This window comes from Streptomyces cyaneofuscatus (assembly GCF_042718795.1).
In the GTDB taxonomy this organism is placed as follows: domain Bacteria; phylum Actinomycetota; class Actinomycetes; order Streptomycetales; family Streptomycetaceae; genus Streptomyces; species Streptomyces cyaneofuscatus_A.
This window is the reverse complement of record NZ_JBHXOX010000004.1, coordinates 231,312-287,333: the sequence shown is the minus strand read 5'-3', so window position 1 is coordinate 287,333 and position 56,022 is coordinate 231,312. Positions and strand designations below refer to the sequence as shown.

The window sequence follows — 56,022 nt, the reverse complement described above, 5'->3', positions numbered from 1 at the left end:
GGCGAAGAGAGTCCTCGTGAGGAGGGAGCGGTTTCGAGAGGTGCGTCAGCTGATGGTGTGGCTCTGTCCGGGAATCATCTTCCCAACCCCATACCCCCAAGGGTACGGCGTCACTCCTCAGCTGCCCAGACCCCCGCAAAAGCACGCGTGACGTTGGAGGGAGCATGCCCGAGGCGGTCCGGTATGGCAATGCCGGTTGTGTCGTACACGGGCCTCGGGGGCTCCAGAGGAGGGCGACCGCCCTGTTTTCCGGGCTGCCCGGCGGCCGCACGGGCCTGGAAGCCGCCACTCCGGCGGGCGGTGCCGGCCGTCGGCCCGTACCGCCGATTCTGTGCGCCCGCCGCTCATCGGTCGGTAATCCCGGTGCGGCCGCCCCGGGGAGCGGCCGCGCCGCGGCGGCCCGCCGGGTCCGGCCCCGGTACCCCGAACACGCCACGTCCCGCCGGGTCGAGGGAGCGCACCGGGGCGGCCGTCAGGCGGAAGTTGTGCGCCCGGCGTGACTGGAACCCGCGCACACAACCATCTGTTTTCAGCCAACTTCACATCCTGGCCGAACCCTTCGCGGAATGGCCGGACAGCCCACCGCCCACCAGGCAGGAACGGACCGCGCGGTACGCTTTCACCCGACGCGGACGGGCCACCTTCGCGAAGGGCACTTCCCTGTGCGCTTCACGGGTGGAACGCTTCGTGATCGAACGCTTCACGCCACGTGTCCTTATCGACTTAACGCCGGTGGGGGAAGGTGTCACGGCGGGGCCACGCGACGCAGTAGATTCGATCTTGAAAATCGGGGGCTGGGGAACCGTGCGAAACCGAGGGGAAACGTGCAGGAGCGGCAGGCCCGTAAGGACCAGGGAGACGCGAACACCGAGGGGGGCTTAGCGTCATGAGCCAGGACTCCGCCACCGCGACGGAGGCCGCACGCAAGCTGACCGGGCGGCGACGCCGGGAAGTCGTTGCCGTGCTGCTCTTCAGCGGCGGCCCTATCTTCGAGAGCTCCATCCCGCTCTCGGTTTTCGGAATCGACCGGCAGGACGCGGGAGTTCCCCGCTACCGCCTGCTGGTCTGCGGCGGCGAGGACGGACCGCTGCGCACGACGGGTGGACTCGAACTGACCACGCCGTACGGCCTGGAGGCGATCAGCAGGGCCGGCACCGTGGTGGTGCCCGCCTGGCGGTCGATCACCTCGCCGCCGCCCGCCGAGGCACTGGACGCGCTGCGGCGCGCCCATGAGGAGGGCGCCCGCATCGTCGGCCTGTGCACGGGAGCCTTCGTGCTCGCGGCGGCCGGACTGCTGGACGGACGGCCGGCCACCACGCACTGGATGTACGCGCCGACGCTGGCCAAGCGCTATCCGTCGGTGCACGTCGATCCGCGCGAACTCTTCGTGGACGACGGCGATGTGCTGACGTCGGCGGGTACGGCGGCGGGTATCGACCTCTGCCTCCATATAGTCCGCACCGACCACGGCACCGAGGCGGCGGGCGCGCTCGCCCGCAGGCTCGTCGTACCGCCGCGGCGCAGTGGCGGACAGGAGCGCTACCTGGACAGGTCCCTGCCCGAGGAGATCGGCTCCGACCCGCTCGCCGAGGTCGTGGCCTGGGCGCTGGAGCATCTGCACGAGCAGTTCGACGTGGAGACGCTCGCGGCGCGCGCCTACATGAGCAGGCGGACCTTCGACCGCAGGTTCCGCTCGCTCACGGGGAGCGCACCGCTCCAGTGGCTGATCACCCAGCGGGTGCTTCAGGCACAGCGGCTGCTGGAGACCTCCGACTACTCGGTCGACGAGGTCGCCGGCCGCTGCGGCTTCCGCTCACCGGTGGCGCTGCGCGGGCACTTCCGCCGCCAGCTCGGCTCCTCCCCCGCCGCCTACCGGGCCGCCTACCGGGCCCGTCGTCCGCAGGGGCTGGCGGAGAGCGCCGCGACGGTGCTGGAGACGGTCGTGCCCAGCCAGGGCTCGCCGTCGGGCCGCCGGGGCGCTCCGGTGCCGTCGGCGGCGGTCTCCGTGGCGGCGGGCGGCTCCTCCGAGCCGTTCCCGCCGGGCCCTGACGCGTACGCTCCCGGACGCCCGGCCCTGCCGGGACAGCGGAGCGCCCCGTAGGGTGGGGCGCATGAACGACCGCATGGTGTGGATCGACTGCGAGATGACCGGGCTCTCGTTGACGGACGACGCACTCATCGAGGTGGCCGCCCTGGTCACCGACTCGGAGTTGAACGTGCTCGGCGACGGGGTGGACATCGTGATCCGCCCGCCGGACGCGGCGCTGGAGACCATGCCCGAGGTGGTGCGGCAGATGCACACCGCCTCGGGCCTCCTCGACGAGCTGGCCGGTGGTACCACCCTGGCCGACGCCGAGGAGCAGGTCCTGGCGTACGTCCGCGAGCATGTGAAGGAACCGGGCAAGGCCCCGCTCTGCGGAAACTCTGTCGGTACCGACCGCGGCTTCCTGGCGCGGGACATGCAGAAGCTGGAGGGCTACCTCCACTACCGGATCGTGGACGTGTCCTCGGTCAAGGAGCTGGCCCGCCGCTGGTACCCCCGGGCGTACTTCAACAGCCCGGAGAAGAACGGCAACCACCGGGCACTGGCGGACATCCGCGACTCCATCGCGGAGCTCCGCTACTACCGGGAGGCGGTCTTCGTACCGCAGCCCGGCCCGGACTCGGAGCGCGCCAAGGAGATCGCGGCGCGCCACGTGGTCCGCGCCACACCGTAGGAAGCGGCCGCACCACACCGTGGGAAGCGTCCGCGTCACACCGTAGAAAACCGCTGGTCACGGGCGTGCGAGCACCCGCGGACCGGCCCCGGGAAACGGGGGCGCGAGCACCCTCCCGGACCCTGTACACTTTTTCTCGGCCGGTCGGAAACGACCGGACGACATGGTGGGTATAGCTCAGCTGGCAGAGCACCTGGTTGTGGTCCAGGATGTCGCGGGTTCAAGTCCCGTTACTCACCCTGAGGGAAGGGCCCCGGTCTTCGGACCGGGGCCCTTCTTCACGCCTGAGGCCCTCCGGCCAGGTCAGAACGTCACGTCGGAGCAGGCGTAGAAGGCGTTGCCGGTGTCCGCGATGGTCCAGACGCCGAGGATCAGGTGCTTGCCCGACTTCTGGGGCAGGGCGCCCGCGTGTGTGACCGTGGCCCCCGGCTGCCGACCGCCGAACGGCACGGTCAGGAAGGGCTGCGGCTCCAGGTCGGCGCGGGTGAGCGGCTTCGCCGGGTTGTAGCCGTCCTTGGTCACGTAGTACCGGAAGTCGGTGGTCGCGTGCCGGGCGGTGATCCGCCACCGGAACGTGTGGCTCTGCCCGGCCTGTACGGCGGAGGAGGGCCAGTTCCCGGCGCGCGGGTCGTCCAGCTCGGCGAAGCGCTGGTTGCCTCCGGCACAGATCAGCCCGTCACGGGGGCCGCCGGCCGGGAACCCCTTGGGGCCTTCGACGCTCGGCGGCTCCCACTGGATCTGCCCGCAGTTGCGGACGGTCCCGTTGCCGCAGAGCTGCTGCCGGCTGACGGGCGAGTCGGTGTAGCCGTGACCCTGCGCACTGCCGGAGGTGGCCAGCAGGGAGACCCCGGCGACGCCGAGGCCGAGGAGTAAGGCGGTGATCTTTCTGCGCATGTGGTGCTCCTGAGGTGAGGGGTGGAGCTTGCGGACAGATGGATCGGTCGCCGACCGGCGCGGCGGCTCGCCATGCTTGGTCTAGACCAAGAGGGAGGCTAGTCCCGCCGTTTCGTCATGTCCATACCACTGGCGGAGACGACGGGCCGGCCCCGCCCGAGGTGGAGGCCGGTCCCCAGAAGGTGAGGGGCGTCTCAGCCGGCCGGCTCCTCGCTCCCGGATCGCCGACTCCCCGGTAGCCTCCGCCGGGCGGAATGGGAGCATGGCGGGATGTCATGGAGATCGCAGGCGCACGTCCGAGTGCGCGAGGAGGGCGGCACCTTCGTCGTCGAGGCCTTCGGAGAGCTGGACATCGACGAGCGGGACCTGTTCGCGGCGGCCTGGGACGAGGTGGACGAGCGGTGCCTGCCGGCCACGGTCGTGGACCTCGCGGGCGTCACCTTCGCGGACAGTTCCTTCCTGGACTCGCTGCTGCGGGGCCGGGCCCGGCACCTGGCCGCGGGACGGGGTTTCGTCCTGGCGGGTCCGCTGCATCCCACCGTGCGGCTCCTGTTCGACGTGACCGGGGTCTCCCCGCATCTGCCCATGGCCGGCTCCCTGGCGGAGGCACTGCTCAGGGCCGCCGACGGTGCCGAAGGGACAGGTGGCTGAGAAGTCGCCGGTTGTCTTCGGCGGCAACATCGTGGATTGTTGCCCGGAGGCAACTCTCCCCCGAGTCGAAGAGGTGAGGGATTCGCGCAGCGGGTCCTAGGTTTTTGGTTTCCACTCCTGTACGCCATGCCGGATCCAGTGATCGCGACCTCCCCTGGGGTCCCGCTCCCTATCCCGTGGTGGTCGTCGACCCCCACGGCCTCGTCATGCGCCGCAACGACCAGGCCGCCGCCCTCCTTCCCGGGGCCGAACCCGGTGCGACGCTGACGGAGGTCGCCCCCCAGTGGCTCGCGACGGCACACCGGGCGCTGCGCTTCCCCGCTCCGGGCATCGTGCCGGGGGCGGACGAACCGCTCTGCGGCGCCATCGGGGACCAGCACGTCGAAGCCCACCCCATGATCCGTGAGGAGGGGTCGGTCGCCTGGTGGCTCATCGACGACACCGATCACCGGGTGGCCCGGGAGGCGCTGCGCCTGGAACGGGAGCGGACCGCCTTTCTCACCCAGGCCTCCAACGCCCTGCTCTCCTCCCTCAACCTGGCGCGGTGCATGGACGTGACCGCGCAGCTGGCGGCTGACAGCCTCGCCGACGCGGCGCTGGCCATCGCTCCGTCCCGCGGACGCCACCTGCCCGTGGTGACCTGTCTGCGCGGTGGTGCTCCCGTTCTCTCGCAGGTGCGGGCGGACCCCGACGAGGTGCCGGGACTCGGCGAGGCGCTACGCGGCTTCCCGCCGGTGCCCTCCCGCTGGATCGACCCGGCGTCCGCGCCCGAGTGGATCGTCCCGGAAGGGTTCGGGCCGGTCGGTTCGGTCGTGATCACCCCGCTTCCCGGGCACGGCGTCCCGGCCGGGGCGCTGATCCTGCTGCGGCGGGACGGCGGCGTCCCCTTCGACGAGGGGGAGGAGGTCTTCGCCCGGCTGTTCGCCGCGCGTGCCGGCGCGGCGATGTCGGCGGCGCGCCTCTACGCGGAGCAGACCGCGATCTCCGAGACCCTGATGCGCGAGCTCCTTCCCCCGGTCCTGCACCAGATGGACGGTGTGGACTTCGCCGGCGGCTACCGTGCCTCCGCGGACCACCAGCGCATCGGCGGTGACTTCTACGACGTACATCCCGCGTCGGTGGCGGGAGAGGCCTCCCTGGTGACCCTGGGAGACGTGTGCGGGAAGGGGCTGGACGCCGCCGTGCTCGCGGGCAAGATCCGCAACACGCTGCACGCCCTGCTGCCGCTGTCCGACGACCACCAGCGCATGCTCGGCCTCCTGAACACCGCGCTCCTCAACTCGCACCACACCCGGTTCGCGACCCTCGTCCTGGCCTCCGCCGAGCGCCGGGCCAACGACGTGGACCTCAGACTGACCAGCGCCGGGCACCCGCCTCCGCTCATCGTCCGCACGGACGGGACGGTCGAGGAGGCCGACACCAGCGGCACGCTGGTGGGAGCCCTGCCGGAGGTCCAGTCCCGCACCGTCGCCGTCACCCTCGCCCCCGGCGAGTCCTGCGTCCTGTACACGGACGGCATCACCGAGGCGAAGGGCGGTCCGATGGGCGACGCCCAGTTCGGTCAGGAGCGCCTCCGCCGCGCCCTCTCGGCGTGCGCCGGGATGCTCGCCGAGGGCATCGTGGAGCATGTGCAGATGCTCGCCACGCAGTGGCTCGGGACCCGGCGCCACGACGACATGGCCGTCGTCGTGATCTCCGCACCCCGCACGCACCACCTGACGGCGGTGGACGGGCACACCCGAGGCCGGTTCACCGGATGAGCGCCGCCCCGGAGGTCGGCGGCCGCGCCGAGGACGAGCACGTCGCCCTGGAGAAGGTGGCGGAGGAGCTGTGGAAGGCCGTCTCCGTCGCCGATGAGCGGGCGGCCACCGATGTGGTGCTGGACGCCGTCGACGGCGGCGCGGCCCCGGAGGACGTCCTGCTCGACGTGATCGCGTCGGTGCAGGGCCGGGTCGGCGCGGAGTGGGCCGCGAACCGGCTCACCGTCGCCGAGGAGCACGCCGCGACAGCGATCAACGAGCGCGCGGTCACGGCGGTCGGCCTGCACCCCAGCGCCCGCACCCGGGTCAGCCGCGGCAGGATCACGGTGGCCTGTGTGGACGGCGAGTGGCATGCCCTGCCGGCCCGGCTGCTGGCCGAGGTGCTCAAGCTGCGCGGCTGGCAGGTGGACTACCTGGGTGCCCAGGTCCCCGCACCGCATCTCATAGCGCACCTGCACAGCACCCACGCCGAGGCGGTCGCCCTCTCCAGCTCCATCGCCACCCGGCTGCCCACCGCCCACGCGGCGATCACGGCGTGTCAGGCCATCGGCGTCCCCGTGATCGTCGGCGGAGCCGCCTTCGGGCCCGCCGGCGTCTACGCCGGACTGCTCGGGGCGGACGCCTGGGCCCCCGATGCCCGCGCCGCGGCCGGCCTGCTCGCTGCGGGGCCGCTGCCGCGCCCGCAACTCGACCACCAGCAGATGGACGACCTGCCGCATCTGGCGGACCAGGAGTACACCCTGGTCACCCGGAGCAGCGGATCCGTGGTGCGGAACGTGTTCACGGCTCTGGAGAACGCCTACCCCGCCATGCGCGGCTACGACGAGGCCCAGCGGGAGCGGACGGCGGAGGACATCGCCCACATCGTGGAGTTCCTCGCCACCTCGCTGTACCTGGGCGACGAGGACCTCTTCGCGTGGTTCATCAGCTGGACCGCGCAGATCCTCGAATCCCGTGGCGTACCGGCCCGGAGCCTGCCTCCGGCCCTCGGACTGCTGGAGCGGGAACTGAAGGACTTCCCCCGGGCCATCCGTACGCTTCGGCACGGAGCCCACACCCTCACCGCCGGGAACACCGTATGACCACGACACCGCGTCCCGACCCGTCGGCCGACACCACATCCGTCGGCGAGAGCGGGCTGCACATAGCACTGGGCGGCGATCTCGACTACGAGAACGCCGACGCCTTCGTACGCGAGGTGGCGGCCCGGCTCGCCGCCCGGCCCGAAGCGACCGATCTCCGGCTGGGCTGTGCCGGGCTCGGCAACATCGACTCCATGGGGCTGTCGGCGCTGCTGATGATCCGCCGCCATGCCCGAACCGCCCGCGTACAACTCCACCTGGACGAACGGCCCGCTCACCTGGAGCGGCTGCTCCGTCTCACCGGCACCCTGGACCATCTGACCGGGCCGGACGGTCCGGAGCGGGATACGGAGCGGGGTACGGGGTCGCCGCAGGCAAAAGCCCCGACCGACAGCCCGTCATGACAGGCCGTGAGGGCGCCGAGGGCAGCCACCGCACGGCCGCGGCCGCGGGCGGCATCACCGAGCTCCTCGACGTCCTGTGGGAGAGCGCCCGGAACAGCACCGCGCGGGTGGCCGCACCGGGTTCCACCTCGCAGTTGCGCCTGATGTACCTGCTGGACCGCGAGGGCGGCATCCGCATGCGTACGGTGTGCCACCTGCTGGCGGCCTCCCCGCCGAGCGTCAGCCGCATGTGCGACCGGTTGCAGGCCATCGGATTCATCGAACGGCTGCCCTGTCCCGACAGCGGCCGCGAGGTGGTGCTGCGGCTGACCCCGGAGGGGGAGCGGCATCTGCGCCGCATTCGCGAGCGGCGCGACAGCCTGCTCCACGAGGCCATCGCCGACATGCGCCCGACGGAACGGCGTGCCCTCGCCCGTGGCCTCGCGGGGCTGACCTCGCGACTCGCCGCGGCGCAGGAGCCGAGGGGCGATGACCGCCCGGGGCGCTCCGCGGCCTGAGCCGAGGCGTTCCGCCCGGGCGTCGCCACCCGGGACGAACCGTGGACGGCCCCGTCACAGAGCCAGGGCGGAATCCAGATCGGGAGCGGTGGTGAAGACCGCGTCCAGCCCGGTCACCTGGAGCGGGGTGAGCGCCGCGCCCCGAGGCAGGACGAGGATCAGCCGCCGTCCGTGGTCCCTGTGGTGGTGGTACAGCCGGAGCAGGACGTTGAGGAAGTCGGAGCTGAGGAACGTGGTCCGGCTCAGATCGACCACCGACAGGCGCTGGTCGCCGGAGCAGAACCGGTTCGCCATCTCGTAGGCCGCTTCCGTGTCGTCCACGTCGACCTCACCGACGACCGCGAGCACGAGGGCCCCGTCGACGGGTTCTGTGAGCTGAAAGATGTCCTGTTCCCCGTGCATGGTGAGTTTTCTGCCCTGGAATCCGGTGCTCAGGCTTCCCGGCCTGCCCTACGAAACCTTACGAGGAATCCCGGACCGCCAGTTCCGTGCGAAGCACCACCGTCGGCCGCTCCTCCGGTCAGCCGGCCGGCTCCTCGCTCCGGGAGCGGCGGGCCGGGGCCTCCACCTGGGCGACGACCTGGGCGTGGAAGCGGTCCACCGCCTCGTCGACGCTGCGGATGAAGCCGGTCTCGGCGCTGCCCCGGCCGTTGCCCATGGTCTTGAACAGGGAGAGCCGGAATCCGGTGATCTGTGCCCCGTCCTTGGGCACGATGTCGGCGGGTTCCGGACGCAGCCGCTCCAGCGTGCCGCGCGGCCCGGTGCCCTCGCCGTCGACGAGCGTCTCGATGTGCAGGTCGGCGGGGGCCCCGGCCAGTCGCCGGATCAGCCGCTTGACCCGGCTGAGGGGGTAGCCCGGCTCGGCGGACGGGATCTCGATCGACGTACGGAGCCTGCCGGTGCGCAGGTCTGCTGTGATGGCCAGGACGCCCGGGGTGCCCTCGATCCGGATCTCGGCGTTCAGCCGCCCTTGCTCGCAGAGGTGGTCGGCGAGCTCGGTGCGGCGGGTCCGCGGGTCGGAGCCGCGCCGGGTGCGCTGGACCGGCAGGATCTTCTGTCCCAGCTCCCCGCCGAGGCGCAGGCAGACCTGGCGGACCAGGCGCTCCCAGTTCTCGATGACCTCCAGGGCCCGGGCGTCGCCCTGGCACAGGGTCTCCTCGTCGATGCCCCGGCGGACCGGGACCCAGGCCGCCCCCATGTTCTGGAAGCCGTGGCAGCCGGAGTTCTCGTGCTGGAGGTAGTGCAGGAGCTCTTGGAGCAGCCAGGCGTGGACGGCGTTGCCGACGCCCTCGTGGCGGATCAGCATCTGCGCCTGGTGCACGACCTCGGCCCAGGACAGGTGCCACAGGGTTACCTTGTGCTTGCGCCGGCCGTCGATCCGCACATCGACGAGCGGGCTGCCTTCGAGCACCACGTCGTTGGAGAGCGTGATCACCGCTTCGTAGCCCCGGCGGGCGGCGATGTCCATGTACGCCTGCACCTGGTCGGGCTTGAGCGCGTTCCCGTTGGTCTTGGTCTCGACGAGCGCCGTCCACAGCTTGCCCGCCCGCTCGACCCGGACCACCCCGTCCGGACGCCGAGGCGCCTCGCCGTGCGGCAGGGTCACCTCGGTGTACGTCTCCATCCGCCCGGCCGGGGCGCCGAACCCGGCGGTGAGGCGGCGGCCGAACTCCGGCACCTGCGCCATCACCGCCAGGACGACCGAGGTGGCCCGCGTCTCGCGCTCCCGGTCGCTCCTGAGAGCCGACACGGGGAACAGCCGGGCGGAGCGCCAGGACTCGTTGTCGGCGAGGCTCTTCCTGGTCGTACGGGGGAGCGTGACCTTCTTCTTCGCCGTACGGGGGCGGCGTGCGGGCTTGGGCGCGGCAACCGGGGCCGGTGCCGGGACCGTGGCCGCGTCGTCGGCGCGGGCGCCGGTGGCCTGGACGACCGGGGCGGCGGACTGCGACGGCGCCTGCGCTTCGGCGGGTTCCCGTACCGGCTCCTGTGCCTGCTCCGGCTCCTGATCCGGCTCCGGCGTCTCCTCCGCCGCGTCGTCGTCGATGTCGACGCCGTAGTCGGTCGCCAGTCCGGCGAGCCCCGACGCGTACCCCTGGCCGACGGCCCGGAACTTCCACTCCCCCGACCGCCGGTAGAGCTCGCCGAAGATCACCGCGCTGACCTCCTCGGCCTCCTCGACGGCGAACCGGACCAGGCCGTCGCCCGAGCCGTCCGCGAGGGTGAGGCGGAGGTCGTGCAGCTCGCCGAAGCGGGATCCGCCGTAGCGGCTGGCGGCGACGACCACCTTGTCGACCTCTTGCGGCACGGCGTCCAGATCGAAGCTGATCCGGTCCTCGCTGCCGTCGGCCGTGGGTGTCTTGCCAAGTAGCTGCACGCTGCCGCCGCCGGCCACGGGGTTGTTGTAGAAGCAGAAGTCGTCGTCGCTGCGGACCTTGCCGTTGCCGTCGAGCAGGAGGACGGAGACGTCCGCGTCGCCCTCCCCCGTAGCACTGCTCCAGCCCAGGCCCACCACCACCGAGCCGACGTTCTCGCTCAGCGCCGTGAGACCGACGTTGGCGCCCTTGACCATCTCGTGCACGAGGCCCCCCAGATGCACAGCCGCTCGGAACGCACCCGGCAGCCCGCTATGTGACGTGTGTGGTGCGTCACACAGTCGTCGTACGCAGCGAACATTAGCCCTCGGATCGGAGGCGCGTGAAGAACTTGTGAAATCCGGAGGCCCGGCTACCGCGACGACGTGCCGCGGGGGCCGTCACGAGGAGTCGCGGACCACCAGCTCGGTGGGAAGCACCACCGTCGGCCGCTCCTCCCCCACCCGTCCCGCGATCTCCTCCAGCAGCAGTTCGGCCATCCTGCGGCCCATCTCCTCGATGGGCTGGCGCACGCTGGTGAGGGCCGGGTGCATGTGGCGGGCGACCACCGAGTCGTCGAAGCCGATCAGGGCCACGTCGTCGGGGATGCGGCGGTCCGCCTCGCGGAGGACCTGGCGGGCGCCGGCCGCCATCACGTCGGAGGCGGCGAAGACCGCGTCCAGGTGGGGGCGGCGGGCCAGGAGTTCGCGCATGGCGCGGGCGCCGCCCTCCTCGGTGAAGTCGGCGGGGGCGATGAGGCGTTCGTCCGGGGGCAGGCCCGCGGCGGCGAGCGCGGCGCGGTAGCCGTCCAGGCGGCGCTGGGCTCCGTAGACCTCCAGGCGGCCGGTGATCGTGGCGATCTGGCGGCGGCCCCGGGAGATCAGGTGGTCCACGGCGGCCCGCGCGCCCTCGAAGTTGTCCGAGTCGACCGAGGCCAGCGGTTCGGCCGCGTGCCGGGCACCGCTGATCACGCACGGCATCCCTAGCTGTTCCAGCAGCTCCGGCAGCGGGTCGTCCGCGTGCACCGCGACCAGCAGGACCCCGTCGACCCGGTGCGCGGTGAGGTACTGGGCCAGCCGGCGGCGCTCGCGGTCGTTGCCCGCCAGGGTGAGGAGGAGCTGCATGTCGGTGTCGGCGAGGGCCGCTCCTACGCCGCGCACTATGGCGGAGAAGTACGGTTCGGCGAAGAAGCGGGTCTCCGGCTCCGGGACCACCAGCGCGATGGCGTCGGTGCGGTTGCCGGCGAGTGCGCGGGCCGCGCGGTTGGGGACGTAGCCGAGCTCGGCGACGGCCGCCTCGACCGCCTCGCGGGTCGCTTCGCTGACCCGGGGCGAGCCGTTGATGACGCGGGAGGCGGTGCCGCGGCCGACTCCTGCTCGGGCCGCCACCTCTTCGAGCGTGGGCCGCCCGCCGTTCCGTACTCGCGCTGCCGCCATGGCTGCCTCCCCGTTCCCGGTCAATTTCTCACAGCCGTACAGTCAATCCAAGTCCTGGATCGATCACTCCGACGAGCGTACGGATAGTGTATTGGGAGCGCTCCCAAGACCGGAGGGAGGCGTGGGGCCCGGTCTGCCGCTACCGGGCCCACGGCCGTCACGGCGTCACGCCTCCGGCGGCAGTCCGTGGCGTGCGATCACCTCGCTGTACCAGTGCGCGCTCGCCTTCGGCGTGCGGCGCTGGGTCGCGTAGTCGATGTGCACCGCGCCGAACCGCTTCGCATAGCCGTACCCCCACTCGAAGTTGTCCATCAGCGACCAGAGGAAGTAGCCGCGTACGTCGGCGCCGTCGGCCACCGCCCGCTGTACGGCGGCGAGATGGCCGTGCAGGTAGGCGATCCGCTCCGGGTCGTGGACCTGGCCGTCCGCGTCGACGGCGTCCTCGAAGGCCGCGCCGTTCTCGGTGACCATCAGCGGCAGGCCCGGGTTCTCGCGGGCGACGTCCATGAGGAGGGCGTGGAGGCCGTTCGGGTCGACCGACCAGTTCATGGCCGTACGCGGCTTGCCCTCCGCGAGGTGGAAGGCGACGTGCTCCGAGCCCGGCCACGGGGAGTGGTCGCTGCTGCCGTGGCCGTCGTCGCGGGTGTCCCCGGCGCCGTCGGGGGGCGTGGAGACGATCGTGGGCGTGTAGTAGTTGACGCCGAGCACGTCGATCGGAGCGGCGATGGCGGCGAGGTCCCCGTCGCGGATCAACTCCGGCCAGTTGACGATGCGTTCGGTGTCGGTCAGAAGGTCTTCCGGGTACGCGCCCTTCAGCATCGGGCCCGTGAAGATCCGGTTGCCCACCGCGTCGATCCGGCGCGCCGCGTCCGCGTCCGCCGTGCTGGCGGTCAGCGGGCGCACCTGGTGGAGGTTGAGGGTGACCGAGGTCTGCGCGGCGGCGGGGAGGTGGGCGCGCAGCGCCTCGGTCGCCCGGCCGTGGGCCAGGTTGAGGTGGTGGGCGGCCCGCAGCGCGGCGGCCGGCTCGGTGCGGCCGGGGGCGTGGACCCCGGAGCCGTAACCGAGGAAAGCCGTGCACCAGGGCTCGTTGAGCGTCGTCCACATCCCGACCCGGTCGCCGAGCGCGCGGGCCATGATGGCCGCGTACTCGGCGAACCGTTCGGCCGTCGCGCGCTCGGGCCAGCCGCCCGCGTCCTCCAGCTCCTGGGGCAGGTCCCAGTGGTAGAGCGTGGCGACGGGCGTGATGCCGGCCGCCAGCAGTTCGTCGACGAGCGAGCGGTAGAAGTCCAGGCCGCGTTCGACGGCGGGGCCGCGGCCGGTGGGCTGGACGCGGGACCAGGAGACGGAGAAGCGGTACGCCTTGAGGCCGAGGCGCTTCATCAGCGCCACGTCGTCCCGGTAGCGGTGGAAGTGGTCGGCGGCCACGTCCCCGGTGTCGCCGTTCAGGACCTTGCCGGGGGTGTGGCTGAAGGTGTCCCAGATGGAGGGGGTACGGCCGTTCTCGGCGGCCGCCCCCTCCACCTGGTACGCGGCGGTGGCGGCGCCCCAGACGAAGCCGGTCGGGAAGGGGGCGGGGGCGGCCGGGGCCTGCCGCGGGGCGGTTTCGGATCGTACGACGGTCATGCGGGAGCGCTCCCATAGGGGTAGTGGAGGAGAAGGATGGGGTGGAGGGGCGGGCGGGGCGGCCGGGGGCCGGCCGCCCCGCGCGGGGCGTCAGCCCTTGACCGCGCCCGACATGATCCCGCCCACGATCTTCTTGCCGAAGAGGACGAACACCGCCAGCAGCGGCAGCGTGCTGATCAGCGCGCCCGCCATGACGATGGACTGGTCGGGGGTGTACGAGGCGCTGAGCTGGCCGAGCGCCACCTGAAGGGTCGGGTTCTGCTGGTTGAGGGCGAGGTAGGGCCAGAAGAAGTCGTTCCACGCCTGGACGAAGGTGAGCATGCCGAGCACCATCATCGCGGGGCGGGCCACCGGCAGCACCACACTCACCACGATGCGGAAGTTGTTCGCCCCGTCGATCTTGGCCGCCTCGATCAGCTCGTACGGCAGCGCCTCGATCAGGTACTGGCGCATGAAGAACACGCCGAACGCGCTCACCAGCGTCGGGAAGATCACCGATTCGAGCTGCCCGCCCCAGCCGAGGCCGGACATCATCATGAAGAGCGGGACCACGCTGAGCTGCGGCGGGATCGTGAGCGTGGCGATGACGGCGGTCATCAGCCAGCCCCGGCCCCGGAAACGCATCTTGGCGAAGGCGTATCCGGCGAGCGTGCAGAAGAAGAGCGTCGCGGCCGTGATGGACGACGAGACGATGATGCTGTTGACGATCGCCTTGCCGAGGTTGGCCTGCTCCCAGGCCGTGGAGACGTTCTCCAGCAGCTTGCCGCCGGGCAGGAACGGCGGGGTGGAGGCGAGGACTTCGTCCTGGGTGCGGGAGGCCGCCACCAGGGTCCAGTACAGCGGCAGCAGCGAACCGAAGCCGACGACGGCGAGCGCGATGTACGCGAACGGGCCGCCCTTCATCTGCTGGCCGGCGCCCATCCTGAAACGGCTGGGGCGGGCCGGGCCGCCGCTCTTCGGTGCCGTCGGCGTGAGCTTCACGGGTGCGGTGGGTGTGGGGCTGGTCATGGTCATCGGGTCGCTCCCGTTCGGACCGCGGAGTCGGACGTGCGGACGACGTAGCGGCCGACGAGCCAGTTGACGGCCGCGATGAGGAGCAGGAGCGCGAGCATCGCCCAGGCCACGGCGGCGGCCGGACCGAGATGGCCGAGGTTCCAGCCGTAGTTGTAGAGGTAGATGCTGAGCGTCTCGTACTGGTTCTCGTTGCCGCCGGTGGCGCCCATCGCGCCGCCCTCCAGGAGCAGCGGCTCACCGAACAACTGCATGGAGCCGATCGTCGAGATGACGATCGTGAACAGGATCGTCGGCCGCAGCGAGGGGATGGTCACCTTGCGGAACTGCTGCCAGCGCGACGCGCCGTCCAACGAGGCCGCTTCGTAGAGGTCGTTGGGGACCGCCTGCATGGCGGCGAGGTAGATCAGCGCGTTGTAGCCGGTCCAGCGCCAGATCACGATGACGGAGATGGCGAGCTTGGAAGTCCAGTGCCCGTTCGCCCAGTTGACCGGGTCGAAGCCGACGAGGCCGAGCGTCCAGTTGAGCAGTCCGCCGTCCGCGCGGAAGACCAGGGCGAAGACGAGGGCGGCCGAGGCGACGGAGGTCGCGTACGGCGTGAGGATGATCGTCCGCCAGAACGTGCTCGCACGCAGGCGGTAGTTGAGCAGATGGGCGAGGCCGAGGGCCATCAGGAGCTGCGGGACGGTCGAGATGACGCCGATCAGGAAGGTGTTGCTGACCGAGGTCCAGAACTCCGGGTCGTGCAGGATCTTGTCGAAGTTCTCCCAGCCCACCCACTCCATACTGTCCAGGCCGGTCATCGAGACCCGGTGCAGGGCGATCCAGCCGGTGTAGAGGAGCGGGTAGAGGCCGAAGGCGCCGAAGACCAGGAAGAACGGCGCGATGTACGCGTACGGGGAGGCCTTGTCGTCGAACCGCCACAGCCGGCTGCGCCACAACTGCCGCCGCTCGGACGGTGGTTCCTTCTGCGGTTCGCGGGGCGGTGGTGTGTACGCGTCCCGGGTGGGGGTCGAGGTTGCCACGGGCGGGAGTCCTTCCCTGGGGGCGCTCCGCCGCAGGGGGACGGGCGGGCGGGATGTATGGAGGAGCGGGGTGCGCGGCCGGGGCGGGCGGGGGTGGGCCGGCACGGCGAGGACCGGGCGGGGCAGGCGGGGCGGGCGGGCGTTGGCAGGAGTCGCCCGCCCGCCCCGGCGCCGGGTCCGCACGGTGCCGGGGTCAGGCCGCACCGCGAGGCGCCGAGCCAGGCCGCGCCGCGCGTGGCCGGGCCGCGTCAGGCCGGTCCGGGGCGGGCCGGATCAGGTCAGGCCCGGTCAGGTCAGCCGATCGCCTTGTCGATCGTGCGGACCGCGACGTCCCAGGCCGCGTCCGGCTTCGTCCCGCGCTGCTCCATGTTGTTGATCTGCGTGGAGATCGAGTCCTTGATCACGCCGTCCTTCGGACCGAGCACCGCCTCGGGGATGGACTTCGCCCCGTCCGCGTAGATCTGGCCGATGGGGGCGTCGTTGAAGTACGGCAGGGTGGCGCTCTTCACGTCCGGCAGCTCGTAGGCGCCCTGGTTGGACGGGAAGACCCCGATCGCCTTGAAGACGGCGGCCTGCTGCTCGGGCGCGGTCAGCCACTTCACCAGCTTGGTGGCCTCGTCGACGTTCTTGCCGGACTTCGGTACGGCGAGGAAGGAGCCGCCCCAGTTGGCGGAGGTCTCGCCGGGGGCGCTGGTGATGTCCCACTTGCCCTTGTTGGCGTCACCGGCGTAGGTGGAGATCTGGCCGGCCATCCAGGCGGGGCAGACGACGGTGGCGACGGTGCTCTTGCGCAGGGCCGCCTGCCACTGGTCCTCGAACTGGGCCAGGCCCTGCGTCAGCTTCTTGGACGCGGCCTCGGCGGCCAGGTCCCAGCCTTTCTGGACGCTGGCGCTCTCCTTGTAGACCGGCTTGCCGCTCGCGTCGTAGTACTGCTCGGGGCTGGAGCTGACGACCGCGTTGAACATGGCGCTGGCGGAGTCCATGAAGTACGTGCCCTTCGGCGCCTTCTTCTTGTACTCCTCGCCGAGCGCCAGGAAGTCCTCCCAGCCGCCGGCCGTCCGCTCGGCGACCTCGGCGCGGTCGGTGGGCAGTCCGGCCTTCTCGAACAGCTCGCGGTTGTAGCAGAGGGACATGGGGCCGATGTCGGTGCCCGCGCCGATCACCGCGCCGCTGGGGGCGGTGGCCTGCTTGGCCTTCCAGGAGACCCACTCGTCGACGTCGATCACCTTGGAGAGGTCGGCGAAGGAGTCCGCCTTGGTGTCGACGATCTCCTTGATCCGGCCGACCTCGATGCCGTGGACGTCGGCGAGGCCGCTGCCCGAGTTCAGCTGCTGGAGCAGCTTCGGGTAGTAGTTCTTCTCCTCGGCGGTGGTGTCCTCCTTGACCGTGATCTTCGGGTTGAGCTCGTGGTACTTCTCGAAGAGCCCGGCCTCCTTGTACCCGAACTGGCCGAAGTCGGCCACGGTCAGCGTGATGTTGCCGTCGGCGTCGGCTCCCTTGCTGCCCGAGTCGGACGAGCCGCCGCAGCCGGTGAGCAGCAGGGCGGTGACCGTCAGGCCCGTGGTGGCCACGATCGCGGTTCTCAGGCGTCGACCGGCAACGCTGCGGGTGATGCGCATTCCACTGCTCCTTGGTGCGGGGACGTCCTCCGGGAAGGACGGGGAAGTCCTGCGGAAGGACGGAGTCGTCCTACGGAAAGGAAGCGCGCGGGATCCCCTCCCCGTATTCGTGGGAGCGCTCCCATGCGCCGATGCCGGAAGGTTCCTGCCTCAAGGGGGTGGGTGTCAAGAGTTGAAGACGATTCCGTTGCCGAAGGATGTCCACCGCGTCACGCGAGGCGGTCGGACCCGTCCACCCGTCGAGAGGTGAACGGGGCCGGCCGGAGCCGGACGAAGTGCCGGGAGGGACCACCCCTGTTAATTTCGCCCTTATGTCCCCTTTGATCATGCGTGTCCCTGACACCGGACCGGATGAGTGACCCGGGATGGGCGTACTGCGCGACCATCCCGAACTGGCCCTCTTCTTCTGTCTCGCCGCCGGCTACCTGGTCGGCAAGCTCCGCGTCGGCCCGATCACGCTCGGCGGTATCTGCGGCACGCTGATCGTGTCGCTGCTGATCGGCACCCGGCACGTCAGCGTCGACGACGACGTCAAAACCGTCTTCTTCGCGCTGTTCATCTTCTCGCTCGGCTACATGGCCGGGCCTCAGTTCTTCGCCAACCTCAACCGCTCCAGCCTGCGCTTCTTCGCGCTCTGCCTGATCGAACTGGTCTGTGTCCTCGGTATCGCCTACGGGCTCGCCAAGGCCTTCGACCTGGACGTCGGCACGGCGGCCGGAATCCTGGCGGGGGCGGCCACCGAGTCCGCCGTCGTGGGTACGGCCACCGAGGCGATCGGCAAGCTCAGCGATCTGCCCTCCGAGCAGATCACCCAGTACCAAGGGCACGTGGCGACCGCCTACACGGTCTGCTACCTGTTCGGCCTGATCACCATCGTCCTCTACACCAGCCAGATCATGCCGATGCTGCTCCGCATCAACCTGGCCGACGCCTCGCGCGAGCTGTGGGAGAAGATGCGCGGCGGCCGGGCGGGCCTGGAGGCCGACGAGCGAGAGGCGCTGCCCGGCATGGTCGGCCGCACCTACCTGGTGACGCTGGCCGACGGACGTACCGTCGGCGACCTGGAGTCCGGGCTCGGCGGCCACATCACCGTCGAGGGCATCAAGCGCGGCAGCAAGCTGCTGACGCCCTCCCCCAAACTGGAGCTGACCCTCAGCGACCTGGTCCAGGTCGTCGGCCGGCGCTCGGCGATCATCGAGGCGGGCCGGGAGATCGGCCCGGAGACCCCGGCCATCCCGGGGCTCGACACCCCGCTGGCCACCAGCCAGGTCGCCGTCACCGAGAAGGCGACCGCCGGTTCGACCATCGACCGGCTGGAGAAGAACCACCCGGAGTTCCGCAAGGACGGCGTCTACATCACCGACGTCCTCCGCAACGACCAGCACCTCCCCGCCAGCGGCGAGACCGTCCTCCAGCGCGGTGACGTCCTCACCCTGGTGGGCGCGCGCGGCGGGCTGAACAAGCTGGTCGCCAAGATCGGCGCGGTGGTCAAGAACGACTCCACCGACTTCGTCTACATCGGCTTCGGCATCGTCGCCGGCTCCCTGCTCGGCCAGATCGTGGTCAAGCTCGGGGACGTCCCGATGTCGCTCGGCACGGGTGGCGGCTGCCTGATCTCCGGTCTCGTCTTCGGCTGGTTCCGCTCCCGCAAGCAGACCTTCGGCGCCTTCCCGCCGCAGGCCGCGGCCACGCTCAAGGACATGGGCCTGGCCGTCTTCATCGCCTGTACGGGACTGGCGGCGGGCCCGCAGGCCTGGCCGCTGCTCAAGGAGTACGGGGCGCTGCTGCCGTTCGCCGGGATCGCCATGGTCCTGGTGCCCGCGACGATCTCCCTCATCGTCGGGCGGAAGCTGCTGAAGATCGAGAAGCCGCTGCTGATCGGTGCCATCGCCGGACAGCAGTGCTCGACCCCGGCGATCACCTCCATCACCCAGGTGGCCCAGAGCTCCGTACCGCTCCTCGGCTACACGATCACGTACACGCTCTCCAACTTCCTGCTGCCGCTGACCGGGCCGATCCTCGTCGGCGTACTGGGAGCCTGAGAGGGGCTGGACATGATCGACTTCCTCAACCGGAACATCTTCCAGCCCCACCCCGAACTGCTCGTCTTCCTCGTCATCGCGCTCGGCTTCCTGCTCGGCAGGATCCGGTACCGGGCGATCGCGCTGGGCGCGGTGACGGGGTGTCTGGTGGCGGGGCTGGTGCTGGGCGCCCAGTTCAAGGTCGAGATCGACGACACGGTGAAGAACCTGTTCTTCATCATGTTCCTGTTCGCCCTCGGCTACCGGGTCGGCCCGCAGTTCTTCCGGGGGCTCAAGAAGGACGGCCTTCCGCAGGTCGTCAACGCCGTCGTGGTCTGTGTGACCGGGCTGCTGGTCTCCTGGCTCTTCGCGAGCCTGCTCGGTTACGGTCCCGGGCTCGGCGCCGGCCTGATGAGCGGGGCCCTCACCCAGTCGGCCGCGATCGGGGTCGCGCAGGACGCCATCGGTACGCTGCCGGGCCTGTCGGCCGACGAGGCGAAGAACCAGGAGAACCTGGTGGCCGTCGGCTACGCGGTGACGTACCCGCTCGGCACCATCCTCTGCGCGATGCTCCTGGCCAACGTCCTGCCCAAGCTGTACCGCAGGGACCTGGCGAAGGAGAGCGCCGAGCTCGCCGCCGAGCTGGACGCGCCGGACGAGAGCCCGGACGAGGGGGCGGGCTACTACGAGGTGGTGCTGCGCGCCTACCGCGTGGACCGCCCCGACCTGGTGGGCCGTTCGGTGGCGGACTTCGAGGACCAGCAGAAGGGGCTGGGCCGCCGCGTCTACCTCACCGGCGTCCGCCGGGACGGGACGGTCCTGGAGCACGACCAGTCCCGTACGCTCCGCCTCGGCGACACCGTCGCGGTCAGCGCGATCCGCGGCGACCTGGTCGACTTCGACCCCCGTACGCACATCGGCGCCGAGGCCGACGACGTCGAGCTGCTCGGCTACCGCACGGAGACGCTGCACGTCGTCGCCTCGCAGAAGGCGCACCTCGGGCGGACGGTCGCGGAGGTGCGCCGGGAGCCGTTCATGGTCGGCGTCTACATCGACAAGCTGTACCGGGCGGGCGCGGAGTTCCCCTACCGGCTCTCCACTCCCCTGGAGCGCGGCGACACCCTGATCCTCACCGGCCCGGAGCGCCTGGTCACTCCGGCCGCGAAGGCGCTCGGTAAGCCGGTGCCGACGAGCTTCGCCACCGACATGATCTGGGTGGGGCTCGGCATCTTCCTCGGCGGCTGCATCGGCATCCCGGCGCTGACGGCGGGCGGGGTGCCGATCTCGCTCTCCACCTCGGGCGGCGGGCTGATCATGGGCCTGGTCTTCGGGTGGATCCGCGGGAAGTACCCGACGTACGGGAACGTGCCGCCGGGCGCCCAGTGGTTCATGGACACCCTCGGCCTCTGCCTCTTCGTCGCCGTCGTCGGCATCAACGCCGGTCCGAGCTTCACCAGCGGACTCTCCACGGCCGGCTGGGGGCTGCTGGTCTTCGGCGCGGTCGCCACCGTGGTCCCGCTGATCGTGGGGTTCCTCGTCGGCCACTACGTCCAGAAGATCCGGTTCCCCGTCCTGATGGGCGTCCTGGCGGGCGGCCAGACCACCACGGCGGCGATCGGCGCCGTCAACGAGACCTCCAAGTCGCAGATCCCCACCCTCGGTTACACGATTCCGTACGCCGTCGGCAACGTCCTGCTGACGGTGTGGGGCGCCGTGATCGTCATCCTCAACCACTGACCCTGCACGGGAGCGGACACCACCATGCCCAAGACCAAGCTCAGCCGGGAAGAGATCCGGTCCTTCGCCCAGCTCTCGCCCTTCGAGCTGAAGGACAAGTTCATCCAGATCGCCACGGAGGCGCAGAGCGACAAGCCGGGCCAGAAGGGGAAGACCACCCGGGCGATGCTCAACGCGGGCCGGGGCAACCCCAATTGGACCGCGACCGGCCCCCGCGAGGCCTACCACGCGCTCGGCTACTTCGCGATCTCCGAGTCCCGCCGGGTCTGGACGGCGGACAACCTCGGCGGGATGCCGGAGGAGGCGGGGTGCGCGGAGCGGTTCGAGCACTTCGTCCGTACGCACCCGGAGCTGCCCGGCATCGAGCTGCTGAAGGCGAGCGTGGACCTGGCGGTGAAGCGGTTCGGCTTCGACCGGGACGCCTTCGTGCACGAGTTGGCGGACTCCTCGATCGGGGACAACTACCCGGTGCCGGACCGGATCCTGCGCCACACCGAGGAGATCGTGCGCGGCTACCTCGCGGACGAGATGTTCGACCACCGGCCGCCGGAGGGGCAGACGCTGAGCCTGTTCGCGACCGAGGGCGGCACGGCGGCGATGTGCTACATCTTCGACTCGCTGATGAAGAACGGGATCCTGGCGAAGGGTGACCGGATCGCCCTGATGGTCCCGGTGTTCACCCCGTACCTGGAGATCCCCGAGCTGGACACGTACGGCTTCGACGTCGTCCATGTGGAGGCGAACCTGTTCACCGAGACCGGGGTGCGGCAGTGGCGCTACCCGGAGGAGGAGATCGCCAAGCTGGCGGACCCGTCGGTGAAGATGGTCTGCTGCGTCAACCCGAGCAACCCGCCGTCGCTGGCGCTCTCCACCCGGGTCACCGGGCAGATCGTCTCCATCGTCGGCGAGCGGAACCCGAACCTGATCATCGTGACCGACGACGTGTACGGGACGTTCGTCGAGGGCTTCCGCTCCCTCGCCGCCGACCTGCCCCGCAACACGCTGCTCGTCTACTCCTACTCCAAGCACTACGGGGCGACCGGCTGGCGGCTCGGGGTGATCGCGCTGCACGACGACAACGTGATCGACGCGATGCTGAAGGAGCAGGGCGCGGAGGAGAAGGAGCGGCTCAACCGGCGTTACGGAACACTGTCGTTGGAGCCGGAGAAGATGAAGTTCATCGACCGGATGGTGGCGGACTCCCGGCAGGTGGCGCTGAACCACACGGCGGGGCTCTCGCTGCCACAGCAGGTGATGATGGCGCTGTTCTCGCTCTTCGACATGCTGGACGAGGGCCAGGCGTACAAGCACCGCATCCGGGCCATCGTGCAGCAACGGCTCGAACTCCTTCTGGAGGGCGTGCACATGAAGGTGTCCGAGGACCCGAAGCGGGCGGCGTACTACATCGAGCTGGACCTGCTGGCGGAGGCGGAACGCGTCCACGGAAAGCCGTTCGCCGACTTCCTGGAGGCGAACTACGAACCGGTGGACCCGCTGTTCCGGCTGGCCGAGCAGACGTCGGTGGTCCTGCTGAACGGGGGCGGATTCGACGGTCCTGAGTGGTCGGTGCGGGTGTCGCTGGCCAACCTGGACGACCTGGACTACCTGAAGATCGGCCACCATCTGCGGGCGATCTTCGACGAATACGCGGAGGAGTGGCGGGCGGGTGACACATCCGGCCCGTCCGGCGTTTGAGGACGTCTTTTCGGCACGGAAGACAGGAGCACGCCCCGGCCGGTGGTGGGGTGACCAGGCCGGGGCGCGCGTGTGGGGGGTACGGGGTGGTCTGGGGGCTATCCGAGGGCGGCGAACGCCTTCGTGAAGGCCAGCGGCTCCTGGTCGATGGAGCTGCACGTGGGGTCGGCGGCCGGCTTGGGCCCGCCCGGGCAGGCCTTGTCCCGGGTGCCGGACCACATGGCCAGGCGGCCGATGCCCTTCTCCTGGGCGAACTTCACGACCTGCGTGGCGTCCTCGACCGTGAAGATCTCGGTGACGACGTCGTTCACGCCGATCATCGGGGTGACGGCGACGGCCTGCCACGCGGCGGTCTCGGAGAGCCCGAGGACGCCCTTGATCTGGGCCTGCGTGGCGGTCGCCGCCTGGATGGCGTACTCGCCCATGTCGTCGCTGTAGGCGGGCCCGTAGTCCATCGCCATGATGTTGACCCCGTCGACCCGGACGCCGTTCTTCTTGGCGTCGGCGAGCAGGTCGACGCCGGGCTGGGTGAGCCCTTCGGGCATGACGGGGAGGGTGAAGGCGACGTCCAGGTCCGGGTACGTCTTCTGGAGCTGGGCGATGGCCTGCGCACGCCGGGTGTTGGCGGCCGCGTCGGGGAGCGCGGCGCCCTCGATGTCGAAGTCGACCTTGGTGAGGCCGTAGGCGTCGACGACCTTGCCGTACGCGGCGGCGAGATCGGTGGAGGAGGAGCAGTTCAGGGCCAGTTCGGCACCGGCCGCGCCACCGAAGGAGACCCGGGCGTCACCGCCCTTCGCCCGGAGCGCGCCGATCTGCTGGGCCACTCGGTCGTCACCGAGACCGGTGACACCGCCCCAGAGGGGTGCGCAGCTTCCGCCGGAGGTGATGAAGGCGAGGTGGAACTCGTTCACCCCGGTCTTCGTGGCGGTGTCGAGGAGGTCGTACGCGGGATACAGCGAGGTGTCGATGTAGGGGGCGAACCGGGAGCCGGTTTCCCCGCCGCCACCGGGGCGACCGGTGGCGGTGGGGGCCGGCGTGGGGGTCGATGCGCTCGCGCTGGGGGACGCGGACGCGGTGGGAGAGGCGGCGGAGGGGGTGGGTGAGGCGGCGGAGGTGGGGGTGGCCGTGGGTCCGGTCGTGGGGGTGTCCGTGGGGCGGCCGCTGGGGGTGGGGGCCGGGCCGCCGGTGGAGCAGGTGGCGTTGTCGATGAGGCAGGAGGCGGGGTCGCCCGCCGTGCCGGTGGCGGAGGTGGCCGAGGTGACGAAGCCGACCGTCACGGACTTGCCCGGCGCCAGCTCCTTGTCCCAGCTCGCGGGCTTCACGGTGACGCGGTTGCCCTCCACCGTGTGCTCGCCGTTCCAGAGCGAGCCGATCTTCGTGCCCGCCGGGAGGTCGAACTGGAGGGTCCAGTCGGTGAGGGGCTTGTCCGTCTCGTTGGTGACGACGTACTGGCCCGTGTAGCCGCTGCTCCAGTCGCTGGTCCGGGTGTACGCGGCCCCGACCTCGGCTGCCTGCGCCGTACCGGTCAGGGCGAGGACCGTCCCGCCGATGACCGCCGCCGCGACGATCGCGCCGACCGCCTTGGTACGGGCGGTCGCCGTGCGGCGGTGCGTCCTGGAACCCATCAACGTGCCCTGCCTGCCTCTGTGTACGTGCGGTGTACGTGCTGCGTACGTGCTGGTACGTGCTGTGTACGTGCTCTGTGTCCTGCGGATCCCTTTCGGGGTTCGCGAGGAGCACGCTAGCGGCAGCGGAACGGGCAAAGCGGGCTTTACGGGCTGGAGTTGATGTTCTTAGGGTTCGCTTAAGGCGCGGCTAAGAGGGCCCTGAGGTGGCGGGACCGGCCGTGGTGCGGGGCCCCTTGCGGCGGGGGCGGCCGAAGCGGCGGGTGACCCGGCGGCCGTGGCCTCGGCGGCCACGTTCCGGGCTGCTGCCGTGCAGGCCGATCCAGATGCGGACCTCCGTGCCGCCGAGCACGGACCGGCCGATGCGCAGGTCACCGCCGGTGGACTCGGCGACCCGGCGCACGATGTCCAGGCCGAGGCCGGTGGAGCCGACCGTGCCCGGCTTCGTGGTGCCGCTGGTTCCCCGGGCCAGGGCCGCCTTCGGGTCGGCGATGCCGGGGCCCGCGTCCGAGACGAGGACGATGACCGCGTCGCCGCTGTGGTGGACGTCGACGGCGAAGGCGGTGCCCTCGGGGGTGTGGCGGAAGACGTTGCCGAGCAACGCGTCGAGGGCGGCGGCCAGTTCGGGGCGGGCGACGGGGATGCGTACCGTACGGTCCACTCCCGCGAGCCGCACCTCGCGCCCCTCGTCCTCCGCCAGCGCCGACCAGAAGCCCATGCGCTCACGGATCACCTCGGAGGCGTCGCACCCGGCCCCGGCGCCCGTATGGATGCCCTGGGTCTGCGGGCGCTGTTCGCGGGCGGTCCGGATGATCGTGTCGACCTCGTGCTCCAACTGCTCGACCGCCGCCCGGGTCTGGTCGGCCGCCGGGCCCTCGCCGAGCGATGCGGCGTTCAGCCGGAGCACGGTGAGCGGGGTGCGGAGCCGGTGCGAGAGGTCGGCGGCCAGCTCGCGCTCGTTGGCCAGGAGCTGGACGACCTGGTCGGCCATGGAGTTGAACGCGACGGCGGCGGACCGGAGTTCGGTGGGGCCCTCCTCGGGGACCCGGGTGCCGAGCCGCCCCTCCCCCAGGTCCTGGGCGGCGCCCGCGAGGCGCTGGGCGGGCTGGACCATCCGTACGCCGAGCCGGTCCGCGACCGCGACCGAGCCGACGATGAGCGCGACACCGACCCCGGCCAGGATCAGCCAGGCGGTGGCGACCCCGTTGGAGACCTCGCCCTCGGGGACGAAGACCTCGACGACCGCGATGTCACCGGTGGAGAGCGCGGTGGGCTGGAGCAGGGCGAAGCCGCCGGTGGTCTCGGTGATGGAGGCGCGGCCCGCCTTCCGTACGGTCGCGACGTCCTTGGGGCTCGCCCGCCGGGTGCCGATGTCCAGCGCCTCGCCATCGGCTCCGTCCGCCGCCTTGTCCGGTGCCGGTACGTGGACGGCGAGCCGGCCCCGGTCGCCCGGTTCGGTGGAGAGGACGGCCCGGGTCAGCTCCTCGCGGTCGGTGGTGATGGAGAGCGCGGGGGCGATCATCGCGGCCTGGCGTTCGGCGTCGGAGAAGGCCCGGTCGCTGGCCATCTCCCGGATGACCAGGCCGAGCGGTACGGCGAAGGCGATGACGACCATCGCGGTGACCGCCAGACACACCTTGACCAGCGCCCACCTCATGCGGGCGGCTCCACGGCCGGGGCGCCGGGGGACCAGGTGTCGGCGGGCAGCGCGTCGGCGGGCGGCTGGAGCTTCACGCCGACGCCGCGCAGGGTGTGCAGATAGCGCGGCCGGGCGGCGGTCTCACCGAGCTTGCGGCGGAGCCAGGAGAGGTGGACGTCGATGGTCTGGTCGTCGCCGTACGACTGCTGCCAGACCTCGGCCAGCAGCTCCTTGCGGGCGACGACCACGCCGGGGCGCCCGGCCAGGAAGGTCAGCAGGTCGAACTCGCGGCGGGTCAGGTCGAGTTCGGCGCCGTCCAGTTCGGCACGGCGGCGCAGCGGGTCGATGGCGAGCCCGCCGACGCGGATGACCCGGGGCGGCGGCGCCTCCCCGCCGGCCGCGCGGGAGCGGCGCAGGACGGCGGCCATGCGGGCGGAGAGGTGCTCGACGGAGAAAGGTTTGGTCAGGTAGTCGTCGGCGCCGTCGTTGAGCAGCCGGACGATCTCGCTCTCGTCGTCCCGGGCGGTGGCGATGATGACCGGGACGTCGGTGATGGAGCGGAGCATCTTGAGCGCCTCGCCGCCGTCCAGGTCGGGCAGCCCGAGATCGAGGATGACCACGTCGAAGCGGAAGTGCGCGACCTCGCGCAGCGCTTCGAGCGCGGTGCCCACACTCCGTACCGTGTGGGAGGCCTCACTGAGGTGCCGGATGAGGGCGGAACGTACGAACTGGTCGTCCTCGACCACGAGCACACTTGCCATGGGCGGCACCGTACGCCATATGGACGGGCCGGGTCCCCGCCCCGTCCCACCGCGCCGGATTCCTCCGCAAAGGCCGGAACGGACCCGGTACGGACCCCGGAACGGAACCGGAACGGACCCGGCAGGGAACCGGAGCAAGGGGTACCGGAGGGGGACAGTTCAGGTGCGCGTGGTGCAGGATGTGCCGGATGCAACGAGGACTCGTACACGCGCTCGCGTGGTCGCTCGCCACCGGCGCGGCGGTCACGCTGTCGTGGTGGGGTGTGCACACGGTCATGACGGGGACGGCGTACGACCCGCCCCGGGCCGTGCCCATCTCCGTGGGCGCGGGGGCCCCTCAGCGGATCGGGCAGTCCACCGGGGAGCCGCTCGTCTCGTCGACGCACCGCTTCTCGCCGACGCCCTCTCCCTCGTCCTCCCCCTCGGCGGGCAGCAGCAGTGCGAGCCCGACACCGTCGGCCGCACGCCCCTCCCGTACGCCGTCGAGCGCCCCGGCGCCCCCTCCGGCCTCCCCCAAGCCCGCCGCGAACTCCGCCGAGGTGAAGGGGTACCGGACCGACGGCGGCCGGGTCGTGTTCGAGCTGGGGAAGAGCTCGGCGAAGCTGGTCTCGGCTACGCCGGAGCCGGGCTGGTCGATGCAGGTGTGGACGAACGACGCCTGGATCCGGGTGGACTTCAGCGACGGGGGCGGGGTGGACGGGAAGACGTACTCGGTGTTCTGCACCTGGAACGGGACGCCGCCGACGGTGCAGGTCGTCGAACCGTAAGCCGTTCCCGCCTACTCGAAGACCGACGGCGGGGGTGCCGGTGACGGCTTGGCGGCGGCGTCGGTGACGACCGCCGCGCCCCCGGTGAAGTCCGTGAGGCCCCGCCCGTGTTCGACCCGGCCGGGGTGCGGGTCGCTCGCCACCCGGCGGGTGAACTCGGCGACCGCCAGGGGCAGGGCGGAGGCGAGCAGGACCGCGTTGCCGAAGCGGCGGCCGCGCCAGACCACGGGATCGGCGGCGAGCGCCAGTTCGGGGAAGACGGCGGCGGCCGTGGCCACCTGGCCGCGCAGGTGGGCGAGCGGGGGCCCGTCGGCGAGGTTCGCCGCGTACTGGCCGCTCGGCTTCAGCACCCGGCGTACGTCGGTGAGGAATTCGGCGGAGGTCAGGTGGGCCGGGGTCCGGGCGCCGCTGAAGACGTCCGCGATGACCAGGTCCGCCCAGCCGTCCGGGAACTTGCCGAGCCCTTCGCGGGCGTCCAGCGCCCGGACCCGCACCCGGGCCTGCGGGTCCAGCGGGAGCCGGTCGCGGACGAGTTGGACGAGGGCGGCGTCGACCTCCACGACCTGCTGGGTGGAGCGGGGGCGGGTGGCGGCGGTGTACCGGGCGAGGGTGAAGGCGCCGCCACCGAGGTGCAGGACGTTCAGGGGCTGGAGCGGGGGCGCGGCGAGGTCGATGACGTGGCCGAGCCGGCGCTGGTAGGCGAAGGAGAGGTGGGCGGGGTCGCCGAGGTCCACGTGCGACTGCGGGGCGCCGTCCAGCAGCAGCGTCCAGCCCTCCGGCCGCTCCCGGTCGGGTATGAGCTCGGCGCGACCGCTGTCGACGGGGCCGGAGAAGGGTTCGCGCTCGCTCCGGCCGCCTCGGCGGTCCTGCTGCTGCTTCCTGCCCCCGGCCGACGCTCCACGACGTGCCACGTGCGCTGGTCCTTGCTGGTCGGGGGCCCGGGATACCGGCAGCGGCGGAGGTTCCGCCCGTACCGCCATTATGGGCTGCGGTGGCGGGCGCCCGCTCAGTTGCAGCCGTCGGCCACCTCCAGCAGGCGGGCCGCCTGGTCGAGGGCGGCGCGGAGTACGGCGGGGTCGGTGACCGGGGCGTCCTCGGCGGGCGGGAGCAGCCAGCCGGAGCCGGCGGCGGGCGGGGTGGTGGGGAGGCGCAGCCCGCGGCCGTCGGTGCGCGTACAGGCGCTGCCCGGTACGTCCCAGGCGTCGGCGGTGCCGGGCGGGACGATGAAGCCGAGGGTGTCGCAGGCACCGTTGTGCAGGACCGGGCCGACGGCCTCGTGGTCCCGGCCGCGGCGGAGGATGTCGACGGCCTCCAGCCCCTGGCGGGCGGGGACGGTGACGAGGTCGCAGGGCTGGTCCGCGGGAGCGGGTGCCGGTACCGGGACCGAAGCCGGTGCCGGTGCGGAGTCCGTGGTGGGGGTGGTGGGGGTCGTGGTCGAGGTCGTCGTCGGGTTCGTCGCGGTCGTCCGTGAGCCGGTCTCCATGCCGATGTGCAGCAAGGGAACCCCTCCTCTCATCGCCGAACGGAGCCACACTCCGTCTCCACATGGACCAACGGCGGCGGAGCGTCAAGGGCTACGGGACCACACCGCCGCAAAGGGTGGCAGTTCATGGCGGATCGCGGGCGGAATGACCTGATACATCACGAATCTCCGCGTGTGTTCCCCATCACAGCAGGTACGTTCTTGCTCCGCCGGGACACCGGAAAGCAGAACCCGGCTTGCACCGCTTGCACCGCTTGCACCAGAGAGGGGCCGGCCATGGTGTCGACAGGGGCAGTTCCCAACCTCGTCTTCCGCCAGTTGCGCGGACAGCGTTCCGCGGGAGAGTTCGCGGCCGCCGTCCGCAGGGCGGCGCGGGAGATCGGTGAGCAGGTCGCGTGCGATGCCCGGTACATCGGACGCGTGGAGTCCGGGGAGATCCGCTGTCCCAACTACGCGTACGAACGGGTCTTCCTGCACATGTTCCCCGGGACCTCCCTGGCCGACCTGGGGTTCTCGGCCCGCGAGAGCGTACGGGGACGGGGGGCGCGGGTCGTCTCCGAGCGGCCGCCCGAGCCCGCCGCGCCCCCCGGGCCCGACGCGTCCCACCACACCGACGAGGAGAGCGACGTGCTGCGTCGCGTGTTCATGATGGGCGGTACGGCCACGGTGGCCGCCGCCGCTTCCCTGGGGCTCGGCGGAACGCACGCCTCCGCCGCCCGGATCTCCCTGCCCGCGCAGCGCCGGGTCGGTGAGAGCGAGGTGGACGCCGTCGAGCAGGCGGTACGGCGGATCCGCCTGCTGGACGACCGGCACGGGGCGGACGGGCTGTACCGGCAGGCCTCGCGGCCGTTGCGGGCGGCGTACGAGCTGCTGGACGCCGGGGCCACCACGCGGCGGGCGACCGCGGACCGGCTGCACGCGGGCGCGGGTGAGCTGGCCATCTCGGTGGGGTGGCTGGCCCATGACTCGGGCCGCTTCGACGACGCCCGCTCGCACTACGCGGAGGCGCTGGCGACGGCGCGGCTGGCGGGGGACGCGGGTCTTGAGGCGCACGCGTTCTGCAACACGTCGTTCCTGGCCCGGGACGCGGGGCGGCCCCGGGAGGCGGTACGGGCGGCCGAGGCCGGGCAGCGGGCGGCCCGCACGCTGGGCTCGCCCCGGCTGCTGGCGCTGCTCGCGCTGCGGGAGGCGGGGGGCCGGGCGGGGCTCGGGGACCGTACGGGGTGCGACCGGGCGATCGGGCGGGCGCGGGCGGCGTTCGAGCGGGGGGCCGCCGGGGGTGACCCGGAGTGGATGAGCTTCTTCCGGGAGGCGGAGCTGGAGCTGCTGGAGGCGCAGTGCTGGTCGGCGCTGGGCGACTGGTCCCGGGCGGCGCGGCACGGGCGGCGGGCGGCGGCGCTCCAGGACGCGCACTTCACCCGCAACCTGGCGCTGTACCGGGCGCAGTTGACGGGGGATCTGGCGCGGGCGGGGCGGGTGGAGGAGGCGGCGGCGACGGGCCACCAGGTGCTGGACCTGCTGGACCGGGTCCAGTCCTCGCGGATCCGGGGGATGGTGGCGGGGGCGGTACGGGTGCTGGGGGCTCGGGCGGGTGGGGTGTCGGCGGCGACGTCCTTCCTGACCCGGCACCGGGAGTCGGGCGTTTCCAGCCCGTCCGGCGTTTGAGGGCTGTCCCTCAGCCCGTTCCGGGGACATTTTCAGCCCGTCCGGCGTTTGAGGACGGAACCATTGAGCACGTTTCGGGTGCGCTGCATGGGTCTCCCGCACCATGGGATCCGAAGGGTGCCCGCCCACCCAGGCAAGGGTTCCGTCCTCAAACGCCGGACCGGCTGGAGATGTGCCGGACGGGCTGGAAAGGCGCGGGGTAGGTCCTACCGCTCCAGGTGCCCCGTGTCGTTCCAGCGTTCCAGGGCCGGGAGACCGTACGCCCAGGCCAGCACCGACAGCGACGTCGGCTCCAGGCGCAGGCGGGCGCCGAAGGAGATGTCCTCGCCCAGCCAGCGCGCGGCGAGCACGCGCAGGATGTGGCCGTGGGCGAAGACCAGCACGTCACGGTCGGCCGAGCGCGCCCACTCCACCACCTCGTCCGCGCGGGCGGTGATCTCCGCGAGGGACTCCCCCTCCGGGACCCCGTCGCGCCAGATCAGCCAGTCGGGCCGGTCCGCCTTGATCTGCGCCGGGGTCAGCCCCTCGTACGCCCCGTAGTCCCACTCCATCAGCGCGTCCCACGGCTCCGCCCGCTCCCCGAACCCGGCGAGCTCGCACGTCTCGGACGCCCGGACCAGCGGGCTGGTACGCACCTCGGCGCCGGGCAGACCGCCCCACGCCGCCCGGTGCAGCCGCTCGCCGAGCAGCTTCGCGCCCTCGCGGCCGGTGTCCAGGAGCGGGATGTCCGTCCTGCCGGTGTGGTTGCCCTGGACCGACCACTGGGTCTGGCCATGCCGAGCGAGCAGGATGCGCGGTGCCATGAAGGCTCTCCCTGGAACGGTGGTGCTGGGCCCTCCATCATCCCGTACCACCCCGACAGGCAACCTCCGGGGCCGGACCGGCGTCCCTCACTGCGCAGCCCACCGCCGCGGTACCGGAGCCACGACGGGGCAGGCTGCGTGGAGGGCGTCCGGCAAGGGGGCCCCGGGGGAACAGGCGGCCGACCGCCGCCTTACGGTTGAACGCCCGCTGTCGGCCGCATGAACACTGGGGGAGCCACCGGATGCCGCACGCCACCGCCCTGCCCGCGACCGGTCACCGGCCCCGCTGGTGGACGGAACTCCCACTGATCGCGGTGGTGTACGGCCTCTACTCGATGGGCCGCCTCCTGGTGCGCGGCGACGTGTCGATGGCGGTCGACAACGGCCTGGCGATCCTCCGGTTCGAGCAGGCGCTCCACCTCAATGCCGAGCACCCGCTGAACCGTCTCTTCACCAGCACGCCCTCCCTGGGCATACCCGCCGACTTCGCGTACGCCTCCCTGCACTACCTGGTCACCCCAGCGGTCCTCATCTGGATGTTCCGGCGCAGGTCGGCGGCGTACCGGGCGGCCCGGGTCTGGCTGATGAACTCGACCCTGCTCGGCCTGATCGGCTTCACCCTGGTGCCGACCTGCCCGCCCCGGCTGCTGGACGCGAGCCACGGGTTCGTCGACACGATGGCGCAGTACAGCGCGTACGGGTGGTGGGGCGCCGGCGCGAGCGCCCCGCGCGGGCTGAGCGGGATGACCAACCAGTACGCGGCCATGCCGAGCCTGCACGTCGGCTGGTCCCTGTGGTGCGGCATCCTCCTGTGGCGCCACGCCCGGCACCCGCTGCTGCGGGCCGCCGGCGTCGCGTACCCGCTGATCACCACGGTCATCGTCATGGGTACCGCCAACCACTATTTCCTGGACGCGGTCGCCGGCGCGGCCGTGATGGGGCTCGGAGCCCTGCTGACCAGGCCGGTCATGCGGCTGGCCGACCGGGTGAAGGGGCGTCTGGGGACCGCCTTCGCCACCGTGCGTACCGCCTCCGAGCCGGTGAAGTCCCCGATTGTCAGTGCCGGATGCAAGACTTCCGCGGGTGAGCGAATCCCCGGCCAGCGGACCTCCTCCGCAGATTCCCCCGACGCGGCAGCCGACGGTGCGGCAGCCGACGGCGCAGGTCCAGGCAGAGCGACCGGCGCCTCGGCCCACGACGACGCTCCGGCAGCGGCTCGCTGAGCTGCGCGGCCCCTCCGTCGCACCGCACCCGCTCGACGCCCGCGCGCTCGCCGCTCTCGCCGCCAACCCGGGCTGCAAGCGCCGCGCCCTGCTCGACGGCGCCGGGGTCGACAAGGGCGTGCTGGCCGAGGCGCTCGGCTCGCCCGCGCCCTTCGGGCAGTCGCAGTTCGCCTTCATGCGGGGGAACGCGTTCGAGGCCAAGGTCAAGGCGGACGGCGGCGCCGAGCTGCTGCGCCTGCTGTACGAGCGGCTCGGCGGCTCCTCCCCCGCCCCCGGCCCGGACGCCGCCACGCCCGATCTGAGCGCCGCCGGGCCCGAGGGCCGGGCCGCGCGGACCGCGCTCGCGCTGCGCGAGGCGACGGCGGCGGGCGGCTGGGCGCTGCTGGACCACCCGATGCTGGCCCTGGAGGTGGCGGGCTCCCCCGCCTATCTGGAGCCGGACGCGGTGGTGGTCCACCCCGACGGCCGCTGGACCGTGGTCGAGATCAAGTCGTTCCCGATGATCGACGCCTCCGCCGACGCCGCGAAGGTCGGGGCCGCCGCCCGCCAGGCGGCGGTGTACGTGCTGGCGCTGGAGCGGGTCGCTGCGGTGACCGAGGGGGCCGAGGTCGGCCACCAGGTGCTGCTGGTCTGCCCGAAGGACTTCTCCAACCTGCCGACCGCCTCCGTCGTCGACGTACGCAAGCAGCGCGCCGTGACCCGCCGCCAGTTGACCCGGCTGACGCGTATCGAGGACATCGCCGAGGCCCTTCCCGAGGGGACGACCTTCGATCCCGCGTGCTCGCGGCGGGAGCTGGAGTCCGCCGTCTCCTCCGTCACCGCCGCCTACGCCCCCGAGTGCCTGGCCGCCTGCGAGCTGGCCTTCCACTGCCGGGCGCGGTCCCGGGCCGAGGGGGCCGTGGAGACGCTCGGCAGGAGCGTGCGCGGGGAGTTGGGCGGGCTGACCACGGTCGCCGGGGTGCTGGCCGCCGCCGCGGGCAAGGAGGGTGACCCCGCCGACCCGACCGTGGCCGCCCTGCGCCGGGCCGCCGCCCTGCGGGCCGAGGCGCTGGAGAGTGCCGCCGCCCTGCGGGCCGGGGTGCCGGAGAGCGTGGCGCCCGTACACGGACAGGTGGGCGTCGCATGTCGCTGATCACCACCCTCGCCCGGCTGGAGGCGGTCGACTCGGGCCGCGCCCAGCCGCTGGCCACCGTCCGCCACCGCCACCTCACCGACCGGCCCCTGGTGATCGTGCCGCTCACCACCGCCGGGGAGGCCGGGGCCCCGCTCGGCGCCCTGGTCGGCACGGATCGCGAGCAGCCCCGCCTCCTGGCGGTCGCCCAGCCGCGCGACCGGGACCTGCGGTTCGCGTTCCTGGCCGAGCTGGCGGAGGCGGTGCTTCCGCACATCGAGGCGTACGCGGACGTGGTCGAGCCCGCCGAGCGCAACGAGACCGATCCGGCGACCGGCAAGAAGACCAAGGTCGAGGTCGAGCTGTGCACGGACGCCCCGCAACTGATCGTGCCGAGCCGGGCGGGCATCGAGTTCGTGCGCCTCCTCGGCCGCTCCATGCGGTTCCGCCGGACCGCCGAGGACGACCCGGAGACGCCGTACCCGGCCCCGGCCCGCGTCCCGCTGCTCGGCCGCTGGCTCACGCACTACGGGGAGCGGGCCCGGGTGCCCGGTTCCTCGCTGCTGCTCGCCGCCACGGACCTGCTGAACCGGCACTGGGCGACCGGCCAGAGCAGCCTGGAGGACCAGCACCTGGGGGCGCTGCTCGCCTGGATCGACCCACCGGGGGACGTGAGCGGCGCGGAGGCCGCCCTCGCCGCCGAGCTGGGCCGCGACCAGCACGGGCAGCTCCTCTGCCCGCCCGCCGGACCCGCCACCGACCCGGCCTTCGACAACCGGCTCCTCGCCCCGGCGATCGAGACGTACGACCGGGCCCGTCAGGCGCTCGCGGCGGCCGAGGACGGGCTCGCGGCGGACGGGCGGCTCGGCGAGCTGAGCACCGCCGAGCGCGAGATCCGCTCCCTCCTCGCCAACGTCATGCTGCCGACCTGGGACAGGGTGTGGCAGGGGCTCGACCTGCTGCGCGAGCTGCCCGAGGGGGCCCGCGCCGAGGACCGCTGGACCCGGGACCGCTGGTCGTTCACCGCCCACCGGGACCGGGTGACCTCCGGCGAGCCGCCGCAGCCGCGCCGCGACGACGCGGTGACGGCCGCGCAGAAGCTGGCCTCCCGGGAGACCGCGCAGGCCCAGTTGGAGGCGCAGGAAGCCCTGGACGACCCGCTGGTGCTGGCGGGGCGGCGGCTGGCGGGCGAGGCGTTCCTGGCGGACGTGACCGGCATCGAGATGGCGTACACCGAGTCCAAGCGGCCCTCTCCGCGCCCGCTGGTCACCCTCCGCACGGACGAGCGGCCGCATCTGGGCGAGCGGACCAAGGTGTACCGCTCGCTGGACGGCAAGCCGCAGACGGCGGAGTTCGTCCGGTCCGAGGAGGACGCGGACCGGGACGGCGAGATCCTGCTCGTCCTGCGGATCATGGACCGGATGGGGCGGGGCAAGGAGCCCGCGCCCGGTTCGCTGCCGGAGCCGGGTGAGCGGATCGCCTGGACGTTGTTCGAGCACGACCAGCGCGGCGGGCCGAAGCTGCCCGACCCGGAGGAGACCCCGTGGACCCACGGCGGCCCGCCGGGCGCGGACGCGGCCACCCGCGCCGAGCACCCCGACCCCGTGACCCCGGAGGACCTGCTGTGACCGCGACCCCCGCCTCGGCCCCCGTCACCCCGGAGGGACCGCTGTGAGGACCGGCTTCGACCCCGGAGCGGAGGCGGCGCGGGCGACCGGGGCGATCCTCGACGACACCCTGCGCGGCAGCAGCAAGGGCATCGTCGTGGACTCCCCGCCCGGCGCCGGGAAGTCGACCCTGGTGGTCCGGGCGGCCCTGGAGCTGGCCGCCGCCGGGCACCCGCTGATGGTGATCGCGCAGACCAACGCCCAGGTCGACGACCTGGTGGTGCGGCTCGCGGAGAAGGACCCGGAGCTGCCGGTGGGCCGGCTGCACAGCAGCGACTCCGACCCGTACGACAAGGTGCTCGACGGCCTGGACAACGTGACGAAGTCGGCGAAGGCGGCCGATCTGGCCGGGCTGGACATCGTGATCTCGACGGCCGCCAAGTGGGCGCACGTGAAGAACGTGGAGCCGTGGGGGCACGCGATCGTCGACGAGGCGTACCAGATGCGCTCCGACGCACTGCTGGCCGTGGCCGGGCTGTTCGAGCGGGCGCTGTTCGTCGGGGACCCGGGGCAGCTCGACCCGTTCTCGATCGTGGGCGCGGACCAGTGGGCGGGGCTGAGCTACGACCCCTCCGCGAGCGCGGTCTCCACGCTGCTCGCGCACAATCCGGAGCTGCCGCAGCACCGGCTGCCGGTCTCCTGGCGGCTCCCGGCGTCGGCGGCACCCCTGGTGTCGGACGCGTTCTACCCGTACACGCCGTTCCGCAGCGGTACGGGCCACGGGGACCGGAAGCTCTCGTTCGGGGTGGCCTCGGACGGGTCGGGCCCGGACCGGGTGCTGGACGAGGCGGCGGAGGCCGGGTGGGGGCTGCTGGAGCTGCCGGCCCGGCACACCCCGCGTACGGACCCCGAGGCGGTACGGGCGGTGGCGCTGGTGGTCCGCCGGCTGCTGGACCGGGGCGGCGTCGCCACCAGCGAGCGGGCGGAGCAGCCCGTTCCGGTGACGGCGGACCGGGTGGCGGTCGGCACGGCCCACCGCGACCAGGCGGCGGCGGTGCGGGCGGCCCTCGCCGAGCTGGGCGTCACAGGGGTGGCGGTCGACACGGCGAACCGCCTCCAGGGCCGCGAGTTCGACGTCACGGTGGTCCTGCACCCGCTGTCCGGCCGCCCCGACGCGACCGCCTTCCACCTGGAGACCGGCCGCCTCTGCGTGCTGGCCTCGCGCCACCGGCACGCCTGCATCGTGGTGTGCCGGGAAGGGGTGGCGGACCTGCTGGACGAGCACCCGTCCACGGAGCCGGTCCAGCTCGGCGTCACGGTGAAGTTCCCGGACGGCTGGGAGGCGAACCACGCGGTGCTGGCCCATCTCGCCGAGCACCGGGTGCGGTGGAAGCCGTAGCGGGTGCGGTGGGAGCCGTAGCGGAACTCAGGCACCACAAGGCCTCCGGCCCTCTTGCGCCGGGTTGGACAATGGAGGGTGGCCGTCCGGAAAGACGCCCCCGAGGACGCCCCTCAAGGAGGAACAGCACATGACACAGTCCGAGCGGAACGAACGGCAGCGGCAGCGGCTGCGCCCCGCGCCTCTGCTCTTCGAGCCGTCGGAGGCGGTGGCCGACCCGGAGCACTTCTTCGACCTGGAGTCGATGGACGACCCCCGCGAGCTGCTGGCCCGGGCGACCGAGCTGACGCAGGCCTTCCGCGCGGCGACGGACCGGTCGGTGGAGTTCCAGGCGATGGCGGCGGCACAGCTCGCCGATCCGCGCCGGTTCGACCGGCTGACGGCGGCGGACGTGGCGGAACGCGCGGAGTGGACCGAGGACTACGCGAAGAAGATGATCGAGTTCGGGCGGTCGCTGCTGGACGCGTCCAGCGCCTGAGCCTCGCGCGCAGAACGTGTCCGGCGCCTGAGCCTCGCGTGGACGGGGCGGACGATGCCCTCAGGCCGGAGGTCAGGTCCCGTGGCATATTCCGGGCGGGCAAGATACTCCCTCCCCTCCCGCCCTGTCCCGGTTTCCGGCAACTCTCGGAATCAGCTCCGTCACTCCCGGTAGACCTTTTCTCCATGAGCGCTTGGCTGAAAGACCAAACGACCCTGCGGGCCGGCGGAGCCGCCGGGCCCCACGCCGTCGACATCTTCGCCCTGCTGCGGGACCAGACCGGCGCGCAGGCCGCCCAGGTGACCGCCGCCGGTGCCGCCTGGCTGGCGGGGGCCGCCGCCTACCCCCGCTCCACGCTCGCGCAGTGGCAGGAGCGCCCGTCCTCGCCGGGGGTGCTCCCCTGCGGCTCCCAGTTCGACGTCGTCAACGTGCCCGCGCTGTTCGGGCGGCGGATGCTGGAGCGGCTCTGGGCCGAGGGCCCGGGCACCGGTCCGGTCGCCGTGCACCGGGGCCGGATGCTGCTCTTCGCCGCCCCCGGGACGGCCCAGCGGCTGCCCTCGCTGCTGGCCTGGGAGGAGTGGGGATCCGGCGGCGCCGGGACGTCCCGCCCGCTGCGCGGCGAGGTGCCCCCGCTGCTGTGTCACGGCACCGGCGACGCCGTCACCGTACCGCCGCTGACCTGCCCGTCCGGCGGTTCCGGGCCGCGCTGGCTGGTGGCGCCCGACACCCGCAATCCCTGGCTGCCCGGGCCCGATGTGCTGCTCTGGGCCTGTGTCCGGGTGAGCCGGTCGGCGGTGTCGCAGGGGACCGGGCATTCGATTTTTCCTCGGGCGGATCAGGGTGCTAATGTCTACGACGTCACCAGGCGCCGTTAGCTCAGTTGGTTAGAGCAGCTGACTCTTAATCAGCGGGTCCGGGGTTCGAGTCCCTGACGGCGCACCGACGGAAGAAGCCCCTCGCGGAAGCGGGGGGCTTCTTCGTGTTCCGTGACGTACACGTTTTCAGAGGCCGGCCGTGACCCTGACCGTCCAGGAGCCGGACGGCGTGCGGTCGGCGACCTCCACGCGGGTGCGCTCACCCGGCACGGTGTAGGTCTCGCCCTCCGTGAGCGGGGCGTCGGCGAGCGGCGGGTAGACCGAGCGGTCCCAGCAGGAACCGGTCTCCGGGTGGGTGTCGATCACTTCGACCGGGCCGCCGCCGGAGGCCGTGTGGCTGCGGACCCGGTAGATCAGGATGCCCTCGGTGCAGGTCCCCCGGTCGTTGCCGGTGGCGCTGCGGGCCTCGATGGCCAGGACGCTGTCCTCCCCGGTCCGGACGACGGCGAGCCGGGTCCCGATCGACCCGCCGGGCACGGGGGCGGCGGCGACCGGTTCCAGGGTGAGGTCGGCGGAGCCGCGTACGCAGACGACCTGCGGCCCGCCCAGCCAGCCGAGCTTCCACTTGTGCCAGCCGAAGAGGTCGGGCGCCAGGCCGAACTGGCTGCCCATGACGTCCCAGTCGCCGACGTAGGTGTCCCAGTCGCCCTTGCCGTCGGTGGGCCGGTGGTAGAGATCGGCCAGGTCGAAGACGTGCCCGGTCTCGTGGGCGAGGACGTTGCGGTCGGGCGGGTGCTGCTCGAAGACGGTCACGACGCGCCGGATGTCGGTCCCGTCGGCGCGCAGCGGCCGCTCGAAGTTGACGACCTTCGTGGCGTCGGAGTCCACGCCCGGGGCGTCCGGGTCGGCGACCAGATAGACGATGTCGTACGCCGAGAAGTCGACGTCCCCGTCGGCGGCGGCGATCGCGTCGCGCAGGTAGGCGGTGCGCTTCCTGGCGTCCCAGTCGCGCTCTATGCCGTACCAGGTGGAGGGGCGCGGCATCTGCGTCCAGCTCCGCCGCGGGTGCGGGCGCAGGGTGAATCTGCCGTAGCTGGCGCGCTCGAAGAAGCGGGTGGTCGAGGGGAAGTGGTCGGCGGTCAGCAGTTCGGGGGTGAGCTCGGGCTCGGAGTCGGGGAACGACAGGAAGATCATCACCGCGTCGAGGCGCCGGTCGGGCTGGGGGTAGGCCCCGTTCCAACTGTCCAGGCCCAGCGAGTGGTGCGCGGAGGTCCTGGGGAGCGCGCACGGGGTCGCGTCGCGCACGGCTGCCGCGGCGGGACCGGCCACGAGCGAGGTGGCGGCGAGCGCCAGGAGGGAGGTCAGGGCGGCCGCGAGACTGCGCAGCGTCAGCCGCTCCGCTCCCCCGGGTCCGGGCTCACGCTGCACATCGACCTCCGGATGGGAACGCGGTACGTCTCGTCCACCCTGTGCCGTTTCCTGGCGGTACGCCCTGTTGTGCTGCCCCACACGGGTCACATGCGCCCCACGGGTCGCAGGGCAGATGCGCCGACGGCAGCACCCCACCCCATACCTTTACGGAACGTCACCATCGGCCGGATCGGCGGACGGATGCACCGGACCGGCGGACGGATGCAACAGAACCGCGCAGAAACCACCAGGAGCGGGCAAAGCGGAAGGGCGCAGACCGGCCGTTCGGTCGAGCCATGGCCGGATGCGAGCTGGAACGCCCGACGCGCCACCCTCTATGCTTCACCACGCTTTCCCGCGTGGATCGGGCCCCTTCACGGGTTCACCACCCGGTGTCCTGTCCGACCCCACCTGTTCACGACAACCTTCACAGCGGGAGCGAGCGGTGAGCGGAACCTCCGAAGGGCCCCGGGCCCCGGCAGGCACATCCCCGGACGCCGTGGACCCACCGGTCACGGAGCGTCATACGGCAGGACCCGCCGGAGAACGCAGGACGCGCCCGGCAGCGCGGGTCGCCGCCGCGATCCGGAGTGCGGCGGACGCCGCCGCCACCGAGCTGCGCGACCACCGGGCCGCCTTCAACGCCGCCACCCTCCCGATGGCCGTCGTGGACGGCCGGGGACACGTCGTACGGGCCAACGCCGCCCTCGGCGGGCTCCTGGGCACGCCGCCCGCGGCGCTGGCCGAGCGGCAGGCGTGCGAGCTGGTCGACCTGGCCTCCGACGACCGCACCTGGCACGCCTACCGCGAGGTGCTCCAGGGCCGTCGCTCCCGGTTCCGCTGCACCCGCCGCCTCAAACACCCCGACGGGCGCACCCTGTGGGCCGAGGTCACCGTCGTACCGATGACGGGCACGTCGGCGGCCGAGCCCGCGCGGGTCCTGCTGACGGTGGCGGACATCAGCGACCGGCGCGAACTCCAGGACCGGCTGCGCCACCTCCAGATGCACGACCCGGTGACCCGGCTGCCCAACCGGACCCTGTTCTTCGAGCGGCTCGCGGTGGCCCTGGAGACCCCGCCGTACCAGGACGACTCGATGCTCCCCCGGCACGGCCGGATCGGGCTCTGCTACCTGGATCTGGACGGCTTCAAGGCCATCAACGACACGCTCGGCCACCGGATCGGCGACCGGCTGCTGGCCGCCGTCGCGTCCCGGCTCACCGACTGCGCCGAGAGCGACGCGAGCCGCAGCCCGGGCGGCAGCCGGCTGGTGGCGCGGATGGGCGGCGACGAGTTCGCGATCCTGGTGGAGGACTCCGGCGGTACGGAGGCCCTGACCGAGTTGGCCCGCTCGGTCCTGGCCGCCCTCCAGCACCCCTTCGACCTGGCCGGGCAGCGGCTCTCCGTCTCCGCCTCGATCGGGGTGGTGGAGCGGCCGGTGGCGGGCACCTCGCCCACCGGCCTGATGCAGGCCGCCGACACCACGCTCTACTGGGCGAAGGCCGACGGCCGCGCCCGCTGGACCCTCTTCGACCCCGAACGCAACGCCCACCGCATGACCCGCCAGGCCCTCTCCTCGACCCTTCGGCCCGCCGTGGAGCGCGGCGAGTTCACGCTGGAGTACCAGCCGCTCGTCGGGATGGCGGACGGCGTGGTGCGCGGTGTGGAGGCGCTGGTGCGCTGGAACCACCCGCAGTTCGGGGTGCTCTCGCCGAATCGGTTCGTCGGGATCGCCGAGGAGGACGGCTCGATCGTCCAGCTCGGCCGGTGGATCCTGCGCACCGCGTGCCGCCAGGCGCGCCGCTGGCAGCTCGACCACCCGGACGAGCCCGCGCTCTTCATCAGCGTCAATGTCGCCGTACGCCAGGTCTGGGATTCCGACCTGGTGGCGGACGTGGCGCAGATCCTGAGCGAGACGGGCCTCGCCCCCGGCCTGCTCCAACTGGAGCTGACCGAGTCGGCGGTGATGGGCTCCGGGGGCCGTCCGCTGCGCGCGCTCCAGGCGCTGAGCGACATGGGCGTACGGATCGCCATCGACGACTTCGGGACGGGGTACTCCAACCTCGCCTACCTGAGCCGGCTGCCCGTCTCCGTACTGAAGCTGGACGGCGCGTTCGTGAAGGGCTTCCGGTACGAGGACGGTACGCATCCGAGCCCCGCCGACGAGACGATCGTGGAGGCGATGGTGCAGCTCGCGCACCGCCTGGGCCTGACCGTCACCGCGGAGTGCGTGGAGACGGCCGGGCAGGCGGAGCGGCTGCGCCGGATCGGCTGCGACACCGGGCAGGGGTGGCTGTACTCCCGGGCCGTGGCGCCGGAGCTGATCGCGGCGCTGATCACGGCCCGGCCGGCGGCCGAGACCCCATAGGGCGTGTCCGGGCAGCCCGTACGGCTAGCGGCTCAGGCGCCGCGCGGCAGCCCGTACGCGTCCGCGATCAGCTCGTAGCTGCGCAGCCGGGCGTCGCCGCCGTGCGCGTTGGCGGTGATCATCAGCTCGTCGGCGCCGGTGCGCTTGGCCAGGTCGTCCAGGCCGGTGCGGACCTCGTCGGGGGTGCCGTGGATGACGTTGGAGAGCCAGCCGTCGACGAACTCCCGCTCCATCGGGGAGAAGTCGTACGCGGCCGCCTCCTCAGGGCTCGGGATCAGCCCCGGGCGCCCGGTGCGCAGCCGGACCATGGACAGCGCGCCGGTCAGCACCTGGCGGCGGGCCTCGCGCTCGTCGTCGGCGGCCAGCGCGGAGACGCCGATCAGGGCGTACGGGGCGTCCAGCACGGCGGAGGGCCGGAAGGACTCCCGGTACAGGTCGAGCGCCGGGATCGTGTTCTGCGCCGAGAAGTGGTGGGCGAACGCGAACGGCAGGCCGAGCGTGCCCGCCAGCCGGGCACTGAAGCCGGAGGAGCCGAGCAGCCAGACGGGCGGCCGGTGCGCGGACTGCACCCCGCCGGGGGCGGTCGCCTGGACCGGGCCGGGTACGGCGTGGATGCGGGCGTACGGATGGCCGTCGGGGAAGTCGTCGTCCAGGAACCGGATCAGCTCCATGAGCTGCTGCGGGAAGTCGTCGGCGCCCTCGTTGAGCCGGTCGCTGCGGCGCAGGGCGGCGGCCGTCGCGCCGTCGGTGCCGGGGGCCCGGCCGAGGCCGAGGTCGACACGGCCCGGGGCCATCGCCTCCAGGGTGCCGAACTGCTCGGCGATCACCAGCGGGGCGTGGTTGGGCAGCATGACGCCGCCCGAGCCGAGCCGGATGCGGTCGGTGTGGGCGGCGATGTGCGCGAGGATCACGGCCGGGGAGGACGAGGCGACCCCGGGCATGGAGTGGTGCTCGGCGACCCAGTAGCGGTGGAAGCCGCGGCTCTCGGCGAGCTTCGCGATCTCGACGCCGGTGCGCAGGGCCTGGGTGGCGGTGCGGCCCTGGCCCACGGTCACCAGGTCGAGCACGGAGAGCGGTACGGGGGCGGTGCCCGCCGCCGTACCCCGGATTCCGTCGCCGTCCGTCCCGTCGCCCGTGTTCCCGCCTCGGATGTCGTCCACGTGTCGGCCCTCTCCCGGTGCTGCTCGTCCTGCGGCTGCGTATACGTCTGCGTACCGAAGGCGTACAACAGGAGGGGGTCTCCGCTTATTCCGGGAGCTGCTCGGGGAAATGTTCCGGGAGCTGCTCCGGGAGCCGGGGCCCGGCTGCCGGACCCGGCCGCGCTACTCCCGTACCTCGATGCCCTTCGGCTCCACCGTGCCCGGGGCCGGCGGGCGGGTGGCGAAGAGGGTACCGAGCGTCGGGGCCCAGACCCGGCGGTCGGTGAGCCGCAGGCCCTCCCAGACCGTCACCTGGTTCGCCGTGAGGACGGGCTTGCCCACCGCCTCCTCCAGCTCCGGGATGGACGCGGCCGTGTGCAGGGCCGCGTCCGGGAGCAGCAGCACCTCGGCGTCCGGGTGGTCCGCGGCGAGGGCGAGCTCCTTGACCTGGCCCGGCTCCCACGCCGCGACCTCGGCGGCCGTGGCGAGACCGGCGCTCCGCGAGGCCACCACCTCCACACCGCCCGCCACCAGGAACTCGGCGAAGAGCGCGGTGATGTCCTCGGGCCAGGCGGCGGCGACCGCGACCCGGCCGGCGCCCAGCTCCCGTACGGCGTGGACGAAGCCGAAGGCGGTGCTGGAGGCGGGCAGGCCGGCGCTCCGGGCCAACGTGGCGATCTGGTTGTGGGCGCCCGCCCAGCCGTACGCGAAGCTGCCGCCGGGGCTCGCCCAGACGAGTGCCTCCGCGCCCGCGAGCCGCAGCTCCTCGACGCCTTCGGAGAGCCGGTCCGGCGCCCCGGACTCCAGCAGGGCGCCCCGCCGGTAGGAGTCCTCGGCCGCCTCGGTGGAGAACAGCGGCAGCCTGATGTCCGTGTCCAGCGTGATCTCGATGCGCGGGAAGTCGTCCTCGGCGGCGTGGCCCGGGTAGAGGAGTCCTACGGTCGTGGTCATGTTCACCCTTCCTTCGCGTCGGGCGCGGAAAGCCACTGGTGCCCCTGCCCCTGTCAAGTATTCCTCCGCCGGGGCGGTGAGGGCGGGTGGGTGGGGCGCGCCGCGGGCCGTGTTGACGGGGGCGGGAGCGGCTGCGAGCGTGGGCGGTACGGAGATCATGTTCCTGTCGGCACCTGCGCCGACCTGCGACGTTGCGGAGTGATGAGCCCCCGATGCCGGAACCCGTCCTTCTCGTCCTCGATGCCGATCCGTCCCCCCGCCTCGGCCGGCTGACCGGCCGGGCCCGCGTCCTGCGCACGGGTGCGGCGGGGCTCGCGGCCCGGCTGCCGGACGCCGATGTGCTGCTGGTGTGGGACTTCACCTCCGACGCGGTGCGCGAGGCCTGGCCGGGCGAGGGGCCGCGACCAGGCTGGGTGCATACGGCGAGCGCGGGCGTGGACCGGCTGCTCTGCCCGGAGCTGGTCGCCTCCGACACCGTGGTGACCAACGCGCGGGGCATCTTCGAGCGGCCGATCGCGGAGTACGTGGCCGGGTTGGTGCTGGCCTTCGCCAAGGATCTGCCCACCACCCTCGCCCTCCAGCGGGAGCGGCGCTGGCACCACCGGGAGGGGCAGCAGGTCGCCGGTTCACGGGCGGTGGTCGTCGGCGCGGGGCCGATCGGGCGGGAGATCACCCGGCTGCTGCACGGCTTGGGGGTCCAGGTGGCGCTGGTGGGCCGGAGTGCCCGGCGCACGATCCACGGCATCGAGGACCTGGGGCCGCTGGCCGCCCGCGCGGACTGGGTGATCTCGGCGGTGCCGCTGACCCCGTCGACGTACGGGATGTTCGACACCCGCTTCTTCGGGCTGCTCCAGCCCTCGGCCCGGTTCATCAACGTGGGGCGCGGGGCGAGCGTGGTGGAGGCGGACCTGGTGTCGGCGCTGGAGCGGCGCTGGCTGGCGGGGGCGGCGCTGGACGTGTTCGACGATGAACCGCTGGGCGAGGACAGCCCGTTGTGGGACGTTCCGGGTCTGCTGGTCTCCCCGCATCTGAGCGGGGACACGGTCGGCTGGCGCGACCGGCTGGGTGAGCAGTTCGTGGCGATGTACGAACTATGGGCGGATGGCTGCCCGTTGCCCAACATGTTGGACAAGGAACGCGGTTACGTCCCGTCCACCGACAACTCCGCAGAGGCAGAAGGCTCCTCACCGGAGTGACCCCGTCACCCTCCGCCCGTGCCAGGCCACGGGAAGGTCACCCTCCGGCCACCGTTCGGTCACATGGACCGGCTTCCTGCATAGACGTACGGGATCGGGCAGGCGCTCACCCTGTCCGGACTGTTCGACCTCCAGGAGACCGCGAACCATGGCTGACTTTCCTCACCTTTCCCGCCGGGGCTTCCTCAATCGATCGGCGGCCGTGGGTGGCCTCCTGGTCGTTCCCGGCCTCCTGACCGCCTGCAGCAAGACCGACTCGGGTGCCGCCACCGGAGCGGGGGCCCTCGACAAGCTCCGCGAGCAGGGCTTCGTACGGGTCGCGTACGCCAACGAGGCGCCGTACGGGTACATGGAGGGCAAGGAGCTCAAGGGTGAGGCGCCGACCCTGCACCGGGAGATCTTCCAGGCGCTGGGGGTCAAGGAGCTGAAGCCGACGCTCTCCGAGTGGGACGGGCTGATCCCGGGGCTCCAGGCCGGGAAGTACGACGTGGTCAGCGCGGGTATGGCCATCACCCCGGAGCGCTGCGGCAACGCGATCTTCTCCGAGCCGGAGTTCATCTCACCGACCGCGCTGATGGTGAGGAAGGGCAACCCGAAGAAGGTCACCGACCTGGAGTCCGCCAAGGAGGCCGGGATCACCATCGGGGTCATGTCCGGTGCGGTGGAGGGCAGTTACGCCAAGGGCGCGGGCATAGCCGAGGGCAAGATCAAGACCCTGCAGAAGCCGCAGGACGGGGCGGACGCCGTCAAGGGCGGCCGGGTCGACGCGTTCCTGCTCACCGGCATCTCGCTGCGCTGGCTAGCGAAGACCAACCCGGAGACCGAGGTGACCGAGGCGTTCGTGCCGCAGATCGACGGCAACGCGCAGTTCTCCCCCGGCGGCGCGGTGTTCCGCAAGGGCAACGAGGACCTGCGGGACTCCTTCAACCGCGAACTGAAGAAGATCGTGTCGGACCGCTCCCGCTATGTCGGACTGCTCAAGGAGTACGGGTTCGGGGAGTCGGAGATCCCGCCCGTCGATCTGAAGACCGCGGATCTGTGCAAGGGCTGACGGGGCGGACGCACACGTATGAGTGACTTCTTCTCCCTCCTCGTCGAGGAGTTCCCCCAGGTCCGCTCGGGCCTGTGGGTGACGCTCCAGGCCACCGTCCTGGGCGCGCTGCTGGCCGGGGTGCTGGCCTTCGCGCTCGGCCTGATGGCGGGCAGCCGGCTGCTCCTGGCCCGGGGGGTCTCCCGGGTGGTCGTGGAGTTCTTCCGGGGGACCTCCCTCTACATCCAGCTCTTCTGGCTCTACTACGCGATGCCGCTGGTGACCGGCTACGAACTGGCGCCGGTGGCCTGCGGAGTGGTCGCGTTCGGCCTCAACTACGGTGCGTACGGCGCCGAAGTGGTGCGCGGCGCCATCAACTCCGTACCGCGCGCGCAGTACGAGGCGGCGATCGCGCTCAACCTGAGCCCGGCCAGGCGGCTGTGGAAGGTGATCCTGCCGCAGGCGTGGGTGCAGATGATCCCGAGCTTCACCAATCTGCTGATCCAGCTCCTGAAGTGCACCCCGCTGCTGTGGCTGCTCTCGGCGGCCGACCTGATGACGGTGGTGCAGACGCTGCGCGACCGCACCGGTGAGACCCTCACCGCCTATCTGACCCTGCTGGCCGTCTACTTCGTGCTGGCCTACGCGCTGACGATGCTGATGAACCTGCTGGAGCGGAGCGCCAAGCGGCGGCTCGGCCTGGCCACCGGCGCGAGCAGCCTGTTCAAGAGCCGCAGCGCGTCCACCGCCGCCGTGGGAGGTACCCGATGAACGACGGCTTCGACTGGGACGCCGCCAGGGAGTCCCTGCCGCTCCTGCTGGAGGGGTTCAGGGTCACCCTGCTCGCCACCGTGCTGGGCACGCTGGTGGCGGCCGTGCTGGGGCTGGCCGTCGCGGTGGCCGGACGCGCGCCGAGCAGGTTCGTGACGGTCCCGGTGCGGGTCGTCACGGAGTTCGTCCGCTCCACCCCGCTGCTGGTCCAACTGGTCGGCGCGGCGGCCCTGTTCAACACGGTGGAGCCGCTGTACATCGGCATCGCGGTGCTGGGCGTCCACTACGCGGCGTACACCTCCGAGGTCTACCGGGCCGGGATCGACGGCGTACCGAAGGGCCAGTGGGAGGCGTGCCGCGCGCTGTCGCTGCCGCCCCGGCGCACCTGGCAGGCCGTGATCCTGCCGCAGGCGGTCCGCAACGTGCTGCCCGCCCTCGGGAACTACGCGATCTCGATGTTCAAGGAGACCCCGTTCCTCGCCGTGATCACGGTGCAGGAGATGGTCTTCGAGGCCCGGAAGTACGGCGCCGACAACTTCGCGTACACCGAGGTCTTCACCCTCGCCGGCCTGATCTTCCTGGTCGCGAGCTACCCCACGTCGCTGTTGATGAGAAAGCTGGAGAAGCGCCTTGGCCACTGAACCCCTCCCCTTGCAGAAGACAGAGTCCCCGGGTCCGGTCGCCGCGCCCGAGGACGCCGTCCCGGCGGCCGGGAGCACGGGCGAGCCGCTGGTCCGCTTCGAGAAGGTGGTCAAGCGGTACGGCGACCATGTGGTCCTGGACCAGCTCGACTTCACGGTCGACCGCGGTGAGCACGTCACCCTGATCGGGCCCAGCGGCTCGGGCAAGACCACGATCCTGCGGCTGCTGATGACGCTGGAGAAGGTCAGCGACGGCGTGATCTGGGTCAACGGCTCCCCGCTGTCGCACGTCCGCACCCCGGGCGGCGGGCTGAAGCCCGCGGGCGAGAAGGAGCTGCGGGAGTCCCGGAAGAAGATCGGCATGGTCTTCCAGCAGTTCAACCTCTTCCCCAACATGAAGGTGCTCCAGAACATCACCGAGGCCCCGATCAGCGTCCTCGGCAAGAGCCGCGAGGAGGCGGAGACCCGGGCCCGGGAGCTGCTGGAGCTGGTGGGGCTCTCCGACAAGGTCGACGCACACCCCTCCCAGCTCTCCGGCGGCCAGCAGCAGCGCGTGGCCATCGCGCGGGCGCTGGCGATGGAGCCGGAGATCCTGCTGCTGGACGAGGTGACCTCCGCGCTCGACCCGGAGCTGGTGGCGGGGGTGCTGGAGCTGCTCGGCGACATCGCCCGCAACACCGACATCACCATGCTCTGCGTGACCCACGAGATGAACTTCGCCCGGGACGTCTCCGAGAAGGTGCTGATGTTCGACGCGGGCCGGGTCGTGGAGTCCGGGACCCCGGAGAAAATCTTCTCCGATCCGTCGCACGAACGTACGCGCGAGTTCCTCAACGCGGTGCTGTGACGTGGTGCTGTGACCTCGGTGTTGCACCACCGCCCATGACACTGGCATATGCCAGACGGATGCACCCCAGTTGACAGGGATGGGGCGCCCCTACTGACTCGTCAACTGCCACCCCGCATACGGGGCCCGGCGGCTATCGTGGGTCCGAAGCTTGCGGTCACAACCTTGTAGGGGGACACCGTGGCGTTGAAGCCCGAGCCGACCGCACCGTTCCACTCGGTGCAGTACGCCCTGCGCGTGCTCGAATCGGTCTCGCAGCACGGCGACGGGGTGACCGACGCGCAGCTCTCCCGCGAGACGGGCCTGCCGCCCGGCCACCTCGCCGCCCTCCTTCTGACGCTGCGCCGCGAGGGATATGTGGAGCAGGTCAGCGACGGGGCGTACGTCATAGGGGCCTCCCTGCTGCTCCTCGGTTCCGGGGCGGCCCGCCGCGAGGCCCTGGAGGGCCGGCTCCAGCAGGCGCTGGACCAGCTCCGCGACTCGGTCGGCGCCGCCGTCTACCTCAGCCGGTACGTGGACGGTGAGATCAGCGTCACCCAGGTCGCCGACGGCCCGCTCACCCCGGCGGTCAACGAGTGGGTGGACTTCCGCTCCTCCGCGCACGCCAGTGCGGTCGGCAAGTGCCTGCTGGGCCAGCTCGACCACGAGGCGCGCCGCGACCACCTCTCCCGGCACAGGATCGCCCGGCTCACCTCACGGACGATCACCAGCGAGAAGGTCCTCCTCTCCAAGCTGGACGCGCAGCCCGCCACGGTCCCGGTGCTGGACCTCCAGGAGTACGCGGTGGGCACCGTCTGCGCGGCGGTACCGCTGACGGCCGGGGCCACCGCGGGATGCCTGGCCCTGTCGCTGCCGATCGAGGACGCCCACCGGCTCCGCGAGGCTGCGGACACGCTGAACCGGCGCGCGGCCCCGGTGCTGCTGTCGCTGGCGCTGTAGTCACGGGGAGGGGTCCGGACCGAGGGGTGTCATCAGCACCCCTCGGGACCAGGTATTATTTTCGAGTCAGCAGGCGCCGTTAGCTCAGTTGGTTAGAGCAGCTGACTCTTAATCAGCGGGTCCGGGGTTCGAGTCCCTGACGGCGCACGACACCATGCCTGTGGGCGGTCTCCCTCGCGGAGACCGCCCACAGTGCTGTTCCCGGCCCGGTTCAGCAGCCGCCCACCCGCAACGGCGGCCCCGGCTCAGGGCCGCCGTGTCGAGCCACAGCGGAAACGCACAGGCGCCCTACGGGCTACCCGCGGGACATCAGAACTTGATGTCCGAGCACGCGTAGAACGCGTTGGTTGTGTCGGCCACGTCCCAGACGGCGAGGATGACGTGCTTGCCGCTCTTCTGGGTGGGGATCGTGCCCTGGTGGGTCAGCGTGGCCGGCGGCTGCTGGCCCCCGTACGGCACGGTCATGAAGGGCTGCGATTCGAGCGCGGCCCTGGTGAGCGGCTTGGTGGAGTCCCAGCCGTTCTTGGTGATGTAGTAGCGGAAGTCGCTCGTACGGTGACGAGCGGTGAACTGCCAGCGGAAGCTGTAGCCCTGGCCGCCGGAGACCTGGGTGGCGGGCCAGTTGCCGCCTCGCGGGTCGTCGAGCTGGGCGAACTGCCCGTTGCCGCCGGAGCAGAGCTTGCCGTCGGCGGGACCCGAGGACGGGAAGCCCTTGGGCCCCTCGACGCTCTGGGGCTCCCACTGGATGTTGCCGCAGCCGGTGACCGTGCCGTTGGCACAGAGTTTCTGCCGGCTGATGGGGGAGTCCGTGTAGCCGTGACTGCTGGCGCTGGTGGTCGCGAGGACGGAGACGCCCGCTATCGCCAGGCCGATCACGGCCGCGCTTGCCTTTTTCCGCATTGCTGTCGCTCCTCTAGAACGTGGGGGAGGTTCCATGAGCATTGCTCGACATGCTGCGCGCTTGGTGCGTGGTGGGTGGGTACTGCGGTCTAGACCAAGTCTTAGATTATTGACGCCACATGAACATGTCCAGACCAATCGGCATCGGATTCCGGAGTGGATTCCGGAGCGACGGAAGGGGCCCGGAGTGAAGTCTCCGGGCCCCTCGCGACGTTGACGCGGCGCTGATCATCCGTCAGACGCTGTCGCCTCCACCGGTGCGGCCGGTGTAGAAGGCGACCGTCAAGTCCTTGACCAGCGCTTTACGTTCGTAGTCGTCGAGGTCGACGATGCCGCGCGTGGTCAGCCGGTTGACGGTGTCGTCCACCGCGTCCACCACCGAGGTCAGCACGCTGTCCCGGTGCCTGGCGTCGATGGCGGCAATCCGCCGCCGCTGCATAGCCGCCGCGACCTCGGGGGCGTACTCGATCCCGGTCGGCTGCGCCGAGTACACCTCGACCCCGACCGGCTCGCAGTCCGCCTTGAGCATCCGGGTCAGCGCGTCGCCGACCGCTTCCGCGTTACGGAGGGTGGGAGCGTCCTCGTGGAAGGCGTCGGCGGGCAGTTGCGAGAGGACCCGGGCCATGGCGGACTCGACCTGAGCGCTCAGGTACGCCTCGTGGTCCTCGATCCCGAGGGCGGCGCGCACGGTGTCCTTGATCCGCCAGACCACCAGGACGACGACGCGCAGCGCGGTGCCGTTCGCGTCGACGGCGGGGAGCGGTTCGCTGCGCCAGTGCCGCAGACGTACGTCGACGCGGCGGCGCAGCAGCAGGGGCGAGACCCAGACCAGGCCGGTGCGGCGGACGCTCCCCCGGTAGTCGCCGAAGAGCGTGAGCACCCAGGCGTGCCCGACGCGGCCGCGGCCGAGGCCGCCGAGTGCGAGGACGACCACGGTGACCAGAAGGGCGAGACCGGCCCAGACGCCGGCGCCGATGGACTCGTACGGGCGGGGGGCGAGGCCGACGGCGCTCTGCGCGGCGGCGGGGAGGGCGCCGCGCCACCAGAGGAGAGCCAGTACGCCGAGGAGTCCGGCGGCCCCGATGAGGACGGCGGCCCACCCGGGGAGGGCGGGACCGGGCCGCTCGACGAGGCGCGGGTCGGCGAGGGGGGCGGGGCGGGTGGGGGGCTCGACGCGGGGGTGGGGTGAGCGGGGGCGGGGGGTGGTCCTGGTGGTGGCGGGTCGGGCCACGGTGGTGGGGAGGGCGGTGGGTTCGGGCTGCTCGGGGTCGTCTCGGAAGAGCAGGTGTACGGGGATGGCGGCGGTGGACTCGCCCGCGATGACGGAGTGGCGGCGGGGGGAGGGCGGGGGCTGGGGGGCGGGCACGGAGACGGAGACGGTGGCGGAGGTGGCGCGGGGGCCGTTGACCAGGTCGAGGACGAGGTCGAGGTCGGCGTGGGGGCCGTTGGCGCCGCTGGCGCCGCTGGCGCCGAGGCCGGGGGCCGTCTGCTTGTCCCTGTCCGTATGCGCGCCGGGGGCCGGGGTCGGGCGGGGCCCTGCCTCTTCGCCGTAAGCGGGGAGCGGGGTCCACTCCGCCGAGGGTTCCGTCCTCAAACGCCGGACGGGCTGGAAGGGCGGCAGGTCGGGCTCGGGCTGGGCGAGGTCCTCCGGGCTCTCCAGCCGGACGGGCTGGAAGGGCGCCGGGGCGGGCTCGGGGCGGGCGAGGTCCTCCGGGCTCTCCAGCCGGACGGGCCGGGAGGGCGCCGGGGCGGCAGGGTTCTCCGGGCCTTGCCGCGCGTCGGGCTTGAACTGGTCCAGGTGGAGGCTTCGGCCCCGGTGGACCAGGCGAATGGGCTTGAGTGGGGGCCTTGGGGAGGAGGCGGGGGCGGGGCCCGACTCCGGGGTCGGGGCCAGGGCCGGGTCCGGGTGAAAGTCCGGGTCCGGGTGAAAGTCCGGGTCCGGGTGAAAGTCCGGGTCCGGGTGCAGGGCAGGGGCCTGGGCCGACTCCGGAGCCGGGTCCGAGTCCGAGTGCAGGTCCGGGGCCTGGGCCTGGGCCGAGTCCGGTCCCGGGGCAGCGAGGTCATCCGGGCCCTCCGGGCTCGCCTCCGCCGGCAGCGGGTCCTCCCATGACTGGGGGCCCTCCCCCGTCGACGGACCCTCACCCGCCGACCGGACCCTCACCGGCAGGGGATCCTTCCCCGCCGGCGAACCGTCCCCCACCGGCAGAGGCCCCTTCCCGGCCGGCGGGCCGCCCCCCACCGACAGGGGGTCCTCCCCCGCCAGCGGGGCCTCCCCCATCAGTCGGGCCTCCTCCCACAGAAGGCTCTCCACGGCCGGTCGGCCCCCCGCCCCCAGCGGGTCCTCCCCCGGCAGCGGATCCCTCACCGCCCGCACCTCCTCCTTCGGGCGGAACAAGGGTGGTGGGGTGGGGAGGGCCGGTCGGTGCAGGGCCACGTCGTCCACCAGCGGCATCGGGGTCTCGCCGCCAGGGGTGCGGCCGTCGTGGTCAGTCAGGGGGTGGGGGTTCTGGTCTGGGCTCACCGGTTCCCGGTTCCTTTCCGTCATCCGTCATCCGTCGTCCGTCGGGTCCGTCAGGTCTCACACCTCAGGCGAAGAGCCGGCGCCACGTCTCCGGGCCCGGGTATCCGTCCGCCTCGCCGCCGCGCCAGCCCTGGGCCCGCTGGAACGCCTCGACGTTGCGGCGGTCCGCCTCGGTCCAGCGGGGGTCGGGGCCCGACACGTAGTGCTTGCCGTACCCCTTCTTCACCAACTGTCTGCCGAGCCGGTCGACATGGCTGTTGGACCGACCCGGCTGGAAATAGCCGCGCCCGGGGAAGGCCACCGAGGTGTTCGGGCTGCCTCCCGTGGCGGCGGGCGGGATGTCGCGGCCGGTGCCCGTCGTCAGCAGGCGCCAGGTGTCCGGGCCGGGGAGGCCGTCCGCCTCCGCACCCTTCCACCCCTGGGCCTGCTGGAACGCCTGCGTGGCCCGCCGGTCGGCCTCGCCCCACACGGGCCCGGGCCCGACCGCGTAGAACCGCTTGGCGCCGCGCGCGACCAGCAGCTCGCCGAGCCGGGTGACATGGGCGTTGTCCGCGCCGGGGCCGAACTGGCCCGCGCCCGGGAAGGCCGTGGCGGAGCCCGAGCCGGGTGAGCCGCCGCTGACGCCCTTGTAGCGGTAGGCGACGTACTGGTCGGAGTTGCTCCAGTACGCCATGGGCGTCGACTGCTTCCGCGTCTTCGGGCGCGCCTGCTCGTAGGCGACGTAGTGGGTGCGCGTGTAGTCGGTCCAGCCGCCGAAGATCGTGACGTGGGAGCCCTTGGAGGGGTCGGCGGGGTTGTGGAAGAGGAGCATGTCGCCGGGCTGGAGGTCGGCGCGGGCGATCCGGGTCCCGTAGCTCGCGAGGCTGCCGGTCCATTCGTTGGTGCCGAGGTTCCAGGCCATCGAGACGTAGCCGGAGCAGTCCTGGCGGTACCCGTCCGACCAGTACTTCTCCATGCTGTACGGGACCTTCGCGTCGACCCACTTCTTGGCCCGGTTGATGATCTCGGCCCGGGTGGTCTTGCGCGGGACCGCGCTGTCCGACGGCGGCCCGGAGGCGCCGGATCCCTTCAGCGGGCCCTTCTCGCCCTGCGGGGTGTCCGGCAGGGGTTCGGGGTCCCGGTCGGCCCGGGGAGCTCCGGCGGTCCGGCCGGCGGCGGCCGCGGCTCCGGCGGCCCCGCAGGAGAGGACCACCCCGGCGGCGGTGGCCAGGACCAGGGCGCGGCGGGCGCCATGGGCGGCGGGGTGCCCGCCGTACCGCACCGGGACCGCGCGCGCGGCGGTCCGCCGCCGCAGGGCGCACCCCGCACAGGTGCAGTCGATGGCGGGCTCGTACTCCTCGAAGACCGGCACAGTCATGCGATTCCCCTCCGCACTCGTCACTCGTCAAGATCTTTGGGCGCAGCCGCGACGGGCGTCACTGTCTCAACTCTCCCGACATAAGGCATTTTGACGGATCAATGGGAAAAAACGACTATCTGGCATGGCGTGGCGGCCAGGAAATGGTCCGGAGCACCTGTCGGAGTCGGGTAGAGTTCTCCAGGTCAGCAGGCGCCGTTAGCTCAGTTGGTTAGAGCAGCTGACTCTTAATCAGCGGGTCCGGGGTTCGAGTCCCTGACGGCGCACGCACCATCAAGGCCCCCTCACCGAGCGTGAGGGGGCCTTGATCATTCCCCGCCCCATGGCCACCGACACCGACAGGGCTTCAACGCACAGCAACAGCAGAGGTGCGGAGAGTCACAGATCGGTGACGGGGAGGCTACGGGGCGCATATCACCACCTCGTCACGCCCCTGCCACAAGGACCACCCACATCGCACGCATCGCCGACAATGGTCCCGTTTCGCCCTTGCGAAGGGATCGGCGGTCGGACAATCCATCCGGAAGCATTCAGCTCCAAGGGGGCGGCTCATCCGTACAGTTGGGTAAGCAGAGCGTGATGTTCCGTTTGTACGCCGCCCGGCGGACTCGGGGCGGGGCCCCGTTCGCGGACGGATTCCGAGGGGGCATCATGCAAGCGGAATGCACCTTTTCATCTGCGCGGGCCACGGCCCGCGCAGCAGGCGTGCGCGGTGAGGGACGGGGAACCACCGGGCACCGAGCGACCGACCAATCACGCACCAGCGTGCGTGCGGGGGGATGCCCCATGACGTCGACGCCGCCAGGCGACCGGCAGGACGCCGACGCTTCCCGGACCGCACAGCTTCGGATGCCGACTACAGCCGGCTAGCCGGTCCGCTGACGCGGCCGCCCGCGGGCAAGCCGTACAAGGTCCGCTACCGCTCTCGGCGGTCACCCATGTCACCGACACCGACCAGCGGTCCATCGCGCTGGACCTGGAGAGGTCGGCGGACGGGATCACGGTCACCGTGCCGAAGAACCGGGCGCTGGTGCCGTCGGGCTGGTACATGCTGTTCGTCACCGACGAGAAGGGCACCCCGTCCGAGGGGACGTGGGTGGAGGTGCCGTAGGCGTACGCACGCAGGTGATGGCAGAGGGCCGCCGCCCGGGAGACCCGCTCCCCGGCGGCGGCCCTCCCGCTGCCTACTTCGTCGCGCGGGCCAGGCCGAGTGCGTACTCCGGCCACCAGTCGCCCGCCTTCGGGCCGCCCTTGCAGTCGCCGTCGGACTCGCCGGGGCGCTTGATCCACAGGTAGGCGTCGACCGCGCCGTCCCCGGTCGTCGTGGTGGGGGGCTCGCCCAGGGCGCGGCCGGGCGGGTTGCACCAGGTCTCGGCCGGGTCGCCGCCCTCGTAGGGGCCGTTGCCGTTGCGGCTGGTGTCGATGACGAAGGGCTTGTCGCCGACCTTCACCGACAGCTTCTTGCCGAACTCCGTGCTGACGGCCGTCGTACGGAAGTTGGAGACGTTGAGCGAGAAGCCGTCGGCCTTCTCGATGCCCGCCCGCCAGAGCGGCTCGTGCAGGGCCTCGGGCGACTGCCAGCCCGCGTTGCCCGCGTCCACGTAGACCTTGGTGGCGGGCTGCTGCTTCAGCCGCTCGATGGCCCCCTTGAGCAGGGCGTACCGCTCGTCGTGGTGCTCCTGGGGCGTGCAGCCGTCGACCAGGTGGAGGAGGGCGTCCGGCTCCAGGATCACGGTGGCCTGGCGGTCCCCGATGCCCTTGGCGACCCCGTCCACCCAGGCCCGGTAGGCGTTGCCGTCGGCGGCGCCGCCCTTGGAGAACTGGCCGCAGTCGCGGTGCGGGATGTTGTAGAGGACCAGCAGCGCGTACCGGTCCGCCTTCGCGGCCGCCTCGGTGACCCGGCGCGCCTCGTTCTCGGGGGCGTCGGGGCCGATCCACTCGCCGACCGGCTGCTCGGCGATCTTCCGGATCAGGTCGGCCTTCGCCTGGTCGCCGTCCTTCTCGTACGTGGCGACCTGCCGGGCGGCGGTGCCGTCCGGGTTCACCCAGTACG

General features: G+C 72.1%; 46 protein-coding genes, 4 tRNA genes and 1 pseudogene (1 of these 51 cut by a window edge). 30 read left to right on the top strand and 21 right to left on the bottom strand.

Annotated elements, in window-relative coordinates; translation table 11 throughout:
• The first annotated feature begins 886 nt into the window (after positions 1–886).
• The 3 genes from ACFWRT_RS05995 to ACFWRT_RS05985 all read left to right on the top strand — a co-directional run bounded on the left by ACFWRT_RS05995 (position 887) and on the right by ACFWRT_RS05985 (position 2,956).
• A complete protein-coding gene (locus ACFWRT_RS05995) occupies positions 887–2,101 on the top strand; it encodes a helix-turn-helix domain-containing protein (protein ID WP_380951390.1) in 1,215 nt (404 codons plus the stop codon).
• 10 nt (positions 2,102–2,111) lie between these two features.
• Entirely contained in the window at positions 2,112–2,717 is a 606-nt protein-coding gene (orn, locus tag ACFWRT_RS05990; RefSeq protein WP_380951389.1) for an oligoribonuclease, read from the top strand.
• Positions 2,718–2,883: 166 nt separating this feature from the next.
• Positions 2,884–2,956: transfer RNA gene (locus tag ACFWRT_RS05985), tRNA-His, on the top strand.
• Positions 2,957–3,020: 64 nt separating this feature from the next.
• Here ACFWRT_RS05985 and ACFWRT_RS05980 read toward each other — a convergent pair.
• A complete protein-coding gene (locus ACFWRT_RS05980; RefSeq protein WP_380951388.1) occupies positions 3,021–3,611 on the bottom strand; it encodes a lytic polysaccharide monooxygenase auxiliary activity family 9 protein in 591 nt (196 codons plus the stop codon).
• A 270-nt stretch (positions 3,612–3,881) separates the two neighbouring features.
• Here ACFWRT_RS05980 and ACFWRT_RS05975 point away from each other — a divergent pair, with 270 nt between their 5' ends.
• From ACFWRT_RS05975 to ACFWRT_RS05955, 5 genes are all read left to right on the top strand, one after another.
• Positions 3,882–4,262: an STAS domain-containing protein gene (locus ACFWRT_RS05975; protein ID WP_380951387.1), complete on the top strand. Its 381-nt coding sequence runs from the start codon at positions 3,882–3,884 to the stop codon at positions 4,260–4,262.
• Between the two features lie 206 nt (positions 4,263–4,468).
• Entirely contained in the window at positions 4,469–6,022 is a 1,554-nt protein-coding gene (locus ACFWRT_RS05970) for a PP2C family protein-serine/threonine phosphatase (protein ID WP_380951434.1), read from the top strand.
• Positions 6,019–7,104, top strand: coding sequence for a cobalamin B12-binding domain-containing protein (locus tag ACFWRT_RS05965; protein WP_380951386.1), 1,086 nt, complete (start codon positions 6,019–6,021; stop codon positions 7,102–7,104). Before ACFWRT_RS05970 ends, ACFWRT_RS05965 begins: the two co-directional genes overlap by 4 nt.
• A complete protein-coding gene (locus ACFWRT_RS05960) occupies positions 7,101–7,508 on the top strand; it encodes an STAS domain-containing protein (RefSeq protein WP_380951385.1) in 408 nt (135 codons plus the stop codon). Before ACFWRT_RS05965 ends, ACFWRT_RS05960 begins: the two co-directional genes overlap by 4 nt.
• On the top strand, positions 7,505–8,005 hold the full coding sequence (locus ACFWRT_RS05955; RefSeq protein ID WP_380951384.1) for a MarR family winged helix-turn-helix transcriptional regulator: 501 nt from the start codon (positions 7,505–7,507) through the stop codon (positions 8,003–8,005). Before ACFWRT_RS05960 ends, ACFWRT_RS05955 begins: the two co-directional genes overlap by 4 nt.
• 54 nt (positions 8,006–8,059) lie before the next feature.
• Here the strand turns inward: ACFWRT_RS05955 and ACFWRT_RS05950 are convergent, their stop codons facing one another.
• The 7 genes from ACFWRT_RS05950 to ACFWRT_RS05920 all read right to left on the bottom strand — a co-directional run bounded on the left by ACFWRT_RS05950 (position 8,060) and on the right by ACFWRT_RS05920 (position 17,070).
• Positions 8,060–8,407: an STAS domain-containing protein gene (locus tag ACFWRT_RS05950; protein WP_380951383.1), complete on the bottom strand. Its 348-nt coding sequence runs from the start codon at positions 8,405–8,407 to the stop codon at positions 8,060–8,062.
• A 118-nt stretch (positions 8,408–8,525) separates the two neighbouring features.
• On the bottom strand, positions 8,526–10,574 hold the full coding sequence (locus ACFWRT_RS05945) for a TerD family protein (RefSeq protein WP_380951433.1): 2,049 nt from the start codon (positions 10,572–10,574) through the stop codon (positions 8,526–8,528).
• 183 nt (positions 10,575–10,757) lie between these two features.
• On the bottom strand, positions 10,758–11,792 hold the full coding sequence (locus tag ACFWRT_RS05940; protein WP_380951382.1) for a LacI family DNA-binding transcriptional regulator: 1,035 nt from the start codon (positions 11,790–11,792) through the stop codon (positions 10,758–10,760).
• Between the two features lie 165 nt (positions 11,793–11,957).
• The gene (locus tag ACFWRT_RS05935) at positions 11,958–13,415 is read right to left on the bottom strand and encodes a GH1 family beta-glucosidase (RefSeq protein WP_380951381.1); all 1,458 of its coding nucleotides are present in this window, start codon (positions 13,413–13,415) and stop codon (positions 11,958–11,960) included.
• 90 nt (positions 13,416–13,505) lie between these two features.
• Positions 13,506–14,429, bottom strand: coding sequence for a carbohydrate ABC transporter permease (locus ACFWRT_RS05930; RefSeq protein ID WP_380951380.1), 924 nt, complete (start codon positions 14,427–14,429; stop codon positions 13,506–13,508).
• On the bottom strand, positions 14,426–15,451 hold the full coding sequence (locus ACFWRT_RS05925) for a carbohydrate ABC transporter permease (protein ID WP_380951379.1): 1,026 nt from the start codon (positions 15,449–15,451) through the stop codon (positions 14,426–14,428). The genes ACFWRT_RS05930 and ACFWRT_RS05925 overlap by 4 nt, the downstream gene beginning before the upstream one ends.
• Positions 15,452–15,744: 293 nt before the next feature.
• Positions 15,745–17,070 carry an ABC transporter substrate-binding protein gene (locus ACFWRT_RS05920; RefSeq protein WP_380951378.1) on the bottom strand — a complete coding sequence of 442 codons (1,326 nt, stop codon included), beginning with the start codon at positions 17,068–17,070 and terminating at the stop codon, positions 15,745–15,747.
• A 365-nt stretch (positions 17,071–17,435) separates the two neighbouring features.
• On the opposite strand from ACFWRT_RS05920, the gene aspT (ACFWRT_RS05915) reads away from it, so the two are divergent.
• From aspT (ACFWRT_RS05915) to ACFWRT_RS05905, 3 genes are read left to right on the top strand one after another with little or no spacing between them, the layout of a single operon-like run.
• Positions 17,436–19,112 carry an aspartate-alanine antiporter gene (gene aspT / locus ACFWRT_RS05915; RefSeq protein WP_380951377.1) on the top strand — a complete coding sequence of 559 codons (1,677 nt, stop codon included), beginning with the start codon at positions 17,436–17,438 and terminating at the stop codon, positions 19,110–19,112.
• Positions 19,113–19,124: 12 nt separating this feature from the next.
• A complete protein-coding gene (aspT, locus tag ACFWRT_RS05910; protein WP_380951376.1) occupies positions 19,125–20,828 on the top strand; it encodes an aspartate-alanine antiporter in 1,704 nt (567 codons plus the stop codon).
• Positions 20,829–20,852: 24 nt separating this feature from the next.
• Entirely contained in the window at positions 20,853–22,523 is a 1,671-nt protein-coding gene (locus ACFWRT_RS05905) for a bifunctional aspartate transaminase/aspartate 4-decarboxylase (protein ID WP_380951375.1), read from the top strand.
• Between the two features lie 98 nt (positions 22,524–22,621).
• Here ACFWRT_RS05905 and ACFWRT_RS05900 read toward each other — a convergent pair whose 3' ends face one another.
• The 3 genes from ACFWRT_RS05900 to ACFWRT_RS05890 all read right to left on the bottom strand — a co-directional run bounded on the left by ACFWRT_RS05900 (position 22,622) and on the right by ACFWRT_RS05890 (position 26,548).
• Positions 22,622–24,148, bottom strand: coding sequence for a glycoside hydrolase family 18 protein (locus ACFWRT_RS05900; protein WP_380951374.1), 1,527 nt, complete (start codon positions 24,146–24,148; stop codon positions 22,622–22,624).
• 190 nt (positions 24,149–24,338) lie between these two features.
• The gene (locus ACFWRT_RS05895; protein ID WP_380951373.1) at positions 24,339–25,805 is read right to left on the bottom strand and encodes a sensor histidine kinase; all 1,467 of its coding nucleotides are present in this window, start codon (positions 25,803–25,805) and stop codon (positions 24,339–24,341) included.
• Positions 25,802–26,548 carry a response regulator transcription factor gene (locus ACFWRT_RS05890; protein ID WP_380951372.1) on the bottom strand — a complete coding sequence of 249 codons (747 nt, stop codon included), beginning with the start codon at positions 26,546–26,548 and terminating at the stop codon, positions 25,802–25,804. The genes ACFWRT_RS05895 and ACFWRT_RS05890 overlap by 4 nt, the downstream gene beginning before the upstream one ends.
• A 188-nt stretch (positions 26,549–26,736) precedes the next feature.
• On the opposite strand from ACFWRT_RS05890, the gene ACFWRT_RS05885 reads away from it, so the two are divergent.
• On the top strand, positions 26,737–27,315 hold the full coding sequence (locus tag ACFWRT_RS05885; protein ID WP_380951371.1) for a hypothetical protein: 579 nt from the start codon (positions 26,737–26,739) through the stop codon (positions 27,313–27,315).
• Between the two features lie 11 nt (positions 27,316–27,326).
• Here ACFWRT_RS05885 and ACFWRT_RS05880 read toward each other — a convergent pair whose 3' ends face one another.
• Positions 27,327–28,226, bottom strand: a complete 900-nt coding sequence (locus ACFWRT_RS05880) for a spermidine synthase (RefSeq protein ID WP_380951369.1) — start codon at positions 28,224–28,226, stop codon at positions 27,327–27,329.
• Positions 28,227–28,321: 95 nt separating this feature from the next.
• The gene (locus ACFWRT_RS05875) at positions 28,322–28,813 is read right to left on the bottom strand and encodes a hypothetical protein (RefSeq protein WP_380951368.1); all 492 of its coding nucleotides are present in this window, start codon (positions 28,811–28,813) and stop codon (positions 28,322–28,324) included.
• Positions 28,814–29,074: 261 nt separating this feature from the next.
• Between ACFWRT_RS05875 and ACFWRT_RS05870 the strand changes: the two genes are divergently transcribed.
• The gene (locus ACFWRT_RS05870) at positions 29,075–30,463 is read left to right on the top strand and encodes a tetratricopeptide repeat protein (protein WP_380951367.1); all 1,389 of its coding nucleotides are present in this window, start codon (positions 29,075–29,077) and stop codon (positions 30,461–30,463) included.
• A gap of 206 nt (positions 30,464–30,669) precedes the next feature.
• On the opposite strand, the gene ACFWRT_RS05865 is transcribed toward ACFWRT_RS05870, so the two are convergent.
• Positions 30,670–31,266: a histidine phosphatase family protein gene (locus ACFWRT_RS05865; protein ID WP_380951366.1), complete on the bottom strand. Its 597-nt coding sequence runs from the start codon at positions 31,264–31,266 to the stop codon at positions 30,670–30,672.
• Positions 31,267–31,508: 242 nt separating this feature from the next.
• Between ACFWRT_RS05865 and ACFWRT_RS05860 the strand changes: the two genes are divergently transcribed.
• From ACFWRT_RS05860 to ACFWRT_RS05830, 7 genes are all read left to right on the top strand, one after another.
• Positions 31,509–32,489 (top strand): phosphatase PAP2 family protein, encoded by a 981-nt coding sequence (locus ACFWRT_RS05860; protein ID WP_380951365.1) that lies wholly within the window; start codon positions 31,509–31,511, stop codon positions 32,487–32,489.
• 88 nt (positions 32,490–32,577) lie between these two features.
• Entirely contained in the window at positions 32,578–33,621 is a 1,044-nt protein-coding gene (locus ACFWRT_RS05855) for a hypothetical protein (protein WP_380951432.1), read from the top strand.
• Positions 33,612–35,228, top strand: a complete 1,617-nt coding sequence (locus tag ACFWRT_RS05850; protein WP_380951364.1) for a hypothetical protein — start codon at positions 33,612–33,614, stop codon at positions 35,226–35,228. Before ACFWRT_RS05855 ends, ACFWRT_RS05850 begins: the two co-directional genes overlap by 10 nt.
• Positions 35,229–35,271: 43 nt before the next feature.
• The gene (locus tag ACFWRT_RS05845; RefSeq protein ID WP_380951363.1) at positions 35,272–36,606 is read left to right on the top strand and encodes an AAA domain-containing protein; all 1,335 of its coding nucleotides are present in this window, start codon (positions 35,272–35,274) and stop codon (positions 36,604–36,606) included.
• 130 nt (positions 36,607–36,736) lie between these two features.
• Positions 36,737–37,084, top strand: coding sequence for a hypothetical protein (locus tag ACFWRT_RS05840; protein ID WP_380951362.1), 348 nt, complete (start codon positions 36,737–36,739; stop codon positions 37,082–37,084).
• A gap of 185 nt (positions 37,085–37,269) precedes the next feature.
• On the top strand, positions 37,270–37,959 hold the full coding sequence (locus tag ACFWRT_RS05835) for a hypothetical protein (protein ID WP_380951361.1): 690 nt from the start codon (positions 37,270–37,272) through the stop codon (positions 37,957–37,959).
• A tRNA-Lys gene (locus ACFWRT_RS05830) sits at positions 37,950–38,023 on the top strand. Before ACFWRT_RS05835 ends, ACFWRT_RS05830 begins: the two co-directional genes overlap by 10 nt.
• 62 nt (positions 38,024–38,085) lie before the next feature.
• Here ACFWRT_RS05830 and ACFWRT_RS05825 read toward each other — a convergent pair.
• Positions 38,086–39,327, bottom strand: coding sequence for a M6 family metalloprotease domain-containing protein (locus ACFWRT_RS05825; RefSeq protein WP_380951360.1), 1,242 nt, complete (start codon positions 39,325–39,327; stop codon positions 38,086–38,088).
• A gap of 427 nt (positions 39,328–39,754) precedes the next feature.
• Here ACFWRT_RS05825 and ACFWRT_RS05820 point away from each other — a divergent pair, with 427 nt between their 5' ends.
• Positions 39,755–41,677 (top strand): putative bifunctional diguanylate cyclase/phosphodiesterase, encoded by a 1,923-nt coding sequence (locus ACFWRT_RS05820; protein WP_380951359.1) that lies wholly within the window; start codon positions 39,755–39,757, stop codon positions 41,675–41,677.
• 32 nt (positions 41,678–41,709) lie between these two features.
• Here the strand turns inward: ACFWRT_RS05820 and ACFWRT_RS05815 are convergent, their stop codons facing one another.
• Together ACFWRT_RS05815 and ACFWRT_RS05810 are read right to left on the bottom strand one after the other, a co-directional pair.
• Complete coding sequence (locus ACFWRT_RS05815; protein WP_380951358.1) at positions 41,710–42,837, bottom strand: LLM class flavin-dependent oxidoreductase; 1,128 nt, start codon at positions 42,835–42,837, stop codon at positions 41,710–41,712.
• A 162-nt stretch (positions 42,838–42,999) separates the two neighbouring features.
• Positions 43,000–43,767, bottom strand: coding sequence for a maleate cis-trans isomerase family protein (locus ACFWRT_RS05810; protein WP_380951357.1), 768 nt, complete (start codon positions 43,765–43,767; stop codon positions 43,000–43,002).
• 212 nt (positions 43,768–43,979) lie between these two features.
• On the opposite strand from ACFWRT_RS05810, the gene ACFWRT_RS05805 reads away from it, so the two are divergent.
• From ACFWRT_RS05805 to ACFWRT_RS05775, 7 genes are all read left to right on the top strand, one after another.
• Positions 43,980–44,963: a D-2-hydroxyacid dehydrogenase gene (locus ACFWRT_RS05805; protein WP_380951356.1), complete on the top strand. Its 984-nt coding sequence runs from the start codon at positions 43,980–43,982 to the stop codon at positions 44,961–44,963.
• Between the two features lie 148 nt (positions 44,964–45,111).
• Entirely contained in the window at positions 45,112–46,014 is a 903-nt protein-coding gene (ehuB, locus tag ACFWRT_RS05800) for an ectoine/hydroxyectoine ABC transporter substrate-binding protein EhuB (RefSeq protein ID WP_380951355.1), read from the top strand.
• Between the two features lie 18 nt (positions 46,015–46,032).
• Positions 46,033–46,764 (top strand): ectoine/hydroxyectoine ABC transporter permease subunit EhuC, encoded by a 732-nt coding sequence (gene ehuC, locus ACFWRT_RS05795; RefSeq protein WP_380951354.1) that lies wholly within the window; start codon positions 46,033–46,035, stop codon positions 46,762–46,764.
• Positions 46,761–47,405 (top strand): ectoine/hydroxyectoine ABC transporter permease subunit EhuD, encoded by a 645-nt coding sequence (gene ehuD / locus ACFWRT_RS05790; RefSeq protein ID WP_380951353.1) that lies wholly within the window; start codon positions 46,761–46,763, stop codon positions 47,403–47,405. The genes ehuC and ehuD overlap by 4 nt, the downstream gene beginning before the upstream one ends.
• Entirely contained in the window at positions 47,395–48,252 is an 858-nt protein-coding gene (ehuA, locus tag ACFWRT_RS05785; protein ID WP_380951352.1) for an ectoine/hydroxyectoine ABC transporter ATP-binding protein EhuA, read from the top strand. The genes ehuD and ehuA overlap by 11 nt, the downstream gene beginning before the upstream one ends.
• Positions 48,253–48,432: 180 nt before the next feature.
• Positions 48,433–49,191: an IclR family transcriptional regulator gene (locus tag ACFWRT_RS05780; protein ID WP_380951351.1), complete on the top strand. Its 759-nt coding sequence runs from the start codon at positions 48,433–48,435 to the stop codon at positions 49,189–49,191.
• A gap of 73 nt (positions 49,192–49,264) precedes the next feature.
• Positions 49,265–49,338: transfer RNA gene (locus ACFWRT_RS05775), tRNA-Lys, on the top strand.
• Between the two features lie 162 nt (positions 49,339–49,500).
• Here the strand turns inward: ACFWRT_RS05775 and ACFWRT_RS05770 are convergent.
• The 3 genes from ACFWRT_RS05770 to ACFWRT_RS05760 form a co-directional block, all read right to left on the bottom strand.
• Positions 49,501–50,091 (bottom strand): lytic polysaccharide monooxygenase auxiliary activity family 9 protein, encoded by a 591-nt coding sequence (locus tag ACFWRT_RS05770; protein ID WP_380951350.1) that lies wholly within the window; start codon positions 50,089–50,091, stop codon positions 49,501–49,503.
• A 235-nt stretch (positions 50,092–50,326) separates the two neighbouring features.
• The gene (locus ACFWRT_RS05765; RefSeq protein ID WP_380951349.1) at positions 50,327–52,612 is read right to left on the bottom strand and encodes an SPFH domain-containing protein; all 2,286 of its coding nucleotides are present in this window, start codon (positions 52,610–52,612) and stop codon (positions 50,327–50,329) included.
• Positions 52,613–52,676: 64 nt separating this feature from the next.
• Positions 52,677–53,969, bottom strand: coding sequence for a peptidoglycan-binding protein (locus tag ACFWRT_RS05760; protein WP_380951348.1), 1,293 nt, complete (start codon positions 53,967–53,969; stop codon positions 52,677–52,679).
• Positions 53,970–54,161: 192 nt separating this feature from the next.
• On the opposite strand from ACFWRT_RS05760, the gene ACFWRT_RS05755 reads away from it, so the two are divergent.
• Positions 54,162–54,235, top strand: a tRNA-Lys gene (locus ACFWRT_RS05755).
• 659 nt (positions 54,236–54,894) lie between these two features.
• Positions 54,895–55,080 (top strand): annotated as a pseudogene (locus ACFWRT_RS05750) (galactose oxidase early set domain-containing protein); the annotation flags it as partial.
• Positions 55,081–55,153: 73 nt separating this feature from the next.
• Here ACFWRT_RS05750 and ACFWRT_RS05745 read toward each other — a convergent pair.
• A protein-coding gene (locus tag ACFWRT_RS05745; protein WP_380951431.1) for a glycoside hydrolase family 6 protein crosses the window boundary here: on the bottom strand, positions 55,154–56,022 show its 3' portion. Its footprint extends 169 nt past the window's final position; 869 of the gene's 1,038 nt are visible here — the last part of the coding sequence; the start codon falls outside the window, past its right edge; it ends in the stop codon at positions 55,154–55,156.

Coding starts and splice junctions, on each gene's coding strand:
- ACFWRT_RS05850 (WP_380951364.1), top strand. CDS start 33,612: ATGTCGCTGATCACCACCCTCGCCCGGCTGGAGGCGGTCGACTCGGGC.
- ACFWRT_RS05940 (WP_380951382.1), bottom strand. CDS start 11,792: ATGGCGGCAGCGCGAGTACGGAACGGCGGGCGGCCCACGCTCGAAGAG.
- ACFWRT_RS05760 (WP_380951348.1), bottom strand. CDS start 53,969: ATGACTGTGCCGGTCTTCGAGGAGTACGAGCCCGCCATCGACTGCACC.
- ACFWRT_RS05950 (WP_380951383.1), bottom strand. CDS start 8,407: ATGCACGGGGAACAGGACATCTTTCAGCTCACAGAACCCGTCGACGGG.
- ACFWRT_RS05770 (WP_380951350.1), bottom strand. CDS start 50,091: ATGCGGAAAAAGGCAAGCGCGGCCGTGATCGGCCTGGCGATAGCGGGC.
- ACFWRT_RS05865 (WP_380951366.1), bottom strand. CDS start 31,266: ATGGCACCGCGCATCCTGCTCGCTCGGCATGGCCAGACCCAGTGGTCG.
- aspT (WP_380951376.1), top strand. CDS start 19,125: ATGATCGACTTCCTCAACCGGAACATCTTCCAGCCCCACCCCGAACTG.
- ACFWRT_RS05805 (WP_380951356.1), top strand. CDS start 43,980: ATGCCGGAACCCGTCCTTCTCGTCCTCGATGCCGATCCGTCCCCCCGC.
- ACFWRT_RS05905 (WP_380951375.1), top strand. CDS start 20,853: ATGCCCAAGACCAAGCTCAGCCGGGAAGAGATCCGGTCCTTCGCCCAG.
- ACFWRT_RS05960 (WP_380951385.1), top strand. CDS start 7,101: ATGACCACGACACCGCGTCCCGACCCGTCGGCCGACACCACATCCGTC.
- ACFWRT_RS05935 (WP_380951381.1), bottom strand. CDS start 13,415: ATGACCGTCGTACGATCCGAAACCGCCCCGCGGCAGGCCCCGGCCGCC.
- ACFWRT_RS05975 (WP_380951387.1), top strand. CDS start 3,882: ATGTCATGGAGATCGCAGGCGCACGTCCGAGTGCGCGAGGAGGGCGGC.
- aspT (WP_380951377.1), top strand. CDS start 17,436: ATGGGCGTACTGCGCGACCATCCCGAACTGGCCCTCTTCTTCTGTCTC.
- ehuC (WP_380951354.1), top strand. CDS start 46,033: ATGAGTGACTTCTTCTCCCTCCTCGTCGAGGAGTTCCCCCAGGTCCGC.
- ACFWRT_RS05930 (WP_380951380.1), bottom strand. CDS start 14,429: ATGACCATGACCAGCCCCACACCCACCGCACCCGTGAAGCTCACGCCG.
- ACFWRT_RS05945 (WP_380951433.1), bottom strand. CDS start 10,574: ATGGTCAAGGGCGCCAACGTCGGTCTCACGGCGCTGAGCGAGAACGTC.
- ACFWRT_RS05810 (WP_380951357.1), bottom strand. CDS start 43,767: ATGACCACGACCGTAGGACTCCTCTACCCGGGCCACGCCGCCGAGGAC.
- ACFWRT_RS05955 (WP_380951384.1), top strand. CDS start 7,505: ATGACAGGCCGTGAGGGCGCCGAGGGCAGCCACCGCACGGCCGCGGCC.
- ACFWRT_RS05980 (WP_380951388.1), bottom strand. CDS start 3,611: ATGCGCAGAAAGATCACCGCCTTACTCCTCGGCCTCGGCGTCGCCGGG.
- ACFWRT_RS05890 (WP_380951372.1), bottom strand. CDS start 26,548: ATGGCAAGTGTGCTCGTGGTCGAGGACGACCAGTTCGTACGTTCCGCC.
- ACFWRT_RS05920 (WP_380951378.1), bottom strand. CDS start 17,070: ATGCGCATCACCCGCAGCGTTGCCGGTCGACGCCTGAGAACCGCGATC.
- ACFWRT_RS05965 (WP_380951386.1), top strand. CDS start 6,019: ATGAGCGCCGCCCCGGAGGTCGGCGGCCGCGCCGAGGACGAGCACGTC.
- ACFWRT_RS05995 (WP_380951390.1), top strand. CDS start 887: ATGAGCCAGGACTCCGCCACCGCGACGGAGGCCGCACGCAAGCTGACC.
- ACFWRT_RS05900 (WP_380951374.1), bottom strand. CDS start 24,148: ATGGGTTCCAGGACGCACCGCCGCACGGCGACCGCCCGTACCAAGGCG.
- ACFWRT_RS05970 (WP_380951434.1), top strand. CDS start 4,469: ATGCGCCGCAACGACCAGGCCGCCGCCCTCCTTCCCGGGGCCGAACCC.
- ACFWRT_RS05885 (WP_380951371.1), top strand. CDS start 26,737: ATGCAACGAGGACTCGTACACGCGCTCGCGTGGTCGCTCGCCACCGGC.
- ehuB (WP_380951355.1), top strand. CDS start 45,112: ATGGCTGACTTTCCTCACCTTTCCCGCCGGGGCTTCCTCAATCGATCG.
- orn (WP_380951389.1), top strand. CDS start 2,112: ATGAACGACCGCATGGTGTGGATCGACTGCGAGATGACCGGGCTCTCG.
- ACFWRT_RS05870 (WP_380951367.1), top strand. CDS start 29,075: ATGGTGTCGACAGGGGCAGTTCCCAACCTCGTCTTCCGCCAGTTGCGC.
- ehuD (WP_380951353.1), top strand. CDS start 46,761: ATGAACGACGGCTTCGACTGGGACGCCGCCAGGGAGTCCCTGCCGCTC.
- ACFWRT_RS05895 (WP_380951373.1), bottom strand. CDS start 25,805: ATGAGGTGGGCGCTGGTCAAGGTGTGTCTGGCGGTCACCGCGATGGTC.
- ACFWRT_RS05860 (WP_380951365.1), top strand. CDS start 31,509: ATGCCGCACGCCACCGCCCTGCCCGCGACCGGTCACCGGCCCCGCTGG.
- ACFWRT_RS05835 (WP_380951361.1), top strand. CDS start 37,270: ATGAGCGCTTGGCTGAAAGACCAAACGACCCTGCGGGCCGGCGGAGCC.
- ACFWRT_RS05840 (WP_380951362.1), top strand. CDS start 36,737: ATGACACAGTCCGAGCGGAACGAACGGCAGCGGCAGCGGCTGCGCCCC.